This window comes from Actinomyces sp. oral taxon 170 str. F0386 (genome assembly GCF_000195595.1).
Lineage (GTDB): Bacteria > Actinomycetota > Actinomycetes > Actinomycetales > Actinomycetaceae > Actinomyces.
Genome location: NZ_GL882573.1, coordinates 57,672 through 114,902, shown reverse-complemented (window position 1 = coordinate 114,902; position 57,231 = coordinate 57,672). Strand labels below are relative to the sequence as shown.

Here is a 57,231-nt window from a genome sequence, read left to right as displayed (position 1 = left end):
GACTTCTTCTCCGGCGGGGTGGAGGCGTTGAAGGGGGAGCCACCCACGAGGATGCCGGACCAGTCGTCCAGGTCGATCTGCGGCAGGGACTGGGACTCCAGGCGCAGTCGGACAAGCGTGGACTCGTCCAGGCCGGTGCGCTTGAGGAAGGCCTCGTACTCGGCGTCAGCGGGCTCGTCGTCGCTGCGGGTGGCCAGGAAGAGGAAGGGTTTCACGGGATGACCTTAGCGGGGGCCGACAGGCGGGGCAGCATTGTTTCTCACGCCGTTCTCAGAATCACGTTCAGGCGCCGGCTTGCAGGCTTCTGAGGACCTCCTCGACCGCGGCCAGGGCGACGCCGGACGCCTGGCGCAAGGCGAGCTGTGCCTGACCGAGGTTGCCGCCGGCCGCCGGAGCGTCCAGGTAGGTCAGGGCGGAGACGGTTACCCCCCTCGAGGCCAGCGCCATGGCCTCGGCGACGGAGTCGGTGACGGCGGCATCGGCCCCCAGGGAGACCAGAACGCGCGCCTCCGCGGGGCTCGGGCGCAACGGTCCGGGAACGAGGGCGACGACGGCGCTGCCGCTGACCCCCCGCAGGCGCCCCAGGCGCTCGGTGAGGTTCGCGTCCCAGCCGGCCGAGACCATGCCGGTGGCCGGGAAGAGGGGGCCTCCGGAGAGGTTGAGGTGGTCGGCGACGACACGCACCTGGCCGGGCGCCGCATCGCCGGACCGGCCGCCGGCCTCGTCACCGGAGCCGCGCAGCGGGGTGGCGCGCGTGACGAGCAGAGCCGCGCGCAGCCGGGTGCCGCTGGCGATCCGGGCCAGCGCCGTCGTGCTGCGGGCGGACTCTCCCTCGTACAGGCTGGTGCGGCCGCGAGCGACGAGGACACCGAGACCGCCTCGCTCGTAGGACAGCAGGGCGTCCTCCTGACCGGGAGCGCCCGGAGCCTGGACGCCGGGCAGGAGCGACAGGCGCACGCGGGCGGCAGGCCGCCCCCAGGCCTGGTCGAGGTCGCGCAGGAAGGCCGGTTCGGCGATGACGAGGAGGTCGTGGCGGGCGCGACCCGTGGCCAGGAGAATGGAGGCGCCGTCGGGGTCCTCATCCCAGGTTCCTGGTGAGGCGGGCTGCTGAGCCATGGGTTCTCCTCGGGTGTGCCCGGGGCGGGCGTAGGGCGGGGACGATGACCGGAGCGGGGCTCCGGTCAGGGTGGAGCGAAGTCTACGGGACGACGCTGGGACGCGCGGCCGGTCGGAGCCCCTTCGCCGCTCACCGACATCTTCTTCATTGATGACGCGGCTCCGCGTCACTTATGAAGAAGATGTCGGTGCGGATTGCCGCCCTTGAGCAGTCGCAGCCACGGCAGACAGGTGCGACTGCACCTCCGCGACCTACATCGTGCGGTTGAAGTAGATGTTGCCTCCGATGAGGCTGATCAGCTGAAGCCACAGGATGATGGCAATGGCCGGCGTCGTCGGTCCCCCGAAGGCGCCCACGGCGCCAACGACAACATTGCCGAAGAACCCGACGACGCCAGCGAGGGCCCAGGCCCGCTGCAAGGCGGCCCTGTCCCGCTCGTCCTCCCGCTTCTCGAGCTCACGAACGACGAAGGTGTCGTATCCGCGTCTCTTCGCGATGAACAAGGCGACGTACACGAGCATCATGGCTGACGCCCCACTGGCACCACCATAGAGAAAGCCGTTGGGCATCGGAATCGTCAACGCCGCCACCCACAGAAGGATCACGACGAGGACGACGTACGCCATGCGCCCGACGGGTGGCCGCGGTTTGATGGTCTTCAGGCTCTTCGGAGCACTTGGCGTCGAACTGGAGGAGGACGAGCCTGCGGCTGGAGCGGAGGAAGGGGCGGGCGTGGGATCTGACTCAGACATGAAAGATCTCCTCAACGGCGGTCTCGAAGTAGCGGGCGATAGCGATGGCCAGGGGAAGGGAGGGGTCGTACTTGCCCTTCTCGATGGAGTTGATGCTCTGCCTGGAGACGCCCAGGGCGGCTCCGAGCTGGGCCTGGGTGAGACCGCGGGCCTCGCGCAGGCTGCGCACGTCGTTATCCATAGCCCTCACCGCCCGGGGCGCGGCGTGACAACCGGCTCATGCCGCAGCCGAGTTCCGGGCGGCACGCAGTCGCGGGGACAGCCACGCGACACCGACGACGGAGACGCCGATCATGGCGGTGCCCATGAGGTGCACGACCAGCAGAAGTGGTCCGGCGGAGAGCATGGCGATCATCCCTTGAATACCCACTCACCCCAAGAGTGGGTGTCATGTTTGCTTGACATGTCTAGTGTGCTTGACAGAACTCATCGTGTCAAGCGTGCTTCACTCGAAACATCCAGGCCGTTGATGCCCGCCCCACACTCACCGGCATTTTCCTCACAGATGACGCGGCTCCGCGCAACCTATGAAGAGAATGTCGGTATGGCTCGACCGACCGTCCCCATCAGGGCCCTGCTCACCTCTCCCCCGGACCTACCGGTGGTCGAGGTGCTGCCCGAGCTGCGCGAGCGCCTTTCCCCTGCCCCATCCGGTTCCGACGACGCCGGCCCCTGCCTGGTCCTCACCGCCCCGCCCGGCACCGGTAAGACGACGCTCGTCCCACCACTCCTGGCCGACGTCCTGGCCGGCGCCCCGGAGCGCGGACCAGGCCGCGTCGTCGTCACCCAGCCGCGGCGCATCGCCGCCCGCGCGGCCGCCCACCGCCTAGCCGACCTCCTGGGAGAGGAGGTCGGCGGCACCGTCGGATACGCGGTGCGCGGGGAGCGGCGCGCCGGCCCGGACACGCGGATCGAGGTCGTCACCGCCGGGCTCCTCCTGCGCCGCCTCCAGCGGGACCCGGAGCTGAGCGGCGTCGACGCCGTCATCCTCGACGAGGTCCACGAGCGCTCCTTGGAGAGCGACCTGCTCCTGACCCTCCTGGCGGACGCGCGCGCCGCTCTGCGCGAGGACCTCACCCTCGTGGCCATGTCCGCCACGCTCGACGCCGACCGCCTGCGCCGCATCCTGGGCGGCTCGTCGGGCGGCGCCGCCCCGCTGGTGGAGGTACCCGGCCGACTTCACCCCCTGGAAGAGGTGTGGGCACCGCCGGGGCGCACCGGTCGCCTGGGGCCGCGCGGGGTGCTGCGGGAGTTCCTCGCTCACGTCGCCGCCACCGTGGAGCGGGCCCTGGCCGAGCACTCCGGAGACGTCCTGGTCTTCCTGCCCGGGGCCCGCGAGGTCGACGACGTCGTCTCCCGCCTGCGCGCCAGCGCGCCCGGGAACGTGGACATCCTTCCGCTGCACGGCCGTCTGCCCGCGAACGCCCAGGACGAGGCCCTGTCCCCGAGCCCGGCGGGGCGGCGGCGCGTCGTGGTGGCCACGAACGTGGCCGAGTCCTCGTTGACGGTCCCCGGGGTACGGGTGGTGGTGGACTCCACGCTGGCGCGCGAGCCGCGCCTGGACGTGGCCCGCTCCATGAGTGGCCTGGTGACGGTGGGGGTCTCGCGGGCGGCCGGGGTGCAGCGGGCCGGGCGTGCGGGGCGCGAGGGTCCCGGCGTCGTCTATCGCTGCTGCTCGCCGACGGACTGGGCACGCTCACCGCTGGCTCCGACCCCGGAGATCCTCTCGGCCGACCTCACCGGTGCGGCCCTGGAATTGGCCGTGTGGGGTGTGCCCGACGGCGCGGGGCTGGCCTGGGTGGATGAGCCGCCGGCAGCGGCGATGGCGGCCGCTCGGGAGACGCTGGAGCGCCTGGGGCTGGCCGGAAGCAATGGCGTGACGCCTCTGGGCCGGGCGGTGGCCGGGCTGCCGGCGGGCGTGCGCGAGGCCCGGGCTCTGGTGGTGACAGCACCGGTCCTGGGGGCGCGACGGGCGGCCAGAGCGACGGCGCTGCTGACCGCCGACCTGCGAGCACCCGGCGGGGACCTGACGGCCCTGGCCCGACAGGTCCGGGGCGGCGGGGCCGGGTCGGGGGCGTGGAAGGCGGAGGCGCGCCGGCTGGAGCAGGCCTGCCGGCGCGCCGTCTCCGAGCAGTCGGAGCACCCCGAGGATCCGGCCTCCATGAACGCCGGCCCTCAGGTGCCGGGTGCGATGGGGGTGTCAGGGTTGCCGGCAACGGGCCGGCCCGACGGTGTCAGCGGAGGGTCTCCCAGGTCCGGGGTCAGTGACGCTGCCCAGTCGGGCGACCTGGAGTCGGCGGTCGCGTTGGTGGCCGGAACGGCGCAGCCGCAGTGGATCGCGCGACGTCGGGGACCGGCTCCCCAGGCGGGCAAGGAGGCGCACTACGCGAGCGTCGCCGGGACCGGGCTGCGCCTGTCGGCGGGCTCGGCGCTGGCGGAGTCCGAGTGGCTGGCGGTGGCCGGTGTGGACCTGACCAGCGGGCGCGGGGACGCGCTCGTCCGGGCCGCGGCGCCCCTCGATGAGCAGATGGCCCTGGAGCTGGCCGGGGCCTGGCTGGCCGAGGAGGAGCGCACCGTCTGGGAGGGTGGGCGGCTGCGCACTGAGCGCCGGCGCCGTTTGGGGGCCATCACGCTCACCACCTCCCCGGGACCGCCGCCGGGTCCGACGGAGGTGGCGGGCGCCGTCGTCGCACGGGTGCGCGCTGAGGGTGCCGATGCCGGCCTGGCGGTGCTGCCGTGGGATGGGGAGGCGCTCGGCCTGCGCGCCCGCCTGGCCCTACTGCATGAGCACCTGGGCGAGCCCTGGCCGGATATGAGCGATGCGGCCCTGGCAGAGCGGGCCGAGGAGTGGCTGGCACCGGCGGTGACGAGTCTGGCCGGGCAGTCCGGCGGCCCAGGTGGGTCAGGTGGGTCGGCGTCGTCGGGCTCGGGGAGCCGGCGTTTCAGCCTGGAGCGGCTGGACGTGGCCCAGGCGCTGCGGGCGCTGCTGCCGTGGCCGCAAGCGGCGCGCCTGGACGAGCTGGTGCCCGAGCGCCTTGAGGTTCCCTCCGGCTCACAGGTGCCGGTGGACTACACCGCGATGGTCGGCGGCACGGCCGGGGCTCCGGGCTCAGCGGTCTCGGCCGACGCCGGGCGGGCGGGTCGGCCGGTGCTGGCGGTGCGGGTCCAGGAGTGCTTCGGGTGGGCGGCCACGCCACGAATTGTTGAGGGCCGGGTGGCGGTGCTGCTGCATCTGCTCTCACCGGCGCGCCGGCCGGTGGCGGTCACGGACGACCTGGCCTCCTTCTGGGAGCAGGGCTACCCGCAGGTGCGTGCCGAGATGCGGGGCCGCTACCCCAAGCACGCCTGGCCGGAGGATCCGTGGAACGCGCCCGCCACGAGGGGGACCGGGCGCCGTCGGTAGGCCAGAGAGCGAAGCTCACCCGGGCGCCGTCCGGGGACGGTGGGCGGCAAGCGCCGCAGCGGGCCGGTACTGCCAAGAGGCCCGAGGAGGCCCCCGGGGCTCCGGCTGAGCCCGGCCGGCTCAGACGTTCTCAGGACAACCGGCTCAGCGACGACTCACCACGTGGAGGCGTCCAGGCGGCTGAAGCGGAAGCCGGTGGTGTTGTGCTCGGTGTCGGGGTCGGCGTCGGGCACGACGTATCCGACGAGCTGGAGGTTCCAGGTGCCGCGCCCGCCCCACAGGGTGGCCGTGGTGCGGGTGCGTCCGCGCACCACCGGGAAGCCGGCGATCGTGTCCGCCTGGACGGAGACCACCTCGTGGGCGTGGTAGCACATGGCGCCGGTGGCGATGTCCCCGAGCCACTCGATCTTGGGCTGGGGGTAGCCGGTCATGTGGGTCAGGACGCAGTCGTCGGTGAGCAGGGCGTCGATCGCCTTCGTGTCACCGGCGACCATGGCGTCGCACAGGAGCGAGTAGAGGTCGGTGGCCGCATGGGGAGCGGTCTCGGAGGCATGAGGATGGGGACGGGCCTGAGTACGGGTGCGGGAGAGGGTTCGGGATTCGTGGGGACGGTGGGGACGGCGGCTCATGAGTCAAGGGTAGAGCCCGACGTCGGACAAATGGGGGACCAAGTGCTTTCAGCGCGGTTGACGGACATGCAGGTCCCGGCACATCCGGGCTTGCAGGAGGTTTGCACAGCGCTGCCCGGAGTGGCGCGGCCGGAGCGCCGCAGGATCAGCCTCATCCGGCAGGCGAGGCTGGGACGGCGAGGGCCCGCCGCGCAGCTCGCGGCTGCTTCGGCGGGCCCTCCCGTTGTGGCGGTAGCGCTGGGATTCGAACCCAGGGTGGCTATGAACCACACAGACTTTCGAGATCTGCACCTTCGGCCGCTCGGACACGCTACCTCGCCCACGAGGTTACACGGACGGCGCCCCACCCCCCAACGCGGTGTCCTGCGGTATCAGTCACGGCCGACGTCGGGACTCAGCGACGGCCGGAGAAGAAGGCGGTCAGAAGGTCCTGGGACTCCCGGGCGCGCAGGCCGGCGCGCACCTCGACCTGGTGGTTGGCGCGGGCGTCGCGCACGACGTCGCGCACCGAGCCGCAGGCGCCGGTCCTCGGCTCCCACGCCCCCAGCACCAACCGGGCCACGCGGGCCAGGACGATGGCGCCGGCGCACATGGTGCACGGCTCGAGGGTGACCACGAGGGTGCAGCCGTCCAGGTGGGAATCGCCCAGGGCGGCACCGGCGGCGCGCAGGGCGCGGATCTCGGCGTGCGCCGTCGGGTCGTGCTGGGCCTCGCGGGCGTTGGCGGCCTCGGCCAGGACGGTTCCCTCCGGCGAGAGGACGACGGCGCCCACCGGGACCTCCCCCGACTCGCCCGCCGCACGGGCCAGCTCCAGGGCGCGAGCCATAGCGGCATCGATGGTCGGATGAGCGGAAGGCGGAGACGTCACAGCTCCAAGGATGTCAGACCGGAAGGGCGGCCCGACGGCGCCGCCACCGCTCCTCCACGCCGCCCCGACATCGGAGGAAAGACATAACGGGCGCCTCGTCTCCGTTATAGGCTCCACACGAAGCCCGGGCCCGGACCGGTACCCTGACCCCGCCGGTACCCCGATATCTTGTTCCCGGCATCCTGGCGGTTGTCCCACATGTCCCCAGCCCCCAGCACTCCAAAGCACAGCACTCCATGAGTCCCCATGAAGAACGGAGCAGGTCGGTGAGCCGGTCACCCGAAACGAGCGAGCAGAGCGAGTCCACAGCAGACGGGCCCTCGGAGCGAGTTCCCGAGCCCCCCGACCACACCTCGCCGCCCGGGACACCGGGCGAGCCCCAGTCCGAGGCCCCGCTCGGCAAGCCGGCCGACACGCAGTCCTTCAACCCGGTGGTCTTCTTCGTGTCGGCCACCATCATCACCGTCGTCGCCCTGGCCGCGATCGTTGCCCCGAACATCGTCAAAAGCACCTTCGAGGCGGCCGTGACCTGGACGAGCCGGTGGTTCGGCTCCTTCTACATCCTCCTCATCACCACCGCGCTCATCTTCATCCTGGCGCTGGCCTTCTCCCGGTTCGGACGGATCCGTCTGGGCCCGGACAACTCGACGCCGGACTTCTCGACCTTCGCCTGGACGGCCATGCTCTTCGCCGCCGGCATCGGCACCGAGATCCTGTTCTTCGCCGTCGCCGAGCCGGTCGACCAGTACATGCACCCGCCCACCGGTGAGGGCCAGACCATCCAGGCCGCCCGCGACGCAATCGTCCTGTCTCTGTTCCACTACGGCATCTCCGGCTGGGGGCTGTACGCGCTGGTGGGTCTGTCCATGGCCTACTTCGCCTACCGACGCCGTGACACGCTCACCCTGCGTTCCACCCTGCGCCCGCTGCTGGGTCGGCACACCGAGGGCGTCATCGGCGACATCGTCGACGCCGCTGCCCTGGTCGGTGGGGTCTTCGGCATCGCGGCCTCACTGGGCGTCGGCGTCGTTCAGCTGAACGTGGCCCTCAATATCCTGTTCGGGCTGCCGCAGGGCTTCCCCACCCAGATCGGCCTGACCGCCCTGGCCGTCATCATGGCGACCGTCTCGGCCGTCTCCGGGGTCGACCGCGGCGTGCGCGTCCTGTCCACCATCAACGTGCTGCTGGCCATCGGCCTGGCCCTGTGGGTGCTCATCACCGGTGACGCCGCCTTCCTCATCGACGCGCTCGTGGGCTCCATCGGCGACTTCTTCACCCGCTTCCCGCTGCTGACGCTGGAGACCTACGCCTACAACCGGCCCGATGAGTGGCTCAACGCCTGGACCCTGTTCTTCTGGGCCTGGTGGATCGCCTGGGCGGCCTTCGTGGGTATGTTCCTGGCCCGCATCTCGCGCGGGCGCACCATCCGTCAGTTCGTGCTCGGCAGCCTCCTGCTGCCCTTCTGCTACATCCTCATGTGGGTGGCGATCTTCGGCAACCACGCCCTCGATCTGGTCATCCGCGGCAACGGCGAGTTCCGCGACCTCACCCTGAACCAGCCCGAGCAGGGCCTGTACTGGATGCTCGAGCACCTGCCGGGTCAGAAGCTCCTCATCGCCCTGGCCCTGTTCATCGGCATCCTCTTCTACGTCACCAGTGCCGACTCCGGGGCCCTGGTCATGGCCAACCTCTCCAGCCGCATCCGCTCGGCGCGCCAGGACGCCGCCCCCTGGCTGCGGATCTTCTGGGCCGCCCTGACCGGGGTCCTCACCATCGCGATGCTCGTGGCCGGCGGCATCCCGATCCTCCAGCAGGCCACGATCGTCATGGCACTGCCCTTCTCCGGGGTGCTCATCCTCATCATGTACACGCTGTGGCGTTCCCTGAGCACCGAGGACACCTACAACCAGGCCCTGTCCCTGGCCAACCGCAACCGCGCCCTCGGTTTCAACGGGTCGGCCGCGGGCCTGGAGCAGACGCCGTGGCGCGAGCGCCTGACGCACACCCTCAACTCCGTGTCACCCGACGAGGCCGGCCACGCCATGGAGCGGCGCATCGTGCCGGCCCTGGAGGCGGTGGCCACCGAGCTGCGCAAGGAGAACGTCTCCGCCGAGGTCTTCGTCGAGGGGCCCGAGGCGCAGGACCCCGACGACGAGCGCACCTTCCTGGGGCGGGCCAGCCTGGTCGTCTCCTCCGAGCCGGCCAGCGAGGTCGGGGAGGAGCAGTCCAGCTCCATCGACTCCTTCCGCTATGTGGTGCGCATGGTGGTCACGCCCGTGCCCGCCTACGGGTTCGCCGTCCACGAGGCCGACGACCTCACGGTGCGCCTCGAGGTGCGCCCCCACAGCGGCGGCCAGGGCTACGACGTCGTCGACTGGAACTCCGACCAGGTGGCCCACGACGTACTCGACCACTACGAGCGCTGGCTGGAGTACGTGCGCACCTCCGAAAAGACCGAGTCCCGGTTCTCCCGGCGGCTCTGACTCGTGCTCCTCCCCCGGCGGGGACGTCCGGCGCGTACTGGTACAGGGTCTTGTCCCCGACGACGTCGAACGTCCCCGGCCGGCTCAAGCTGCACCCGGCCGCGTCGAATGTCTCCCGCCGGTAACCGGAGGCAGTCGCAGAAGGCCGAAAGGCTCAGTCCTCCTCGACCGTGAAGGAGGCGAGGCGCTCCTGGAAGGCGGGGTCGTAGTGGTTGACGACGCCCTGTCCCTCATCGAGGGCGGCGATGGTCCGCATGTCGGCGTCGTCGAGCTGGAAGTCGGTGACGTCGAGGTTGGAGACCATGCGCTCACGGTGGACCGTCTTGGGAATGACGATGATGCCCAGCTGGATGAGGTAGCGCAGCGCCACCTGGGCGGCGGACTTGCCGTACTTCTCGCCGACTCCGGTGAGCACCGGATGGGTGAAGATGTTGTTGCGGCCCTGGGCCAGCGGGCCCCAGGACTCCAGGGCGGTGCCGTACTTGGTGTACCAGGCGCGGTTGTCGGCCTGCTGGTTGAAGACGTGGGTCTCCATCTGGTTGACGGCCGGAGGCACCTCGACGTGCTGCGCCAGGTCCACGAACCGGTCGGGGAAGAAGTTGGAGACGCCGATGGCGCGGACCTTGCCGGCGGCCAGGGCCTTCTCCATGGCGCGGTAGGTGCCGTAGTAGTCGCCGAAGGGCTGGTGGACCAGCAACAGGTCGATGTAGTCGATGCCCAGGCGGCGCAGGGAGCCGTCGATGGAGCGAGCGGCGCGCTCGTCCCCGGCGTTGGAGAACCACACCTTGGTGGTCACGAAGACGTCCTCGCGGGGCAGCCCGCAGGCGGCGACGGCGGCTCCCACGCCCTCCTCGTTACGGTAGGCCTGGGCGGTGTCGACGTGGCGGTAGCCGACCTCGAAGGCCTCGAGCACGACCCGCTCGGTCTCCTCCGGCGGCGTCAGGAAGACGCCGAAACCGATCTGGGGGATATCGACGCCGTTGTTGAGAGTGATGGTGGGGGCGGAGGCGTTGGCCATGAGTTCTCCTTCGATGCAGTCGTGATGGCACCGTAGCTCCGCGGGACGGCCCGACGTCAGGCCCTTTCGCGCCCGGCCCAACCGGCGCGTCGGCGAGGACATTCCGCGCGCCCGGGGGCATCTCAGGCGTACGGGCGCAGGAAGGCGTCGAATGCCCCCGGCCAGCCTCGATGGCACCCGACCACGGCGAGGCGTCCCCGGCGGCGCATCACGACTGCCCCCAGAGTCCTGCGACCACCGCAACGATGAGCCAGCCGATGACGGACACCACCCGGCTTCCCGCCAGGACGCCCAGGCCCCACCGGACGGTCGACCTCCTCAACCAGGGCCCCGTGACCGTCAGTAACGCGGCCAGGGCTGACGGCAGCCAGGGCCGTAGCTCAGCATCACCCACCCTGGCGAGCAGCCGCTGCGACTCCGCCAGGAGGTCGTGCGCCCAGGCCACCGTTCCCCCGCCCGGCGCCGCGGCCCGCAGGACCGGCGCCAGCTGCTGTCCGACGACGACGATCAGCAGCGCCAGCGCCACGGCCTCGGCGCCCACTGCCACGTACCAGTGCACGTAGTCCCGACGTCGTTCGTGGATGCTCACCTCGTCGGAGTGCGCTGGGCGTACCGGCTCGTCGGCTCCCGGCCCGAGCATCTCGGTACCGGCGAAGGCTTGGAAGCGGGTGGGCGTGCGGACCGGTCCCGAGGCGGGGCCGAAGGCGTCGGTGGCAACGGCTGCATGGCATGGAAGGAACGGGTCAAGGCTCATGTCCACCAGTTCACTCTTCGCGGGCCTCCATGACACTGGTGCTCACCCCCGTCTTCATATCCGGTTAACCCCACCTCGCCACTGGTCGCGTGCGCACCACCGTGAGGGTGCCAGCACCACCTCGGGGCACGCATGCAGTGCGCACTGGGGAGCCAGCACGAGTGCGCCCCGGGGCCGGCCCCGTTAACGTCGTCGGCATGACCCCGACGCCACCACTCGGCTCCCCTTCCGACCTGCCTGCGACTGCTCCCATGGAGGCCCCGCTGGACAGGACCGCACCCATGCCATCAGCTGCCGACCCTTCCCCGGCCGTCCCGTTCGCGGCAGGCCCGGAGGCCGCCCCTCCCTCGACCGGGCGCCGCCCGAGGCGGAGCCTCTGGTGGATCAGCGTCATCGGGTGGGAGCTCCTGCACGCCGCGCTGTGGATACCGCAGGTCATCCTCCTCATCCCCTCCATCCTGCTGTTCCACCTGACGGTCCCTCTGTGGGCGTCGCTGGAGCGCATCGCTGCACGCGGGCTGGGAACCGACGCCCCGTCCGGCCGCAAGGAGGGCGAGCGCAAGAGCCCGTGGCTGCTGGCGCGCGTCGCCCACGTGGAGTTCTGGCGGCAGGACCTGCCCCTGTGCCTGGGGGGCATGACGCTGAGCACGGCGTCGTTCTTCCTCACCGCGTTCCTCGGAGCCCTGACCGTCACCAGCATCCTGGCGCCCTTCATGACCTCCCCCGAGAACCCCGTCAGGTTCTACCTGGGCGGTCGCGAGATGGTGCTGACCGGGCTGCAGGCCGCCCTGCTGCTGATACCGGTCGGGCTGATCGCCCTCAGCCTCCTCCTCGGAGTGCTCTGGGGACTCGGAAGGCTGCGGCTGCTGCTGGTGAAGGTGCTCTCGGGTGAGCGCAAGAGGCAGCGCCTCGAGCAGCTGACCGCCGAGGTCGGCCACCTCACGGCCAGCCGCGCCACACTCATGGACGCCTTCGAGGCCGAACGCACCCGCATCGAGCGGGACCTGCACGACGGCACCCAGCAGGAGCTCGTCGCCCTCGCCATGAACCTGGGCGGGCTGCGCCTGGCCGCCGAGTCCCTGCCCGAGGACGACACCGCCTCCACGTCCCGGACCGCGCTGCTGGAGGGGATCGACACCGCGCAGGACCGCGCGGAGTCCGCCCTCAAGGACCTGCGCGAGACGGTGCGCGGCATCCGCCCGGCGGTCCTGTCCGAGCGCGGGCTGGCGCCGGCCCTGAAGGATCTGGCGGGACGGGCACCACTGCCGACCAGCGTCGTCGTCGAGGCCGAGAAGGCCGACCTGGCCCAGATCTCGCAGCCGGTGGCGACGGTCATCTACTTCGCTGCTACCGAGGCGCTGACGAACGCCGCCAAGCACGCCCGGGCCGGGCGCGCCACGATCACGCTGCGCTGCACGAGTACCGGGCTGAGCGCCGTCATCACCGATGACGGGCGCGGCGGAGCCGACCCGGAGCAGGAGAACGCCACCGGCCTGCGCGGCATGGCGCAGCGGGTGGAGTCCATCGGCGGGCGGTTGGAGGTCAGCTCCCCGAGCGGCGGCGGGACCCGGCTGACGATCACGGCACCGCTGACGCCGCCGTGGGGCACGGAGGGCCGGGAGGAGGAGCAGACGGGTGAGCCGGGGAGCGACCACCCGGCCGGCTGAGGCAGGATGTGCCCATGAGGATCCTGCTCGCCGACGACGCCGCCCTCCTGCGCGAGGGGCTGGCCGGACTACTGACCACCGCGGGGCACGAGGTCGTGGCACAGGTGGCCGATGCCGACGCCCTGCGCACCGAGGTCGGGCGTCTGGCCGCTGCCGGGGAGCTGCCCGACGTCGTCGTCACCGATGTGCGGATGCCGCCGACCGGCACGGATGACGGGCTGCGCGCGGCGATCGACCTGCGCCGCGCCCATCCGGGGCTGCCGGTGGTGGTGCTGAGCGCCTACGTGGCCGGGCCCTACGTGCAGGACCTGCTTGAGGAGACCGAGTCGCCGACGTCCCCAGCCGGGCCAGGGGGTCCCAGCGCCAGCAGTGGGGGCGCCGTGGGCTACCTGCTCAAGGAGCGCGTGGGGCGGGTGGCGGACTTCCTGCACTCGCTCGACATCGTCGTGGGCGGCGGGGTGGTCATCGACCCGGAGGTGGTCTCCCACCTCATGAAGGCGGCCCGGGCCGCCGGTTCCGCGCAGGACATCACCGGTTCCGGGGCCGGTGAGGGAGCGGTGACAATGACGGGCTCGGTACCCGGCACGGCACCCGCACCGTCCGAACCCCAGGGACCGGTGATGGCCGGAGCAGCCTCGCCGTCGACGCCGTCGGACGGGATCGCGACTGCGGCGCCGGGCGGAGCGGGCCTGGACCGGCTGACGCGGCGCGAGCAGGAGGTGCTCGAGCTCATGGCCCAGGGGCTGTCGAACGCGCAGATCGCCGAGCGTCTGGTGGTCTCCGACGGCGCGGTGGCCAAGCATGTGGCGAACATCTTCCGGGGGCTGGACCTGCAGCCGGGCGAGGAGAACAGGCGCGTGCGAGCCGTCCTGGCATGGCTGCACACCCGCGCCTGAGCGAGATCGCCCCGCCTGACGGCTCGGCGCTGGGGCGGTGCGGGACCGGTTGCTGGATTATAGGCTGTCCCCATGCGCCTCCACGTTGCCGACCACCCCCTCATCGACCACAAGCTCTCCGTCCTGCGGGACGAGAGGACGTCGTCGGCGGTCTTCCGCCAGCTGGTGGACGAGCTCGTCACCCTCCTCGCCTACGAGGCCACCCGCGAGGTGCGCACCGAGGAGGTGGAGATCCGCACGCCCGTGGCGCTGGCGCAGTGCCGCCGTCTGGCCGCCCCGCGGCCGATCGTCGTACCGATCCTGCGTGCGGGCCTGGGGATGCTGGAGGGCATGACCCGCCTGCTGCCCACGGCGGAGGTCGGATTCCTGGGGATGAAGCGCGATGAGGACACCCTGGAGGTGGAGACCTACGCCAACCGTCTGCCCGACGACCTCTCGGGCCGCCAGTGCTTCGTCATCGACCCCATGCTCGCCACCGGCCACACCCTCGTGGCCGCCATCGACTACCTGCTTGAGCGCGGGGCGCGCGACGTCACCGCACTGTGCCTCATCGCCGCCCCCGAGGGCGTCAAGACGCTGGAGGAGGCCGTCGGCGGGCGCGCGAACGTCACGGTGGTGACCGCCGGAGTGGACGAGCGGCTCAACGAGTACGCCTACATCGTGCCCGGTCTCGGCGACGCCGGGGACCGCCTCTACGGCATCGTCGACTGAGCCGTCATCGGCTCGTCCCGACGGCGAAGCCGGGCGCTACGGCCTGATTCCGCGACCTGCTCCCGTAGATTTCGTTAGGCTCGGGAGACATGACGACGGGGCACTCACCATCTTCCGGGGACTACGACGCGACCACGGCGGTCAGTAGGTTCGCCTCGCCCCACGATCTTGAGCGGATCGCCGCCACCCGCCCCGACCTGCACGCGATCCTGGCGGCCAACCCGTCGATTCCGCCCCAGGTCCGAGCGCTCCTGGAGCAGTCCGACGACGCCGTCGTGCAGGAGGTACTGGCACGCCAGGCCGGGCGGGGCGCAGGCCACCTCTCCGAGGCGATGCCACCGATGCAGGCAGCGCAGTCGGTGCAGTCGGCGCAGCCGCAGGTCCCCGGCCAGATCGACCCGATGGCGCCGACGATGGCGGTGGGAGCAGGTGGCGTTCAGCCCCAGCAGGCTCCCGACGGACCGGGCTACGGGCAGGTGCCTCAGGGCTATAGCGGCACCCAACCGGCGGCGCCCGGTGCGGCGCCGCCGGGAACCTCGGGCCACGGAGCCGCTCCTCAGGGGTACGGCATGGCGACCCCTGCCCAGCAGAGCCCGCTCCCGCAGGAGCCCGCTCCGGTGGCGCAGCCCGTTGCACTGCCGCCGTCGGTTCAGCCGTATTCGGCGCCCTCGATGCAGTCGGCGGCGCAGGCCATGGACCAGCAGCCCGCGATGCCGCCCGGGGTGCCGAGCGGAATGCAGCCGGGGTACGTGCAGGGACAGGGGCAGGCGTACGACCCGAGCCAGGCCGCGGCGCCGACATACGGCGCAGCGACGTACGGTGACCCGATGTACGCCCCGCCGGTACAGCCCAGGAAAAGGCGGGGCCTCAGAGCGCTCGCGATTGTTCTGCCGATCGCCCTGCTCCTGACAGGAGGTGGCGTGGCCGCCTGGTACTTCCTGGCGAGGAGCAGTGTCTACTCCACGTCCCGGGACGTCTCCTTGTCCGACTCCTGGAGCAAAGGCGCCAGCAAGACATGGAGCGCCGACGTTGAGGCCAATGCTGAACCATATGTTGCAGGCAGCTACTTCCTCACGTTCGACAAGACAACGTCCACTCTGAAGGGCTATACACCACTGGGCGAGAATATGAAGGAGGCGTGGCAGGTTGACATCGACGACGAGGACCTGACCTCCTCCTACTCCACACCACCAATTTTTCAGTTATGGGGCAAGAGTACCCTCGTCCACAAATCCACCCTCATCGACTTGAAGTCCGGCGACACCTCGTCGGCACCCTGGAGTGACGATAAGTACGCCCTCGTCGCCGACGACATCGCCATCGGCTGCAAAAGCAGTGGAAAGTGCACGGCATGGGATTCCCAGAAGAAGCAGAAATGGTCCCGCGAGATCCCGGGGATGGAAGACATCCCATCCTCGCCCTACCTCGACAACGGCGCTCTCACCATCAAGGACAGCCACCGTTACGTCGGACTCTTCAATGCCGTCATTGACATCGACACCGGGGACACGACCATCTTGGGAGGAAAGCGGGTCAACAACGACACCTCAATCACATTCCTCAGCGATGGATGGGTAGTCAACCAGAGGGAGAAGGACGGCTCCACGGGCGACTCAGACTCGTCCGACTCCAAGAAATGGAGAGAAACCATCTACGACTTCGAAGGCACGAAGAAGACGAGCTACGTCATCGACACCGAGAAGAAGAAGTTGCCGGGAACGGTGGACAACGCCCTCATCACCTCAGAGGAGTATCTCGCCTACTTCAAGGACGAGGATTATGATAAGGCCCCCTTCTCATCTTCCTCCGAAGGAGGTGGCTGCGTATCCAAGATCATTCCCAAGGACGGTAGTGCCACCTCCATCCCCAACCCTGGAGACAGCCCCGACCGCAACTCAGACGACAATCCCTGCCCCTCCAACGCCGCCGCGTCACAGAAAGGCCGCATTGCCGAGCTGGCCACATGGAAGCACGGCGATCCCAGCTCGGTGCTTCTCTTGATGGAAGTCAAGACCGGCAGGAACATTGAATTCACCGGGATCGACTGGCAGAACGGCGATTCTCTCATCGGCGTGAAACCAGATTTCATCGTCGGCTACAACAAGGAAGACGGAAAGGTCATCGGCTTCAAGCCCGCGTCGTGAGTCGGGGCCGCCGGGTGCGTACCACTTCAGCCGGGGACACGCACCCCGACGGCGTCGAATGCCCCAGCGGCGGCACCTTCCAGGGCCAATGCGTCAGCCCTTCCCCACCCCACCCGCGTCAGGCCGGACGCCAACACGAACAAGCGGTCCCGCACCTCAGGTGCGGGACCGCCGGAGTAGGCGCACCGGTCCAAGCCCGATGCTCGCTGTCTGCCTGCGAGCGTAGCCGTCGCCCATCCAGTACCCCAAACCCAGCACGTGGTCATCGGACGTCCTCAGTTGGTGGGATACTTCTGCCCGATCCCCCATCCTGACGACGAAGAGGCCGACTGTTGAGCAAAGAGACTGAGCGCGATGCGCTTCACCGTGCGATCTGGCGAGTTGCCAACGACCTGCGCGGGAGCGTGGACGGTTGGGACTTCAAGGCCTACGTTCTGGGCTTTCTTTTCTACCGGTTCATCTCCGAGAACCTCACCGAGTACATCAACGCCGGCGAGCGCGAGGCCGGGGACCCGGACTTCGACTACCGCTTCCTGTCGCACGCCGATGCCGAGGGCGCCCGCGACGGCATCATTGAGGAGAAGGGCTTCTTCATCGCCCCAGGGGACCTGTTCGACAACGTGCGCGAGCGGGCACCGCGCGATGAGAACCTCAACGAGACCCTCTCGCGCATCTTCAAGAGCATCGAGGCCTCCGCGACCGGCACGGGCTCGGAGTCGGACCTGCGGGGCCTGTTCGACGACGTGGACGTCAACTCCACGAAGCTGGGCCGCACGGTGGCCCAGCGCAATGACAAACTCACGCGGCTCATGCAGGCGATCGGGGACCTGGACCTGTCCTACGGGGAGTCCTCGATCGACACCTTCGGCGATGCCTACGAGTTCCTCATGACAATGTACGCCTCGAACGCGGGCAAGTCGGGCGGCGAATTCTTCACCCCGCAAGAGATCAGCGAGGTGCTGGCCCGCATCACGGTCATGGGCAAGAAGAGTGTCAACCGCGTCTACGACCCGGCCTGTGGTTCGGGCTCACTGCTGCTGAAGTTCGCGAAGGTGCTCGGTAAGGAGAACGTGCGAGGCGGGTTCTTCGGCCAGGAGATCAACCTGACCACCTACAACCTGTGCCGGATCAACATGTTCCTGCACGACATCAACTTCGCCGACTTCAGCATCGTCCATGGGGACACGCTCACAGACCCGGCGCACTGGGATGATGAGCCCTTCGAGGCGATCGTCTCCAACCCGCCGTACTCGACGAAGTGGATCGGCAAGGACGATCCGGCTCTCGTCAACGACCCACGCTTCTCCCCGGCGGGCGTGCTGGCCCCGAAGTCGAGAGCAGACCTGGCCTTCACCATGCACATGCTGTCCTGGCTGGCGGTGGATGGGACAGCGGCAATCGTCGAGTTCCCTGGCGTACTCTTCCGCGGTGCCGCTGAAGCCAAAATCCGCCAGTACCTGGTGGAGAACAACTATGTCGACGCCGTCATCCAGCTTCCGCCGGATCTGTTCTTCGGGACACAAATCGCCACGTGCATCATCGTGCTTAAGAAGTCGAAGCAGGACAACAGTGTCCTGTTCGTGGACGCCTCGAAGCAGTTCGTACGGGAGGGCAACAAGAACAAGCTCTCGGCGGAGAACCAGGAGATGATCCTGAAGACGCTCGCCAAGCGTGCCGACGTCGATCACGTGGCCGCACTGGTGAGCGCGGAGGCGATCAGGGACAACGGTTTCAACCTGTCGGTGTCCTCCTACGTGGAGGCGGAGGACACTCGCGAGGAGGTCGACATCGTGGAGCTCAACGCCCGGATCAAGGAGATCGTGGAGCGGCAGGCAGTGCTGCGAGCCAGCATTGATGAGATCGTGGCCGACCTCGAAGGCGGTGCCCGGTGAGCCGCATCGATGACCTCATCCGCGACCTCTGCCCTGACGGCGTTGAGCACAAATTACTCAAAGATCTTGTTCGCATCAAGAACGGACGAGATTTCAAACACCTGAAGCAGGGAGACATTCCTGTATATGGATCAGGCGGGGTCATATCTTATGTAAATGAAAGCGCGTCGGAGGGCCCATCAGTCCTTATTCCACGAAAGGGCTCCCTAAATAAGCTTTATTTTGTCGAAGGACCCTTCTGGACTGTAGACACAATTTTCTATACAGAAATTAGCAGCCAGTTGGAGCCAAAGTACTTCTATTACTACCTCCAGACTCTGCATCTGGAAAAAATGAACCAAGCAGGGGGAGTACCCAGCCTCACCCAACGCGCCCTAAATGAATTACATATCCCCACTCCCCCTATTCTAATCCAACGGGAGATCGCTAGGGCGCTAGACCAGTTCTCCCAACTGAAGGCAGAACTAGAGACGGAGCTGGAGGCCCGCCAACAACAGTATGCACACTATCGCAACATCCTTGTGGCACCTCGATCTCCAAAAGAATCCGTCAAGTTGGGGGAAGTTTCCTATATCGCACGAGGAGCCTCTCCGCGACCAATCCGCAAGTTCATCACGAATGAAGAAGGAATGCCGTGGATCAAAATCGGAGACGTTCCGCCACAGGGAAAGTACGTCACCACCACCGCACAGCACATCAGCACCGATGGCGTCGACAAGTCGCGACAAATCAAACCGGGAGACTTCATCCTATCAAACTCCATGAGCTTCGGTAGGCCATACATCTCAAAGATCAACGGATGCATTCATGACGGCTGGCTAGTCATAGCCAATTACGAGAAGACCTTCGACCCAGACTTCCTCTATCATGTCTTACGATCATCCCCAATTCAAAACGGATTCGCGCAACGCGCAGGCTCGGGAACGGTAAAAAACCTCAATTCTAAAATCGTGAGCGACACCCTCGTCCCAGCTCCACCTATCGATCAACAACGCGAAATTGTTCACCTTCTGGACAAGTTCGATCTTCTCGTCAACGATCTGACCTCCGGCCTCCCCGCCGAGATCGAGGCTCGTCGCAAGCAGTACGAGTACTACCGCGACCGTCTCCTCACCTTCCCGGAGAAGAAGTAGCGCTCACGCGCAGTCCTCCACCTGCGCTACCCCACCTCATTCCCTCCATCCTCATCCGTCTCTACCCACATTTTCCGCCCTGACGAAAGTGTCCTCCCATGACCATTCGTGAAGCCTCGGCCATCGGCGTCGAACCGGTTGTTCTGACCAGTGAGAGCACCGTCGTCGGACTCTATGAGCCCGAGGAGACCGACCGTACCGGATACCAGTCGGAAGCCGAGCTGGAAGCGGCCTTCATCCGCCAGTTGCAGGCCCAGGCCTACGAGTATGTCTCCTTCACCAGTGAGGACGAGCTCGTCGCCAACCTGCGCACCCAGCTCGAATCCCTCAACGGCTACACCTTTACCGATGAGGAGTGGGAGCGCTTCTTCGCCCAGTCGATCCGCACCCGCTCAGGCGGCGGGGACGAGATCGCGGAGAAGACCCGTCGTATCCAGGAGGACCATGTCCAGGTCCTCATCCGGGACAACGGCGAGTCCAAGAACATCCGGCTCATCGACAAGCAGCACATCCACAACAACCGTTTGCAGGTCACCAACCAGTACGTCGTCGAGGCCGGCGCCCACCACACCCGCTACGACGTCACCGTCCTCGTCAACGGCCTGCCGCTGGTGCACATCGAGCTCAAGTGCCGCGGCGTGCCCATCCGTGAGGCCTTCAACCAGATCAACCGCTACCAGCGCGACTCCTTCTGGGCGGGTGCCGGCCTGTTCGGCTACGTCCAGATCTTCGTCATCTCCAACGGCACCCACACCAAGTACTACTCGAACACCACCCGCTTCGACCACGTCACCGAGTCCACGCGCGGCAAGCGCGAGTCCAAGGCCGCCAACTCGGACTCCTTCGAGTTCACCTCCTGGTGGTCCGACGCCGCGAACAAGCCGATCACGGACCTGGTCGACTTCACCCGGACCTTCTTCGCCAAGCACACGCTGCTGGCCCTGCTGACCCGCTACTGCGTCTTCACCACCGCGCAGAAGCTGCTGGTCATGCGGCCCTACCAGATCGCCGCGACTGAGGCGATCCTCCAGCGGATCCTCACAGCATCGGCCAACAAGCAGACCGGAACCGTGGCCGGCGGCGGCTACATCTGGCACACCACCGGTTCGGGCAAGACCCTCACCTCTTTCAAGACCGCGAAGCTGGCCGCCGGGATGGAGGGGATCGACAAGGTCATCTTCGTCGTCGACCGCAAGGACCTGGACCACCAGACCATCAAGGAGTACAACCGCTTCGCCGAGGGGACGGTCTCCGCCAACCAGTCCACCAACCAGCTGAGCCGGCAGATCAACGACCCGGATACGTGCATCATCGTCACCACGATCCAGAAGCTCTCCAACTTCGTGGGCCGCAACCGCAAGCACGCCATCTATACCGGGCATGTCGTCCTCGTCTTCGACGAGTGCCACCGCAGCCAGTTCGGAGACATGCACACGGCCATCACCAAGGCCTTCCGCAACTACCACCTCTTCGGGTTCACGGGCACGCCGATCTTCGCGGCCAACTCCGGCTCCAGCGGGAATGTCCAGCTTCGCACCACCGCGCAGGCCTTCGGCGACCAGCTGCACACGTACACGATCGTGGATGCGATCCGGGACAAGAACGTACTGCCGTTCCGCATCGACTACATCGACACGATCAAGATGCCCGACGCCGTGCGCGACGCAGAGATCAGCGCCATCGACACCGAGCGGGCGCTACTGGCACCCGAGCGGCTGACCCAGGTAGTGGGCTATATCCGCGAGCACTTCGACCAGAAGACGCGGCGCAACTCCTCCTACACGCTGGGGCAGAAGCGGCTGCTGGGCTTCAACTCCCTGTTCGCGACGGCGTCGATCCGGGCGGCGCGCGCCTACTACATGGAGTTCAAGCGGCAGCAGGAGGGGCTGGCCCCGGACCGGCGCCTGAGCGTCGGCATCGTCTACTCCTACGCGCCCAACGCCGACGCCCCCGGTGAGACGCTGGCCGATGAGGCCGTGGACCCCTCGCAGCTGACCGCCGACGACCGTGCCTTCCTCGATGGGGCGATCCGCGACTACAACGCGCAGTTCGGCACCGCCTACGACACGAGCGCACAGGGCTTCGAGGGCTACTACGAGGACATCTCCCGGCGGCTGGCGGAGCGGACGATCGACCTGGTCATCGTGGTCAACATGTTCCTCACCGGGTTCGACTCCAAGACGCTCAACACCCTGTGGGTGGACAAGTCGCTACGCACACACGGGCTCATCCAGGCGTTCTCGCGCACGAACCGGATCCTGAACTCGGTCAAGACCTACGGCAACGTAGTTTGCTTTCGGGACCTGCAGGAAGAGACCGACGAGGCCATCGCCCTGTTCGGCAACGAGGCCGCCGGCGGGCTGGTGCTCCTCAAGCCGTACAAGGAGTACCTGGATGAGTATCTTAAGAGGCTCAGCGAGCTGCGGGCGAGGTTCGAGCCGGGACAGTTGATCGCCTCGGAGACCGAGCAGAAGGAGTTCATCCGCCAGTTCGGGAAGATCCTGCGGCTACGCAACATCCTGGCGAGCTTTGACGACTTCGGAGACGACGACGTCATCGGCGAGGCCGAGTTCCAGGACTACCGCAGCGTGTACGTGGACTTGTATACCGAGATGCGGCGAGCCGCCGATGTGGAAAAGGAGGTCGTCAACGACGATCTCGTCTTCGAGATCGAGCTGGTCAAGCAGGTGGAGGTGGGCGTCGCCTACATCCTCATGCTGGTGGAAAAGCACCGCGAGAAGGCGGGCGACGGCGAGGACAAGGAGATCCCGGTGGAGATCCGCCGGGCTGTGATGTCCAGTCCCAGCCTGCACAACAAGCGCGATCTCATTGAGGACTTCGTGCACACGGTATCCGCATTCGGGGACGTGGATGAGCAGTGGCGGGCGTTCATTGAGCAGCGGCGCCGCGAGGAGCTGGCGGCGATTATCCGCGATGAGCGGCTGCGCGAGGGGCCGGCGAAGGCGCTGGTGGAGGCAGCCTTGCGGGACGGGTACGTGCCCACCGAGGGAACCACGATCACGAGGATTCTGCCGCCCACCTCAAGGTTCCGCCGCTCGGTCGGCGATGACGGCCACGACGAGAAGAAGCGCCGCGTCCAAGCCGCCCTGGCCGCCTACGTGGAGAGGTTCCGGGGTTTGGTTCCACATCCGCTACAAACTAGCCGCCAGGAAGACCAATGACTTTTCCAGAATCTGGAGCGTATTTAGCTCACACACAGTCCCTTAACCCCGAAAACAATGAGACTGTTTTAATAGAGTTTGACAACGAAGGAGTATTGGTAAGTTGGCTTAGAAGTAACTCTGTCACAGATATATTCAGCTCGCTTACACCAGTCACCGCCCCAGAACCACTTATCGCGATGACATCTAAAGGATGGATAACTCTTAACGACGGAATACTTCAGAGATCGTCGCTTTCAACACTGGGATACAGTGAGTTTAAATTCCGATACCGTCGCGCTGTTCAGGCAGGTCGCCACGGAAAAGACTACTCCAGGATTAATGGGCTGGCATCGAAAATAGACGGCCTCGCGGAGCGGGCGGAAATGTGGCCAACTGAGACGAATATCGAGTATGACCGCGATCAAAATCGACTTAACGCAATATCAATAAGGTCCGAGAATTTACCCACAAAACACCTCCTGGGAGAGTTCAGCCCCCATCTCGAAACGTACTTCATACATAAACCTACAGGATACGACGAAGTATCGTCGATATCTGGGGCATTGGTATATAAAACACACTCTGAGTCTCAAACGAGTTGGGAAAATCACGAAGGCTCGCATCAAATGATGGCCGATCTTATGACGCTCGCTTATGGTAGAGCCTGCAGATTTACCATCACATCGGCATGGAGAAAAGATGATGAAGTGCTTCGCAATGGTGAAACTGTTAAGCGATGGAAGGATGTCTTCGCTCCCTCGGAGCGCAGGGAAGAAGCGCCGGTCAAAATAACACCTTCAACCACCTCACCTTTATTTCATCTGGAGGAATTAAACTCAGATAAATTAGGGGAATGGCTCTCTTCGAAATCTCCATGGCGCAGAGCTTTAAATATCGCAGTTTCCACATACTTCAGCAAGAATCTCAGTTCAGAAATGAAGTATATCAACGTTGCGATCGCCTTAGAGGCATTAGGCTTCTCGATCGGAAAAGAATGCGGAACTTCTAACAAACAACTCCGAACATTTAACGACCAAGTGGCTCAAATTGTCAAATTGGTAGGAGAGCCGACAGTGTCTCTCATCACGAAATCATCGACTCCAGAGCGGTGGACTACCGAAGCAGGAAATGCTTACAACGGATTGAAGCATGCGAACAGGAAGGCAACAGATTGGCGGGTTGCAGAGGAAAAAGCGGAAGAAGGGCTCACCTTAATTCGCGCTTGGGCTGCTATTGAACTCGGAGTGGATGCCGAATTAGTAAACGAGCGACTAAAGTCCCACTGATCACCCAAGCAGTATCGTCACCTACGACACTTGACTGCGGCGCAATATTTCTTCGAGATCAACATATACTGAGCGCTGTTTAATGGAATCTAGGTTCTTTCTTGTTTCGTAAAATTTTTCTGCGCCAGAGCATATGTTCTCACAGAGTCGGACGATGTTTATCGTCACATTATAAATTTCATTGAGTTTCACTTCACCACACCGGTGCTCGTTGTGCCCATATCCATCAGAACCTCCCAATACTAGTCGAAGTTGGTAATCGGCAACTTCGGGACCACCCTTATCTGCCCCCTTTCTTTTGACGTCACTGCTCCCTTCATGAAGAAAGGAGCACCTTAACGCATAGCATGCGTCACCGGTGAAGAAATACGGTGATTTCTTCTCGAAACATATTTCATCCTTTTCGCTCGCTTCAATGAATTTCATATACTCTGGCGCCACCCATTTTTCAAACCACGTAACATATCGATCGTAAGACTTCACCTGTTTGTCCGAGTTTTCCGTGGCACCACACATGTCGGGAATCATCAAGGCTAGAGCGAGTGCAGCGCGATATAGTTTATATTCCAAACAACAGCGCACTTCTGAAATAACAGTATCCACAACAATTCTCCTATCTTCAATATAGTATTGAAAATTACTTAGAATGAGCGATAAATATCGCCCTACAGACCCATTCGCCTAGATCTTTACTCAAGGTTAGCACCGCAGTCCCAGGAAGCTCAACACCCAAATTGGACCACCAAGAGTCACCAAGTCTTTTTGATGACTTTTACAACTCGACACGCAACATTTCTATACGAACTTGCCCATTATGTGCTTCAGCTAATTTGATTCAAATTGAGCTTCGCATCGAATCATTATTATGAAGGTTATTCGGGGGTTGGTGTAGGCGTAGAGGGCTAGGGTGGCTGTGATAGTTTCTTTGAAGGTGTGCAGGGGGCGCCTGTAGTCGTGGGCCAGGATCTTCCAGGATTTGATGTGCGCGATGGTTCTCTCCACGACATACCGGATTTCATTTAGAGATTTGTTGGCCTGCTTCTGGGCCTTGGTGAGCTCACTGTTGGGAGGTTTCTTGTAGGGGGTGAGAACCCCGGTTCCGATGTAGCCTTTATCGGCGATGCAGCAGGAGGGGTCGATCTCTTCCAAGAGACCGGAGGTGGTGATGGCCTTGGTGTCGTGGGTGGCCCCCGGTAGCGGGTCTGAGGCCCACCGCAGGCGCCCGGCGGGGCTGACCAGCACTTGCAGGCTCAGGCCGGTGCGCTTGTGCTTGCCCGACCACAGGTCCGTCCGATCCTTCCAGCTCCAGCACGGCAGGAGCGTACCGTCGATGATGTGCACGCCCCCATGGGGGACCTCCTCGACGGTCGCCAGCACAGGCCCCAAGACCCTGGCGATGATCCGGGTGACCACCGAGATCGCCCGCGAGATCGTCGGCTGTGACACCCCCATGATCTCGGCGATCGCCTCCTGGGAGGTGTTGGTGCGCAAATACATCAACGTCGACCGCACCGCGGCCAGTGGGCCAAGAATTCTTGGCGCCAAGGAGATCTCAGTATCACCCAGCACCATTTCCACCAGGCAGCTCAACTGCGTTCTGTCCAGGCCTGTGATACCCTTACCCATGACGGCTCGTTCCTGAGAGGTTTCATGTAGCAATCTGATTCTCTCAGACCAACGAGCCGTCACCCATTCAACACACCGAACCCCTAAACCCCCATACACGCCCCTGAATAACCTTCTATCAATTAATTGCTCTTGTACCAGGCGACGGCGATCTGGACGCGGTCGCGCAGGTGGAGCTTGGCCAGGATGCGACTGACGTTGCGGCGCACGGAGGCGGGCTGCAGTACGAGCCGCTCAGCGATCTCCTCGTTCGACATCCCCTCCGCAATGAGCCGGGCCACGTCGAGCTCCCTGGGCGTGAGCGCCCCGAACCTCTCCCGCAGCCCTTCGCGCTGCGCACCGGGCAGCGCCCGCGGAACCCCTCGCGCGATGAGCTCCTTGGTGACGCGCGGCGTGAGCACGGCATCGCCCTGCGCCACCGCCCGCACCGCCTGAGCTAGCTGCGCCGCGCGCGCGTCCTTGAGCAGGAATCCCGAGGCCCCCACCTCCAGCGCCCCGAAGGCGTAGTCGTCCTCGTCGTAGGTGGTCAGCACCAGCACCTTCACCGTCGGGAACCGCCGCGCCATCGCCCGGGTCGCGCTGATCCCGTCCATGCCCGGCATGCGCACATCCATGAGCACGACGTCGGGCAGCCCCGACGACCGGTTCAGCTGCTCCAGGACCTCCAGCGCCTCATGCCCGTCACCGGCCTCCGCCACCACGCGCAGGTCCGGAGCCTTGCGGATCATGAGCGCCAGCCCCAGGCACGCGTAGCGCTGGTCGTCCACGATCATGACCGACGTTGGCCTCAACCCCTCCGATTCCACGCCCACGCCTCAACCCTCACCGCGAGTTCTCGGCACCGTCGCCGTCACCAGCCAGACGCCGTCGGACACGGGCCCCCAGTCCAGCGAGCCTCCCGCCGCCTCAACCCGGTCCCGCAGCCGCGGCAGACCGGTCCCTTCCGCAGACCCACCACGGCCACCACGGCAGCCGTCGTCTTCCCCGTCACTGTCACCCGAGGCGCCGTCGTTGCGAACCATCACCGTCACCGCCGACTCGCCGTGGTCCCAGGACACCTGCACCTGCGACAGCACCGGGGCGTGCCGCACCGCGTTGGTGAGCGCCTCCCGGGTGAGCGCGAAGCACAGGTCGGCCTGCCCGGCGTCGTCGGACCGCTGCCCGGTCTCGGTGAAGATGACCGTGACACCCAGCGACCGGACCCTGCCGACGACGCTCCTGATCTCGTCCCAGGACCGGTGCCCGGCGCCGTACCGGTCCGGTGACTCCGCCGACTCACCCTTGCCGTCGGCCAAGGCCCTGACCGCCCGGCGCGTCTGCTCCAGGCACTCCCGGGCCACCTCGTTGATGCCGCCGAGCGCCTCGTCGACCTCCGGGTCGGCGCTGCCGGCCAGCCCCTCGGACAGGGCGATGATCGTGGTCAGGCCGTGACCTACGGAGTCGTGCAGCTCGGCGGCGATACCGGCTCGGCTCACCGCGCGGTCGCGTTCGGCCCGAAGCGTCCGGAAACGCTCCCGCTCGGCTTGCGCCGCCCGCCAGTTCGCGACGCTGCGCGCAAGCATCGCCGCGATGGCCGTCAGCAGGACAGCGACCACCTGGCTGAGCCACTCCTCCATCAGGATCCCGGGCGGGGCCACCAGGACCGCACTGGCCGTCGCCATGAGGCAGGCCTCGCCGATCACCACGAGGTGCTGCCACAGCGGGAGCCGGCTCACCGCGCTCCCCAGCGCCACCAGCACCGGGACGAGGAAGAAGTTGTTGAGCCCCAGTGCCGAGGCCGCCACGTACACGGCGCACTCGGTCAGGAAGACCGCCAGCGGGTGCCTGCGCCGCGCAGTGAGGAGCGCCGTCGACCCAATGGCCGCCAGGATGAGAACCGTGAATCCGATTCTGGTCGGGGCGACCCTCGCAACCAGGCCGCCGTCGCCGACGCGGCCGGTCAGCACCGCGCTGCCGATCATGCCGCCCTGGTAGGTGGCGCACAGGATGAGGAGCAGCGTGAACAGGATGCCGGGGCCGGCCTGCGCGGGCGCCGGCTGGCGCACCCACTCCCCCAGCGTCCGCCAGGTGCTCCGCAGCCTCATCGCCGACGACGAGCCGCGCTCTGCACTGGACACCAGCGTCCCTCCTCTCCGTCGCGTCCGTACCCTACGCCCCCGAGATCTGAGCCCCGGTCGCAGTCCGCGGACCGTCAGGCACAGTCGCGGCAAGCTCAGAACGCCATCGGTCAGTCCTGGGAGCGGAGATCCTTGAGGACCTGGTGTGCCTCGGTGGGGTCCTCATCGTAGTCACCTATCGCCTGAGCGTCGGCCACCATGTCCGACAGGGCCTCATTCGCCGCTCGACGCTGACGCTCACGGAACTCCAGCACGTCTGTGAGGAACAAGCGACGATGCCGTCTGACCTTCTCAAACGGGATCTCGCCGGCCTCCAACATCCTGACCAGCGTCGGCCGCGAGATGCCCAGCATGTCAGCCGCCTCCTGGGTCGTCAGACGCTGATCCTGCGGCGCCACCGTCACGGCCAATCCTCGACGCATCGCATCCACGACCTGAAGAAGGGCCTCAGCCACCGCGGGAGGGAGGTCAATCGTCTCACCATTGACGGTCAGCCGGGGCGTCGCACCGGAGGATGCCTCCAGTTCCGTCACTATCTCGGCAAGATGCCCGGCGACATCCTCCTCAGGAAGGTAGGTCTTGCTCTCAATCGTCAAGGTCATGGCACACTCCAACACTGCTGTTCGTTCACTGTTTTCGAGTTGATCGTTTTGAACGAATTGAGTGTAAGCCTCAGCAGGCGTCGACACAAGGCGAGGGCTGTCGCTTCTGCCATCCTCCTCGAACCCCAGACAGCCTGCGGCACGTCTCGATCACATCCTCACTCGGCCGCCAGGACGGTACCGATCGGGGTCCGGGTAGCACCCCGGATCGGAGCGAGCAGCACCGCGACCAGGGCCAGGAAGGACAGGAGGGCCACCAGCAGTACCGGCCCGACGCCGGGGCGCACCACCAGCGGCAGCCCCGCCCTGGCGTAGAAAAGGGACTCCCCGGTCGTCGTCACCGCCAGCGGCACGAACGAGATCAGCAACGCCGTCCCCATGTACAGGCCCGCCTCGATGACCACCTGCCGGCACACGCCGCGCACCGTGCTCCCGGCGCAGCGCAGCACCGCGAGCTCGCGCTGCCGGGACCGGGAGGACATGCCGACGACGGCCACGGCCCCCAGCAGCGCCATCGCCCCGAGGATCGCCGCCAGCACCAGCGAGTCCACCTGGTTGATCGCCACGCTCAGGTGCGCCGCCTCCACCACCGCCCGCCCCGTGGCGAGACTGGTCGTGAGCGCCGCAGTGAAGGAGATCGCCAGGGCCAGCAGGCCGATGGCATTCGCCGCCGACGCGCTGCGCCACAGCGCCGAACGGCGCGCGATGAGCCACAGTCCACCCAGCCGCGCCAGCGGCGCCGACCACAGCCTCAGCAGCCCCGGGATGAGCGCGGGTGCGAGCAGCACCACGAGGACCGCGAGCAGGAGGGAGGCCAGGGTCGCCTGGCCCCCGCCGGTCGGCCATCCATCGACCTTCCTTCCGGGTGGGGCCAGAAAGGCGACGAGCAGCTGCCCCGTGCACACGAGCGCCCACAGTCCGGCCATGATCCGTCGCCCCACGCCCATGCGGCGCCGCCCACCCGAGGCCCCGTCACGAACCGCCTCCACAGCAGGCGTCCTCACCGCGGCGCGCGCCGGGCCCACGGCCCCCAGGACCGCGACGGCAACCACGACCACCACGGTGAGCAGCAGTGTCGTCGGCGTCTGGGCGACCTCGATCCGCCCCATACGCACGGCCGCCAGACGGGTGAGCACCGAGGCGAAGGGCTGGGCCGCCACCATCCCCAGCAGGATCCCGGGCACACAGGCCACCAGTCCCAGCACCGCCACGGTGGCGAGGACGGCGGCGACCACCTGCCGGGGCAGGGCGCCGGCGAGCCGCCACAGGGCCCAGCTCGTGCGCAGTGCCTGCACGCAGGACTGCCCGACGACGGCCACCACCGGAACCGTCACCATCGCCGTGTAGAAGGCGACCGAGACCCCCGGAACCGTGAGCTCGGCCGGGTCCACGTCCGCCGCCCGCGCCGCGGCGACGACGTCGGGCCGGGTGACGGTCATGCGGTGCACCAGGCAGACGTTGACGAGTCCCGCGGCGAGGGCCAGCACCGCCACCGTCCCCGACCAGGCCCGCCACTGGGCGGCCAGGGCGCGCAGCGTGTAGCGGGTCATGCCGCAGCTCCCGTCTGGTTGACGGCGGCCAGCAGCTCGTCGGGGGTGGCACCGCGGCGGCGGTCGACGATGAGGCCATCGCGCATGATGAGCACGGTCTCCGCCAGGGCCGCGGCCCCCAGGTCGTGCGTCACGAGGATGACGGCGGCCCCGTCGTCGGCCAGGCGCCGCAGCTCGGCCAGGACGAAGGCGGCCGAGCAGGTGTCCAGGGCCCCGGTGGGCTCGTCGGCGAAGACGACCGGTGGGCGACGGTAGAGGACCCGGCCCAGGGCGACACGCTGCTGCTCGCCGCCCGAGAGCGTGGTCGCGACCGCGTCGGCTCGCGACTCCAGTCCCAGCCCGGCCAGGACTTCCCGCACCCTCGCCGAATCGGGGCGCCGTCCGGCCAGGGTGTCGGAGATCGTGATGTTCTCCCGCACCGTCAGATAGGGCACAAGGTTGTAGGCCTGGAAGACGAAGCCCACCCGATCGCGGTAGAGCTCGGCCACCCGCGCTGCCGGGAGCCCGCCGAGGTCGCGTCCCATGAGCGAGACGCGGCCCGACGTCGCCGGCTCCAGTCCGGCCAGGCACAGCAGCGCCGTCGACTTGCCCGAGCCGCTGGGTCCGACCAGCGCCGTCATCCGCCCCGGCATCATCGCGCAGGAGATGCCGTGCAGGATCTCGATCGGCTCCCCGCCGGGGGTCGGGAAGGACTTGCGCAGATCTCGCGCCTCGACAGCCGGCCCAACAGCGCCCACGCCGGCAGTAACACCCGTCCTGTCGACACCGTCCCTACCCCGAACCACCATGGATCTGCGCCGTCCTCTCGCCCGTGAATCCGTTGGCACCACTGGACGCCACCGGGGCGCCTGAGGTTCAACCTAGGCGGTCGCCTCGCTCCCAGCGCCCGCAGACCGCGAACTGTCCACAGATGATGACAGCACCAGGCCCATGACAACGCGGCGGGGCATTATGCGCGGTCGGCCGCATACATCGAGGACGTACCTTTCCCGCACACGACGACAGTCAGACCCCAGTGATCTGCGGGAAGACGCAGTCCTCGCGGGACAAGTACGTCCCCGACCAGGAACAGCACCCTCAAACATTATCAAAGACCTACAAATATTGCTGTTTCATTAGTCTATTCAACATAAGAGAACTCTCATGCTCACTTATGGTCTCTCTAGGACTGCCTCGTGACAGTGGACGACATGAACACCTCACGTCGCATCCTCGCCCTGGCTCTGCTCATGCTCGTCCCGGTGGCGCTGGCGCTGGCCGCCGAGTTCATGGCCGTCGTCCCCGGCCCGCCCGCGCAGCCCAGCCCGGTCTACCTGACCTCCGCCGGCCAAGGGAGCTGATACCGATGACCTCCATCCCCTCTTCCCCTCCCCCACTGGCCGCCGACCCAGCCTCCGGCCCCTCGGTGCCCGCCCGGCTGCGCATCGTCGCCTGGATGCTGTTCGTCGTCGCCCTGGGGCTGACCAGCATGATCGTCTCCGTGCGCTCCACCCTCATGGCAGACATCTCGCGCTCCGCCAACGCCGATGTCGCCCACGAGGTCAAGGAGCTGCAGAACTTCGCCTCCACCGGCATCGACCCGCGGACCTCCCAGCCCTTCACCTCCACCACCCGTCTCATGGAGGTCTACCGGGACGGCCAGCAGCTCACCGACCGGGAGGCCGTCATCGTCTACAACCACGCCACCGGCCAGGCCACCCAGGCCTCTGGCGCCTCCGCCCCAGCCCTGAACCCGACCAGCACGGACCCCCTGTTCGTAAAGATGCTGCAGTCGCCTTCGGGCGCCACCGGCTACGGCAGCGGAGAGGTTCGCTGGGCCAAGGTCGAGCTCGAGCCCGACGACCCCTCCCAGCACCTGTCCGTCATCACCATGAGCTTCACCGCCTCGCGAGTGGACCAGCTCAACGCCACGATCTGGCACATGGTCGGCATCAGCGCGGCAGTCCTGGTCCTCACCGGTGTCGTCGGGCTGCTCGTGGCCCGCCAGATCCTGCGGCCCCTGCGCGACCTGCGCACCGCGGCCGCCTCCGTCTCCACCCAGGACCTCAACCGCCGCCTGCCCGTCAAGGGTCGCGACGACATCGCCGGCCTGACCGAGGAGTTCAACGGCATGCTGGACCGCCTCCAGGAGGCCTTCGACGGCCAGACCCAGTTCGTCCTGCGCGCCCACCAGGAGATCTCCGAACCCCTGACCCGCATGGACGAGCACCTGGTGGGGCAGCCGGAGACCCGTAGTATCCTCCAGCAGCGCACCCAGATCTCCGAGCTGCAGCGGGTTCTCGACGACCTCCAGTCCCTCGCCCAGGCCGAGCGGCGCGACTTCGCCCATCCCGCCCCCGACGTCGAGGTCACCGAGCTGGCCCGCACCCTGCTCGACGACGTCGAGGCCGCGGCCCCGGGCCGCTGGAGGTTCGACCTCAGGGCCCGCGGCACGGCCACACTCGACGTCGAGCGCGTGCGTCAGGCCACCGCCCATCTCGCCCGCAACGGGTTGCAGCATGGCGACGGCCCCCTCACTCTCACCATCGCCCCCGGCACCGACGGCTACGGTCGCAGCGGGCTGGAGATCTCCGTGACCGACGAGGGCCCCGGACTGGCCGACGACGACGTCGATTGGCTCTTCGAGCGCTTCACGCACGGCGAGGCCGACGGCAAGCCGCGCGGGAGCGGGCTGGGCCTGGCCATCGTGCGGGCCATCGCCGATGCCCACGACGGCACTGTCTTCGCCGTCTCCGCCTCAGGCCAGGGCGCCACCGTCGGCCTGCGCATCCCGGCCGACAGCTCCTGGAACCTCTCCTCGGACCCCGATCCCGCCGTCGTCACCTCCCCGGCCACCGCCAGCTCCTCACGCACCTCGGCGGACACGGCGCCTCAGGTGGCCGACGGTGAGCCGGCGGTTGCCCACGACGACCGCGTACATTCGGGAGAGGAGGCCGGCTCATGACCACCACGACTGGCTACGTCGCCTCCTTCGAGACCGACACACCCACCGTGCGCGAGACCCTGCCGCTCTCCCTGGCGAGGCGTGGCGAGCCCGCACCGGCCCGGCGTCTGCCGTGGCGGCGCATCGTCTCCGCCGCTCTCGCCGCATGCCTGTGCGCGGCCGTGGGCGTGGCCGCCTGGCGCGCGGGCGGCACCGAGGGGAGCCTGTCGGTCACCGGCGCGCTCACCCTGATCATCTTCATCGTCTCGGTATGGGCCTGGGCCTTCACCGACGTCGACGACACCTACATCTCCCTGGGCGCCGCCACCGCCCTGGTCCTCACCGGCGCCCTGAGCCCGGACGAGATGTTCGCCAGCCTCGGGGACGATACGATCTGGCTGCTGGTGGCGGCCTTCGTCATCGCTGTCGGGGTGAGCGCCTCGGGCCTGACCGGCCGCCTGGCCGCCTGGTTGGTGACCGGCACGGACCACCCGCGCGTCCTGCTCCACCTGGTGACGGCCGCGATCGTCGCCACGGTCTTCGCAGCTCCCTCCACCTCGGGCCGCGCCGCCCTGCTGCTGCCGGTCTACACGGCCCTGGCCGGCGCACTGCGCACCGGGTCGGGCGACGACGACGCCCTGGCAGCCTCCCGCAAGCGGCTCATCCACGCCCTGTCGATCGTCTTCCCCACTGTCATCCTGCTGTCGGCGATCGGCTCCTTCCTGGGGGCGGGCGCCCACCTGGTGACCTCCCACATCGTGGCCTCGGCCGGTGGGAAGGAGTTCTCCTTCGCCGGCTGGCTGCTGCTGGGCCTGCCCCTGGCAGCCCTGTCCAGCCACGTGTCCACCGAGCTCATCGTGTGGCTGTTCACCCGTAAGGAGGACATGCGCCGTCGCGTGCGCGTCGACATCGCCGACCTCGCGGCGGCCTCCCCGACCCCGGTCACCGGTCCCCTGACCCAGGCCGAGAACCGGGCCGCCCTGCTCATCGGTACGGTGGTGGTGCTGTGGTGCACCGAGGCCCTGCACGGGATCGACCCGGCCATCGTGGCCCTCCTGGGGGTCCTGGTGACCTCGCTGCCGGGCTACGGCTCGGTAGCTCTGCGCAAGGCGCTGGCCAAGGCGCCATGGTCACTGCTGGTCTTCATGGCGGCCACTCTCGCCATGGGGGACGCGCTGGTGTCCACCGGCGCCGCGAAGTGGGTGGCGACCTCTGCCTTCAACGCCGTGAGGATCGACTCGCCCTGGCCCTTCATGCTGGTCGTCGTGGTGCTCTCGACGGCGTCGCACCTGGTCATCCAGTCGCGCTCGGCCCGCTCGGCCGTCCTCATCCCGATCGTCGTGGCCCTGGCCCCGGCAGTGGGCGTCAGCCCGGCCGCCGCAGCCTTCGCCTCGACCGCCGCCGCCGGCTTCTGCCACACACTGCCGTCCTCGGCCAAGCCCGTGGCCATGTTCTCCGACATCGACGGCATGGAGACCTTCTCCCCCGACGACCTGCGCCGCCTGTCTCTGCTCCTTGGCCCCCTCATGGTGGTCCTGGTCATGGCCTGCAGCGCCTGGCTGTGGCCACTGCTGGGCCTGAACTGGTGAGGTCTGGCCCAAGCCGGGCCCGCACTCCGCTGCGCCTCGACGTCCGGCCCACTCCCTGAGAACCCCTTGAACACTGCAATTTTGGAGGAAAACCATGCCCACATCCGTTCCCACCCGAATTCTCGTCGCCCCCTCCGGCTTCAAGGAGAGCCTGTCCCCGGAAGAGGTGTGTCAGGCCGTGGCCGCCGGAGTACGCCGCCTTCTGCCCGGCGCCGTCGTCGTCGAACTGCCCCTGGTCGACGGAGGTGAGGGCTCGGCGGCCACGATGGCCCGGGCCACCGGCGGCGACCTCGTCACCACCCGCGTCACCGGTCCCGTCGGCGATCCGGTCGACTCCTACTTGGCCCGGCTGGGCGGCCCGGCCCAGGGGACCTGGCTGGTGGAGATGGCCGCGGCCGCCGGTCTGCGCCTGGTGCCCGCCGGCATGCGCGACCCCGGCGCCACGACGACGACCGGCGTCGGCGAGCTCATCTCCGTGGCGCTCGACGGCGGGGCCCGACGCGTCATCATCGGCTGCGGCGACTCGGGGACCTGCGACGGCGGGGCCGGCGCGCTCGTCGCCCTGGGCGCCCGGCTCCTGGACGCCGACGGCCACGAGGTCGACCCGATCGGCTCGAACCTGGCCCGGGTCCAGCGGATCGAGACCTCCGGCATGGATCACCGGCTGCGCGGCGTCGAGGTCCTCGTGGCCGGCAACTTGCACAACCTCCTCACCGGTGAGCGCGGTGTGGCCCGTGTGTTCGGGCCGCAGAAGGGGGCGAGTCCGGAGCAGGTGGAGGCGCTCGAGGCAGGCCTGGTCCACTGGGCCGGGCTCCTCACCGAGGCCTTCCCCACCCAGGTGGCCCACCGCGACCTGCTCACCGGCCCGGGAACCGGCGCCTCGGGCGGCTTGGGGGCCGGACTCGCCGCGGGGTTGGGGGCCAGGCTGTGCTCGCGCTTCGACGTCCTCATGGACGCCGACCTGTGCGGCGTGGACCTCGACGCCCAGATCGCCCGAGCCGACCTGGTCATCACTGCTGAGGGCGCCGTCGACTTCCAGACGCCGCGCGGCAAGATCCCCGCCGAGGTGGGACGCAGGGCCAAGCTGGCAGGCAAACCGGTCATCGCGCTGGCCGGCTCGATCGGCCAAGGGTCTCAGGCCGTCCACGCCGCCGGGATCGACGCCATCATGGGCATCATCCCGGTCCCCATGGACCTGCCCGAGGCCGTCTCCCAGGCCGACGAGCTCGTCACCGACGCCGCCGAGCGGGCGCTGCGCCTCATCCTCCTGGGCGCCGCCATCGCCGCGTGAACCGATGCGCCGGGTGCGATCCGCTCCAGCCGGGGGCATTCCATGCGTACGGGGACGGGATTTCTGTCCCGTACGCGTGAGATGTCCCCGGCCACGAGGAGAGAAGGGCCGGTCGCGGCCGGCCCTTCGACCAACCGCAACCGGCCCCGACTGGGTCCGTCTCAGAACGCCGGGACGACGGCCCCGTCGGGCCAGGTCGTCGTGATGTACTCACGCAGCTTCTCGTCGTTGAGGAGCTTGGCGAGCTTCTTGAGGTGCTCGTTGTCCTTGTCGTCCTTGCGCACGACGAGCTGGTTGGGGTACTCGGAGCCCTTGCCACCCTTCTCCAGGACGAGGGAGTCGTTCTTGGGGTTGAGCCCGGCGTCGATGGCGTAGTTGCCGTTGATGACCGCGGCCTCGGCGTCCGGCATCGACTTGTAGACCTGGGCGCCGTCGACCGTGGTGAACTTGAGGTTCTTGGGGTTGGAGGTCACGTCGGTGTCGCTGGGCAGCTCGGCGGACTTGTCCAGCTCGATGAGCCCGGCCTCGGCCAGGAGCTTGAGGCCGCGGGCCGTGTTGGCCGGGTCGTTGTTGAGGACGATCGTGCCGCCGTCCTGGATCTCCTTGACGTCCTTGTAACCCTTGGAGGTGTAGATGCCCATGGGCTCGATGTGGACGTCGGCGATGGAGACGAAGTCGTAGCCCTTCTCCTTGTTCTGCTGGGCCAGGAAGTTGGGGGTCTGGTAGAAGTTGGCGGCCAGCGAGCCATCCTCAAGCGAGGAGTTGGGGGTCTGGTAGTCGTTGATCTCCTTGATGTCCAGCTTGATGCCGGAGCCCTTGGTGAGGTTGTCCTGAACCCACTGGAGGATCTCGACGTGCGGCTTGGGGGTGGCGCCGATGGTGATCGTGGCGGTGCTGCCGTCGACCTTGATGCCCTGGACGTCACCGCCCTTGCCGGACTTGGAGCCGCAGGCGGCCAGGGTGAGGGCTGCGGCAGTGGCCAGGCCACCGGCGATGACGGTGCGCCGGGAGATGGAGGAGGACATGGTGGTTCCTTTCGCGGGGCCGGGCGGCCCCAGTGTCGGGGAGAGGAAGGTCTTGACGGTGCTGGGGCCGACGACGCAGCCGACCGGCTCTGGACGGCTCAGCGCGCTCACCCGGCTGGCGATCGCCTCAGCGGTGGTTCACCAGCCGGCTGAGCATGTCGCCGATGAGCTGGATGATGCCGACGATGATGACGATGACCACCACGGTGATGACCATGACGTCCACCTGGTTGCGCTGGTACCCGTACTGGATGGCGAGGTCGCCCACGCCGCCACCGCCGACCGCGCCGGCCATGGCGGAGTAGCCCAGAAGGGTGATGATGGTGACGGTGGCCGACTGGATGAGGATCGGCAGGGCCTCGCGCACGAGAACGCCCCAGGTGATCTGCCGACCAGAGGCCCCCATCATGAGGGCGGCCTCGACCTTGCCGTGGTCGACGTCGTTGATGGCCGTCTCCACGAGGCGCGCGTAGAAGGGGATCGCACCGATCGTCAGCGGCACACAGGCAGCCTGCCACCCCAGGGAGGTGCCCACGAGCATCCGCGTGATCGGGATGAGGGCAACCATGAGGATGATGAAGGGCATGGAGCGCCCGATGTTGACGATCTGGGAGAGCACCCAGTACAGGGCGGGGTTGCGGAACTGTCCGCGCTTGCCCGTGGAGACCAGGGCGAGCCCCAGCAGAAGCCCGAGGATGACTGTGATGGCCCCGGAGACGAAGGTCATCGCCAGGGTCTCAACGAGGGCGTAACCGAGCTTGTTCTGGATGGCCGGGTTGTCGAACCAGGTACGGCTGCTCGACAGGGCGGCGGCGTGGGTCAGCGGAAGGAGAATCGGGTTCATGAGCGGACCTCCGCAGCAATACCGGCCTGGCGCAGGGTGCTCACGGCCTGTTCGGTGTCGGGCCCGGGGACGGTGACGGCCAGGCGCCCGATCTGAGCCTCCCCGATCGTCTCGAAGACGCCGGAGGCGATGTCTCCACCGAGCTCGGCCACCATGGACATGAGGGCGACGGCGGCCGGCTGGCCCGGGTGGGCGGTGATGGAGACGTCGATGACGCTCTCCCCGTGAGCGACGGCGGCTTCGGGCACCTTCGGGAAGGGCACGATCTCGCGCGAGAGGCGGGAGTCGACGTCGAGCACGATGTCCTCCAGGCGGCCGCTCTCGACGATCCTGCCGGCCTCGAGCAGGCTGACGGAGTCGCAGACCTGGCGCACCACGCTCATCTCGTGGGTGATGATGATGACGGTCAGCCCCAGGGTGTCGCGGACGCTCTTAATGAGGTCGAGGATGGAGCGGGTCGTCTCCGGGTCCAGGGCGGAGGTGGGCTCGTCGCACAGGAGGACGGCCGGATCGTCAGCGAGCGCGCGAGCGATGCCGACGCGCTGCTTCTGACCGCCGGAGAGCTGGGAGGGGTAGGAGGCGCCGCGGTCGGCCAGGCCGACGAGGTCAAGCATGCGCTGCACGATCGGGAAGCGCTTCTCGCGCGGCACGCCCGCGAGCGCCAGCGGGTAGGCGACATTCTGCGCTGTGGTGCGCTGGTCGAGGAGATTGGCGTGCTGGAAGACCATGCCGATGCGGCGCCGGGCCTCGCGCAGCTGCCCGGCGGACAGGGCCGTCATGTCCTGGCCGTCGACGCTCACGTGACCGCCGGTGGGGCGCTCCAGGGAGGTCAGGCAACGCACGAGCGTGGACTTACCGGCCCCGGAGGTGCCAACGATGCCGTGGATGGAGCCGGGGGCGACGTCGAGGCTGAGGCCGTCCAGCGCCCGCACCTCCTTGCCACTGCGCAGGCGGTAGACCTTGTGGACGTCGCGCAGGGAGATCATGGGTTCGACGGCGGAGTCCGCCTTGGAGCCCCGCGAATCGGTGCCCCGAGGGGCGGCGCTCACGCCCTCCTGGTAGTCGACGCTCTGCGGGCCGGACGGGTTATCCCCCTCGCGCCGGTCAGAACCGGCGGCCGACTGATCTGATGTCGTCACGTACTCCTCCATCGTTCCTGGCGGAAGCACCCGCACCATGAAGGGGGTTGCTGCAATGTCGTCGAGCCAGGTCTCTCGGTTGCTCTGGATGGCCATGAATAACTTACGCAGCGTCTCCTCGGCGATGCAAGCGAGGCGGACCCCAAGGGACCTAGGTCACGCCTGCGCCCACCGGCGACGGCCTGCGCAGTCCGGACATCGCCTCCGGCGCTCCTCTCCCCAGCGGTTCCTGGACCATTCCCGTACCCCCTCCCTGCTCTCGGCACGCCAGAGCGGGGTGGAGCCGCACCCCGGACCGGCCGCCACCGACGTTTCGGCGACACTCGGGGTATTCCCAGGTGCCATATCGGCGACGTTGCTCGCACCACTCAGTGCGTCGTGCTTGGATCTGCCCATGAGCGCGACCGCAGAGCCGACCGCCCCCAAGCCGAAGCCGACCACCGAGCCGCCCCCGGCCGGGCCCACCGCGGAAGGCGCTGCGGCAGTGCCGTCCGGACCGGTGCCGCCTCCGCCGGCGCCTGCCGGACTCGGACCCGTGCCCCCTCCCCCGACTCCGGCCGTCGTCGACTCGGACGACGCAACTGGGCCGGATGCTCCTGCCGTCCCGAGGCCGACTCCCAGCACGGCCGGCGACTCTCGCAGTGCGATCACCCCCGACATCCTCGGCGAGCCGTGGATGGCCCGCCGCATCCCGGTGACCGAGTCGCCCACGAAGGCGCCCGGCGCCGACCACGCCGTGCTCGTCTTCCAGCGCGAGGCTGCCGGTCGTGCCAGTCGGCCGCGTCACTCACGCGCGGTCCTCTACCTTCACGGCCGCAGCGACTACTTCTTCCAGACCCACCTGGCGCAGGCCTACCTCGACGCCGGCTTCGAGTTCTACGCACTGGACCTGCGGGCCTGCGGGCGCGCCGGCATCGGGCACGCCTCCCCGCACGACGTGCGCGACCTGCGTGTCCACGACGAGGAGATCTCCGAGGCGCTGCGCCTCATCCGCTCCGAGCACGGGCACGACGTCGTCGTCCTCAACGGGCACTCGACCGGCGGGCTGCAGGCGGTCATCTGGGCGGCCGACCATCCCGGGACCGTGGACGCGGTCGTGCTCAACTCCCCGTGGCTGGACCTGCGCGGCTCGACACTGGTGCGCTCCTACGGGTCGGCCTTCGTGGACCTCCTCTCGCGGCGGGACCCCGAGCGAGTCATCGGCGAGCCCGGCAGCGGCAAGGAGGACAACTACGTGGCGGCCCTGCACCGGCGCTGGCGTGGGGAGTGGGACTGGGACCTGGCACTCAAGCCGGCACCGTCCTTCCCGGTGCGGGCCGGGTTCCTGGCGGGGATCCGGCGTCTGCAGCGAGAGGTCCACCACGGGCTGGGCATCCGGGTGCCGATCCTCGTGTGCTGCTCGACGGTCAACGGCGGCGTGAGGGCGAGCCTGGAGGAGGCCCAGCGCTCCGACGTGGTTCTCGACGTGGAACAGATCATCGACCGCTCGCAGTACCTGGGCGATGACGTCACCGTCCGCCAGATCCCCGACGGCGTCCACGACCTGGCCCTGTCCGGGCCGCTGGCGCGCGCCGAGTACCTCCAGGCCGTCATGCGCTGGCTGGACAACCGCCTGCACTGAGCTCAGCCGAGGAGCGCGGCGAGCTCGTCAGCGAGCTCATCACTAACGCGCTCGACGACCTCGAGGGTGTCGACGAAGTCGGCCATGGTGCCGTACCAGGGGTCGGGGACGTTGAGGACGCCGCGGAAGGCCTGGCCGGTGGTGACGGCCTCGACCTGCTGGGAGGCGGCGGGGTCGAGCTCACGGTACATGCGGATGCGGGAGGGCTCGACCTCCAGGGTGGTGGCGCGGTGCTGGAGGACGTTCCAGTGGGAGTCGGTCATGGCCAGGAGGAGGTCGGCCTCGGCAATCTCGGCGTCGGTGATGCGGTGGGCGGTGTGGGAGGTGATGGCGATGCCTGTGGCGCGTGAGACGTCGTCGGCGCCGGTGCCGTAGCCGGCCTCGGCCAGGACGCGGCGGGCCCGGGAGTCGATGGGGTTGCCGCGCTCCTCATCGGAGACGCCGGCGGAGGTGACGACCACACCGCCCGGTCCGGAGCCAGGGATACCGGCGGCGGCGAGGCGGTCGCCCAAGACGATCTCGGCCATGGCGGAGCGGCAGATGTTGCCGGTGCACACCATGATCACGCGGTAGGGGCCGGAGCCGCGGGATCGGGGGAGCGAGGCCGGTGCAGGGGGTACGGCGGTTGTCTCAGGACTGGTATCAGCGGTGGTCACGGACCCGAGCCTTGCGCACGCCCCGGGCGCCTGTCCACCGGCGAACCCTGCGGCCGGGGACATCTCGCACGTACGGGGACGAAGCTCCTGTCCCTGCCGGCGATGCGAGCACGGCTACAGCGCGCGGCCGTCGAGGACGTCCGCGACCCAGGAGCGGGCCACGACGAAGTCCTTGTCGCTGGTGCCGGCCAGCACCGCCGTCGGGCGTGCGTCCAGCCGCGGGTAGGAGCCCAGGAACCGCACCACCGGGCAGGTGCGGTGCAGCCCGATGAGGGCCGCCTGAACCCGTTCCTCACGCACATGCCCCTCGACGTCGATGGAGAAGCGGTAGCGCCCCAGGGAGTCGCCCACCGGCCGGGACTCGATGCGCGAGAGGTTGACGCCGCGGGCGCTGAACTGCTCGAGCATGTCCAGCAGCGCACCGGAGCGGTCGTGCGGGAGCTGGACGAGCAGGGTGGTCTTGTCGGCGCCGGTGGGCTCACCCACGTGGCCGGGCCGGGTCACCTTGACGAAGCGGGTGACGGCGTCGGGGTTGTCCGCCACGCCCCCGGCGATGACCTCCAGCCCGTACTCCTGGGCGGCCAGCGGGTTGCACAGGACGGCCTGGAACCCGGTGTCCCCGTCGGCGGTGGCCAGCGCGCGGGCGGGCGCCGAGGTGGAGGTTCCGGCCACGTACACGGCCTCGGGGAGGTTCTGGTGGACCCAGCCGCGGCACTGGGCCCAGGCGTGCGGGTGGGTGGAGATGGCGTGCACGTCCTCCAGGCGGGTGCCGGGGCGGCCGGCCAGGACGAAGGCGATCGGCACGGCCACCTCGGCGGCGATGACCAGGGGCGTGGAGGCCACGAGGTTGTCCAGCGTGGCGTTGACCCCGCCCTCGACGGAGTTCTCGATGGGCACGACCGCCGCCTCCACCGCGCGCTCGCGCAGGCGGTCCAGGGCCGTGGGAACGTCCGGGCAGGGGTCGAGCTCGACGTTGACGGGAGCGACCTGGCGCAGCGCCATCTCGGTGAAGGTGCCGGCCGGCCCGAGGAAGGACCAGAGCGGGGCGGGAGCAGTCATGGGCACAGGGTAGCCAGGTCCAGGCCGGTCGGCCGGAGGTGGACTGCTCCGCGGGACGACGTGGGACGCGACGGCGGCCTCGGCCCGGCACAGAGCCTCCGCAGCCCTCCCGCCGCGGCGGCGGGCCTGGCAGGCTGGGGCCATGAGCGTTTTCCGCAAGCACGACGACGGCCCGGTCTCCACCGCCCTGGAGGCCCAGGGCCTGACCTGGCTCGCCGAGGCGATGGCCGACGGCGGGGCGCACGTGGTGCCGGTGACCAGCGGCCCGGGCTGGCTGGAGGAGCCGCGACTGACGGCGACCAACGTGACGCCGGCCGGGGCGGAGGCCTTCGGCCGAGCCCTGGCCGTCACCCACGCGGCGGGTGCCCCGGCCTTCGGGGCCGCGCCTCCCGGATGGGACGGCCGGGCGCAGATGGGCCGCTCGGATATCCGGCTGCGACCGCACGCGGCCGAGGAGGGCGAGCCGCGCCGCTGGGGCGAGTTCTACGCCGAGGACCGGATCCTGCCCTATCTGCCGCCCAGTCGGGACAACGGCTCGATCAGTGCTGGTGGGGCTCACGTCATCGAGCGACTGTGCGAGCGTCTGCGCGACGGCGACTTCGACACCGACCAGCCTGCCCTGGTGCGCGCCGGCGCCCGCGAGCGCGGTGAGCGGCTCGCGGTGGCCCGCACGCACGGGGACCTGTGGTGCGGCAACGTCCTGTGGACCCCGGCCGACGAGGCCGCCCAGTGGGCGCCGCCGCGGGCCGGACTCGGGCCGCAGACGTCATCCTCCGTGGAGGCTCTCACGGGTGACTCGGCAGGCAGACCCACGGTGGTCGGCGTGCTCATTGACCCCATGGCGCAGGGTGCGCACGCCGAGACCGACCTGGCGGCCCTGGGCGTGTTCGGGCAGCGCTACCTGGACCGCATCTACGCGGCCTATGACGAGGTCTCGCCGCTGGCGGCGGGATGGCGCGAGCGAGTGGGCCTCCACTCATGGCACATCATCATGATTCACGCCTTCCTCTTCGGTGGGGGTTATGGCGGCGAGGCGATCGCCGTGGCCCGCCCGTACCTGTGAGCCGATGCCGGCCGGGACATCGCGCCCATTTTGTCCGCCTGGGACGACTTTGAAACCGGCTACGGGAAGAGCCGTCCGCGTTTGTGCTGGTCAGGGCAATTTGCCTGCGCGTCGACCACCGGAGACGACGTCAAAGTCGTCCCCTGTGGACACTTTTCGGGCTACGAGGCCCCGTAGGCTGGTCGGATGAGACCTCGACGACGCCAACAACGCCTGGTGCGCGCGGTCGTGTACGTCCTCGTGCTGCTCGTCGTCATCGGCATGATCCTGGCAATGGTGGGTTCGACGCTCGCCGCCGCGGCTCCGACGGGGCCGGCACCTGAAGCCGCCTCGTCCTCGCGGCCGGCGCCGGTCGTCGTCCTGGGGACGAGCAATCTCACCTGGGCGGACCTGCAGAAAGCCTCCCACACGACCGCCGGCGAGGACCTCGGTTCCCGCGACGTCGGCTCGGCCGCCACCCACCTACTGTCCTTCACCTCGGGGGGCGAGCCAATGAGCCTTTCCGTGCGCACCCCGGCGGACCGCACCTGCCCGGCCGACGGCTGGCTCACCCTGGGCCGGGGCGCCCGCGCGAGCGCCGTCGAACCGACCGATTCCTGCACCGGCACCACCGCCGCCATCCCCGGCGACACTCCCCTGATACGGGCGCTCGGGGGTGACATCTCAGTCCAGGCCGTCGGCCCCAGGGCACAGCTCGCAACCGGAGCACCTGGGAGCTCGCCCAGCACGTCCGTCTCCTTGGCGCCCTCTCTGCCCGAGGCCCTGGCCGACGGTGCCGACCTCACCGTCGTCGATACCGCTCGGGACGTCTCCACCGACGCCGAGCGGATCAACGCCCTCGACGACGCCTTGCGCACGGCCCAGGAACAGGCGCCCCCCGGCACCCGCATCATCGTCGCCTCCCTGGCCGACGACGAGGACCCCGGCCCTCAGATGGCGGTCCTCCCGGCAGGTACGACGAGCACCCGTGGCACCTCCGACGGGCTCGTCATCGGAACCTCGACGCACCGCCCCGGTCTGGCCCAGCTGACCGACCTCACCCCGACCCTCACCACCGCCCTGACCGGCCGCAGCGACCCGGCCTTCGACGGCCAGTCCCTGGGCCTGCCCACCGGCGGCGGCACAAGCGTCCCGCCCAACACCGCCGCACCTGACGACTCCCGCATCGCCCGGCTCGCCGACGACGCCCTGCACGCCCGCGCCTCACAGCGCACCGTCATCCCGGCCGGCGCCCTGCTCATGGGGTCGGCCGTGGCGCTCCTGGTCTGGGCGGCCGTTGCCCTGCGCGACCCGAGAGCGGATCGGCGTCCGGCACGTCGCCGTCGGGCTGCCGGGGCAGCCACCTTCCTGAGCGCGCTGCCGACGGCACTGCTGCTGGTCAACGCCGTCCCGTGGTGGCGCGCGGGAGCCCGGGAGGGCGCTCCCTCGGCATGGTCGCAGGCCGCCGCCCTCACCGGGGCCACGGTCATCGCGGCCTGTGTCACGGGCCTGGCCGCCGGCACCACGACGCTGGTACGCCGACGCCGCCACCTCCGCCCCGTCATCTCATCCTCAGCCTCTGAGGCCAGCGCGCCACCCCTCCCCCTGCGCCCATCACCCAGCCCCGTCGGACTCACGTCACTGCTGGTGACGGCGACGATCCCCCTGGCCTGGCTGGTGGACGCCGCCACCGGCGCACACCTGGCCTTCAACAACCCCCTGGGCATGAACGCGGTGGTGGCGGGTCGCTTCTACGGGGTCTCCAACACGGCCTTCGCGCTGGTGGCCGGCGCGCTCGTTGTCGTCATCGCCGGGACCTGGGAGCACCTGGGCCGTGGCCGCCGAACCGCACTGGTCGCCACCTGCCTGCTGGGCGGCGCGGCGCTGGTCGTCGACGGCGCCCCCCAGCTGGGCGCGGACGTGGGTGGCGCCCTGACCCTGGTGCCGACGCTGGCCTTCCTCGGTGCGGGCCTGGCGGGCATGCGCCTGAGCTGGCGGCGATGGCTGGCCATCGGGGGGGCCACGCTCCTGGTCGTCGGCGGGTTCGCCGTCGTCGACCTGCTGCGGCCGGGCGGCCCCACGCACCTGGGTCGCTTCGCCCGTCAGGTGGCGGACGGTTCAGCCCTCGGTGTGCTGGGGCGCAAGGCGTATGCGCTGGTCGGCCCCTTCATCGCCAAGCCGATGGCCACGGCCGGTCTGGCCTGCGCCCTGGCGCTCCTCGCCGCAGCCCTGTGGTGGCTGCGCCGCCAGGTGCGGGACTGGCACGCCGGCACCAGCCCGTACGCCTGGGTCGCCCCCTCCGTGCGATGGGTGACGGTGGCGTTGCGGTCGCTGGGGGTACTGACGCTCATGTCGGTCCTGGTCAACGACTCCGGCGTCACAATGGCGGGTTTCATCCTGGCGGCGGCCGCCCCCGCCCTTATGGCACTCCTCCTGGCACCGGCACAGATCGAGACCGACACGGCCCTGAGACCCACTGACGCCTCACACGACGCCGGCGTGTAGCACCGAGCCGAGGGCGACGACGCCTCGACCAGGCCTCACGCCTACATCCCACCCGAGAGACGGGCCCGGTGCGTCAGTCGTCGGCCGTCTCCGACGACACCGCAGCCTCCGGGGCATCGGCATCATCGCGCGGCTTCTCGTCGGACTCGACATCGTCGTCGGCCTTGGGCGGCAACGGCACGGCGCGGTAGGCGAAGAAGTGGTCCTGCTCAGCGGCCGCCTTCTCGAAGACTCCCCGCCGCACCCGGTGACGGCGCAGCTTGCGCCGGGTGACGGCCCGTAGGACGTCCTTGTACTGGGACGCTCGGTGCATCGTGCCGACCCGGTCGTTGCCGGTGACACGGTGGGTGATGTCGCAGGGAACCTCGATGACGGCGAGCCCGGCCACGAGGACGTCGATCGTCAGGCCCACCTCGACTCCCCAGCCGTCGGCCAGGGGCACGGCCTTCTCATAGGCCTCACGGCTCAGACATCGCTGGCCGGACAGCGGCGCCACCGGCAACCACCCGGTGGCCAGCGAGATCGCCCTCCTGCCGGCGCGCACCACCCGGCCGCGTCCACCGGCCCCGGCCTGCTTGGGCGGGACCGCGATGGACATGTCGGCGACGCCGTCGACGACCGGGGGCACCAGCTCGGCGCAGGAGGCGGCCGAGTCCCCCAGGTCTGCATCGATGAACATCAGGAGCCGGGCGGGCCCGTCGGAGTAGTCACGCATCGCGACGACGGAGGCCCCGGTCTCCATGGCGGAGGCCTTCCCACGTGAGACGGAGTGGCGCACCGTGACGGCGCCCGCGGCGCGGGCGTGGTCCTGGGTCCCGTCGGTCGAGCCGTCGTCGACGACGATGACGAGATCCACCCGCGGGATGGAGCGGCAGGCCCGAACAGTGGTGGCGATGCGCTCGGCCTCGTCCTTGGCGGGGATGACCACGGCAACGCGCTGGTCGGGGCGCTTGGTGGGACTCACGCCACCAGGGTATCCAGACTCTCACCCTCCGGCCGAGCCCCGAGCGCACCGTTGTCGCACACCTTTTTTGTGATGCCCGTCAAGTTCACCAATTTTGCACGGTTTAGTGCGGAATCCTGGGGGTCACATCGAAGCGGCTTCTCACTGACGGCGCTCCGGAGGTACTCTCGTCCACCGCTGCGACACGCCGAGGAGTGGTCGACGGCGGTCGGAGCGCAGCCCTCCCACTCAGACCTTCCTCAGTGATTCTGTGTCAAACCTCCACCATGGGACATCGGTCCCCGGAGAAACCGACAATTCTTGCTGCAAAGCATCACATTTCCTCAACGAAGCGCTAAAGTTTCCCGTTTCGGCATGTCACACCACTCTTCATGGCACAGTGGAGCGCATGGAGCCCGTCAACGGCGCCGGGTTCCGCCGACGCATCACGCGTCCTTCCGTGTGCCGGGGCGACACCCCTGCCGCCCCGGCACGCTCTGACCCCGCCACGGGCCAACTGCCTCACATCGCATCTCAACCGGCAGCGTTTGCGCAGGCGGCGAGCCCTCTCACATCAGGGAGACCTACCTCCGGGAGCCTCGAGCGGACACCTTCCAGCAGGCCGCTGCTCCCTGAGGAAGCCCAGGGTCCGGCCGATGAACGGCCAGACCCCACCGCGCCGCCCCTGAACGCTCCGTACAGGTCAATGTAAGGCGTTTGCGAGCAGATCGAGCCCCACGCTGCCCAGGTCGATGCCCCAGTTGTGGAAGGCCCGCAGGTCCAGCTCACCGCCCTCGACGCGAGCCCGCTCCTGGGCGCTGTGCCGACCGGCCTGCCAGACCCGCTCGCCGACCGCATAGGCCAGCGGCTGGGCCGGCCACCCCAGGTGCCGGGAGACCTCGAAGCGCAGGCGCCCCTCAGAGATCACGGTGTGATGGCGCAGCACGGCGGTCACGGTGGCCCGGTTCCACTCGCGGCCGGCTCCCGGGAGGGCCGCGACGTCGTCGGGCACGGGCAGGCGGGAGTGGACACCCAGGTCCACAAGCACCCGGGCAAGGCGCCAGCGGCGTGCCGCCAGACGGCCGAAGCGGTCCTCTGGCGTGGGCATGAGCCCGAGCTCGTCGGCAAGGGACTCGGCGTACAGGCCCCAGCCCTCGTCGCAGCCGGGCACAGAGCCCAGGTAGCGCTGCCAGGCGGTCAGCCGGGTGCTGGTGGCGTGGGCACCCGCATGGACGTGGTGCCCAGGGACCGACTCGTGCAGGACCGCGGTCCGCTCCATCCACGGCCACACGAGCTGCTCGCCATCGGCCAAGGACCGCAGGACCATGCCGGGACGGCGCTCCCCGCCGGTTCCGCGCGGCTCCTCGTAGTGGACGGCTCCTGCGCCGGGCTCGCCCAGGCTCACCCGGGGGCGCCCCAGACCGTCAGGCGGATCGAGGACACGGCCGACGACGGCGTCCCAGGCCTCGTCAGCGACCTCCTGAGCCCAGGTCGTGTAGTCCCGTGGAAGCAGGGCGTGGGTCGGGTCGGCGCGCAGGTGCCGGTTGAGGCGGTAGGCGTCGGCGCCGGAGCCGAGGATGTCGACGGCAATGGCGTCCTGCTCGGCGATGACCCGGATCAGCTCCTCGGAGGCCCAGGCGTAGGTCTCCTCGGGATCCACGCGGGTGCCGAGGATGCGGCGCATCCACAGGGCGTGGCGCCGGGGGCCGACCCCCTCGGCCTGCGGCGCACGTGGTGAGAAGGTGGTGCGCAGGTGCGAGGCGAAGTCCAGAGCGGCTCGGCGGGCCGCGATGTCGGCCTCCTGCAGCTGGACGTGCAGGGTGGCCGGCAGGTCCTCGGGCAGGGGCCGGGTGCGGCAGCGGGCGAGATCGCGCGCCTGCCCGGCGACGACGTCGACTTGGCTGAGCGGCGCGATGGCGCCGGCCTCGGCGGAGGCGGCCAGGGAGGCGGCCAGCCCCTCCAGGGCAGTGGGCAGAGCCTCCAGGCGGGTGCGATGCAGATTCCAGGCGTCCTCCCACTTGGCCTCGGCCTCGGCGAGATCGGCCTCATCAGAACCGGCGCGGTCGGGGGCCTCAGGGGGCCGGCGCAGCTGGCGGGCGATCCGCTGGAAGGGAGAGGAGAGGAAACCGAGGTTCCCGCCCTCCTCCCCGGCGGAAATGAACTGGATGGAGGTCTCCAGGCGCTCCAGGAGGTGGCGGCGCAGGAGCTCATCGGAGCCGGTGGAGCGGTCGACAGCGGCCACGCGGTGACGCAGGGAGCGCTCGGCGCTGAGACGCTCGGCCAGGCCCGCGGGCGAGTAGTCGGGCAGGATGGCCCTGCCGGGAAGGCCGGCGCGAGCGGCCGCCTCAGGGTCGTGGGCGCACAGGAGCAGGGCGTACTCGTCGGCGAGATCCCGCAGAACGACGCCGGCTGCGGCGGTCTCCGAGGGGGAACGGACAGAGGAGCGGGCGCTGGCCTGGGCGGAGGTGTGGGCGGCGGGGGCGGTGGAGGCGGCAACATCCACCTCGCGCACGCTCAAGGGCGCACCTGCCGTGCTCACGGGGTGCCAGGTTCCCGAGCTCGGGTGCTGCGGGTGGACCGGCGGACGCTCGGGCGGCCCAGTGCTGACCGGGCTGGCGACGGGCGCGGGGGTAACGTCCGCACCACGGGTCCGAGAGTCCTGCTTGTGGGAAACGGTCGAGGGTGCGGCGGTGTCAGTGTGAGGTCGGTTCGTGGGGTCAGAGGTCATGACAACAGGCCTTTCGCTTCACTCACCGCATGGCGGGCGGGCCCGGCGGCGACGCTGCCGTCCCACCAGAGTGCCAGGAACCGGGTTCGAGGTCCATAGGCATCATGGATCTGACAGCAACAAAGATCGGATGAGTTGAGTTGCAGCCTCACATTGCCAGGAGGCAACGGGCATCACTGGGAACTACATTGAGCAGGAACCCGGCTGACGAGGCTCGACGACGAGCCGGAGCGGGCCCCTCGGGGACGGGTTCGGAGACCTGATGCTCCCCAAGCCCCTCCGACCAGCTGGCGGTTCGAGACGTCAGCGAATGGTCATCGGGTAGCAGTCGACTGGCATCGATGGCGCCGGTTGGACGACCGGACGGAGCACGGCAGCGTGACGCGCATCGGTGTCGACCGCAATGCGGAGCCGCAGGGGGTACGCGTCATCAGTGCTCCTTTCATGCCGGACGGGCCGGGGGCGTCCCGGCCCGGCGCTGCTGAGGCGTTCGTCGTGCTGTGATGGACTTGAGATGATTCAAGGCCTCTGCGGCGGAGGTGTCAAGGTCCTGGCCCCCGAGGTTCACCCGTACCGATATTCGCGCTGGTCAGCGCCATTCTTGCCGGCCGTCCGACGTCGTTGCACTGCCGCCTTTGGCAACGTTAACAACGGCAGCATCCACACCTTTCGCGGGCGGAGTCGCAGACCTCGGTTCGACCACATAGTGGTCCCTCACGGTTGACAGTGACGACCATGGGGCGCGAGACCCCGGCACCCCGCCCCACCCTTGACAGATAGGTGAACTGTGTTAACCTACCTAGTGTGAAGATCGACCGGCGCAGCACGGACACCCGTCAGCGGCTCATCGACACCACCCTGGACCTCATTGACTCCGACGGTTGGCACGCGGTGACGCTGGGCGGTGTGGCCCACGCCTGCGGGGTGACCACACCCGCCTGCTACAAGCACTTCCCGTCCAAGACCAGCCTCTTCGAGGCCGCGGCGCACCAGCTGTCCGCCTCGCTGGGCCAGCGCGCGGACGCCCTCATCCAGGACGATCCGATCGAGTCGCTCGTCGGTATCGGGACCCTCCTGGTGGACCTGGCCGCCGAGCACCCCAGGCTCTTCGAGTTCAACCAGGTCAGCCCCGCCGCCGTCGCGGCCTTCGACCGCCTCGACGAGCACCCGCTGCTGGCGCTGACCTACGGTGAGGTGGAGCGCCTGGCCACGCAGCGGGGAACCGACCCGGAACCGCTTCACCTCCTGGTGTGGTCCTGCCTGCAGGGCTACACCCAGCTCATCGCCGTCGGCGCCACTGACGCCGACGCCACCTTCATCCGCGCAGCCCTGCGCGCCATCGTCACGATTGGAGACAGCTGATGACCGCCAAGAACCCCCTCAAGAAGACGGGCGACCGCACCCTCATCATCTACGCCCACCCCTACGACGGATCCTTCAACCACGCCGTGCTGGAGGCCGCCACCTCCGCACTGGACAAGGCGGGCAGGCCCTACGACGTCGTCGATCTCTACGCCGACGGTTTCGACCCGCGCATGCCCGCCGAGGAACTGGCCCTGTACACGGAGGGCGGCACACTGGACCCGCTGGTGAGCCACTACCAGAAGCTCATCGAGGGGGCCTCGCGCATCATTGTCATCGCCCCGATCTGGTGGAGCGAGCTGCCCGCCATCGTCAAGGGCTTCGTGGACAAGGTCATGAAGCAGAACTGGGCCTACCACCCCACGGCCTCCGGGGTGAAGGGGCACCTCGGCCACATCAAGCGGGTCCTGGTGCTCACCACCTCGACCTCTCCGACCTGGTTCCTGCGCCGGTTCTCCGGCAACTACGTGAGCTCGGTGTTCCTGGGCGCCGCCCTCAAGCAGGTGGGCATGAGTGGGCGGACCTGGGTCAACTTCGGCAAGGTGGGCAAGGCCAGTAGAGGCCAGCACAAGAAGCACCTCAAGCGCGTGGCCCGGCTCGTGGTGAAGTGACGCATGAGCCCCACCGCAGATATCGCCGCAGAACGTCAAGTCGGCCTGAACTCGGGACGGGACGAGTCCCGAACACTGGCAGAGATCCTGGCCATCACCCATTCCACACTTCTGACGCAGGTAGTGCCGGACGCACCAGAGGATCTGCTTGAAGCGGCCAAGCACGCCGACTCGCTCGGCATCCTGGCCCGTATGCAGACCATGGGCGAAGCGCTGTATACACACCTTGGGCACTCCGCCTGCCTGGATCTTGCCGACCACCCGGCCGACACCGTTCGGGGCTGGGCGGTCTTCGCCCTGGTCTCCCAGGAGAAGGACGCCGACGTCGACACGCTGTTGACCCTGGTGCGACCAGCCGCGGATGACCCGCACTTCGGAGTGCGCGAGTGGTCATGGATGGCAGTGCGTCCGCACTTGGTGCCCCAGCTCGACGAGGCGATCCGTGCGCTGCGACAATGGACCTCGGAACCCTCGGAGCGCATTCGGCGCTTCGCCAGCGAGGCGCTACGTCCACGCGGCGTGTGGGCACGGCACATCCCCGCGCTCAAGAAGGAGCCCGAGCGGGGGCTTCCACTACTCGAGCCACTGCGCGCCGACTCCTCCCGCTATGTGCAGGACTCAGTGGCGAACTGGATTCACGACGCCTCCAAGACACAGCCCGCCTGGGCCATTGAGCTCTGCGAGCGCTGGCAGGAGGAGTCACCCAGCCCAGCTACCGAACGGATCATCAAGCGAGCACTGCGCTCGATCCGGCGGTGATGGGGACTGGTCAGAGGTTGACCTGACGGGAGATGATGCCGGCCCTGGCGCGGCGGACCTCGGGGCCACAGGGCTCTCGTCCGCCAGGGCGACGTCACGGTACGGCATACTTCGGCCGTGCCTGAAACCGCGCGCCTTCCGCGGAGTCGGTGGCGACTACTCCCCCGCCGCCTGGTCCAGTTCGCCCTCCTGGAACTGGCCTGCTGCGCCTTCGCCATCGCCATCTTCGCCGGGCTCGCGGTCAGCGCCCTGATCTGGAACCATGCGGATCCTCCGATCGCCCGCTACGACGCCCTCCTGATCTACGTCGTCGTTGTTCAGATCGCCTTCGTCGCCCTGAAGCAGGAGACCTGGCGCGAGCTCGGCGTCATCTGCGCCTTCCACCTCATCGGGCTGGCGCTGGAGGTATTCAAGGTCCACACCGGCTCCTGGGCCTATCCGGACGCCGGGGTGGTGCGCATCGGCGGGGTGCCGGTCTTCTCCGGGTTCATGTACGCCTCCGTCGGCTCCTACATCTGCCAGGCCTTCCGACGCCTCGACCTGCACGTGGGCGGCTTTCGGTGGTGGCCGGTGAGCCTGTTGGCCGTGGCCGCCTACCTCAACTTCTTCACCCACCACGTCATCATCGACCTGCGCTGGGGCATCACCGCCGGTTTCCTCATCGCCCTGTGGGGAAGCGCCGTCCACTTCACTGTCGGCGGGGACCGCTACTGGATGCCGACGACGGTGGCCTTCATCCTCATCGGGGGATTCCTCTGGCTGGCGGAGAACCTGGCCACGGCGCTGAGTGCCTGGCGCTACCCCGACCAGGCCGACGGCTGGCACCTGGTGCATGCCGGCAAGTTCGGCAGCTGGGCGCTGCTCATCTCGCTCAGCTTTGTGCTCGTCGCCGCCGTCAAGGCGAAGGAGGGCACCCTCTACGGACGCGGTCTGCCGCGCGTGATGCGCCGGAGCCTGCGCATCACCGAGACCTGAACCAACGTCGAGCCGGGCATTCTTCGCGGTGCCCAACAGAAATTCCGTAGGGCTACGCGAAGAATGCCCGGTTCGACGAAAGAGAGGCGAGGGAGGGCTCAGAGGTTGACCTGGCGGGAGATGATGCCGGCCCTGGCGCGGCGGACCTCGGGGCTCAGGGGGCTCTCATCCGCCAGCGCGGCGTCCAGGCGCTTGCCCATGGCCTGCAGCGGCTCGGTGAGCTCCTCGGCCTCCGTACCCGGCACGAGCTCCCACACGGGGATGGCCACACCGTTGGCCCGGAAGGCACCGACAAAGCGCGCCCCCTCCTCCAGGTCGGACTCGCGCGCGGCGTAGATGCGGGCGAAGGCGTTGAAGAACTCGTCCTCGTCCTCCCCACGCACCCAGCGCACAAACTCCTTGGCGCCCAGTCGGCACCAGTAGGCGTGCTCGACGCCGGGCACCGGCCGAGTCGGGGCGATCTCGTCCTTGGCCTTGGCGATGGCGTCCTCAATGATCTGGCGGGCCTGCTCATTGTCGCCGGCGGCCTCGGGGTCGACCCAGAAGTCGAAGGTCTCGCGCACGGAGACGGCCGGCGGCTCGCTGGTGTCGAGGATGTCCTGAAGGCGCGGGCCGGGCTCGGGCAAGCCGTCGGCACGCAGCGCCTGTCCCTCGGGCAGCTCGAGGGTGGCCAGGAGCGCGGCGGCGACGTCGCGGGAGGCGTCCCCGGAGTGCATGGAGGTCTGCATGGCCACGAGGACCTCGCCGTCGGAGCGCTTGAGCCCCTGGACGAACTCGGGCAGGAGCGTGACGAGCTGGATCTGCCCGCCGCCGTACTCCTCGGTCAGGCGCACCGTGGCCGTGGCGGCCGGGATGATCTGGGCCATCGCCACGAGGTCCTCCTCCCCCGGGAGGGCGGCGAAAGGGCGGGCGACGAATTCAATGCTCTGCTTGCGGGGCTTGGCCGACTTGGCGGCCGGACGGCGCCCGTGGCGCTTCTTCTTCGACATGTCCGCCAGCCTACCGGCCGGCCCGCGCCGCTCCCAGGCCGACGACGGCCCGTCGGCGCCCCATGACGCGCCTCACGACCGCCGGTGGCTGCTCATCCCCGTCGAGGGCCGACGACGGCCATCAGACAACTGAGGCACTCCCCCGGCTCAGAAGCTCGAGGAGGAGCCCGCCCCGGAGAAGCCGCCGCCGCTGTAGCCGCCGGAGAAGCCGCCTCCTCCCGAGAATCCGCCACTCGGGGTGAAGGTTGACGCCGAGCTGTAGCCCGTCACCAGGGACGAGACCGGGGCGAAGGAACGGAAAGCCACATTGCCGAAGCCACTGAGGCCGGCGATCGCCGGCGACGCCGAGTTGACGCGGATCGTGGCATGGGGGTCGTACTTGCCGTAGCTACCGCCCAGGGACCAGGAGCCGCTGTAGGCCGCGTACTGACCGGAGCTGCGGTAGCTGTCGAAACGGCGACGACGCTCATCGGCGTACCGCGAGGTATCGACGTCGATGGCATAGCGAGCCAGGCCATCGGCCTCCCCATGGGTGGCGTCGGCGATCCGGTCGAGCTCGTCGAGAGCCTGAGACGGCTGGAGCCTGCCCGCCGAGAGGTCCATGGTCATGTGGTAGAGGCGCTCATGAAACCAGCGAACCTTCTCCCGCGTGCCCATCGTGTTGACCGGCAGCCTCCCGGAGGAGTCGATCTGCTGGCACAGGGTGGTGAGCGCCTGGAGATCCTCCAGGACCGGGCCCTGCTCGTTGTACCAGGCCTGCTCCCAGCCGCGGTCCTGATTGAGGAAGGTCGCGGTGTTGGCGACGACGTCGTCGAGCGTGTCCAGCGCGGCCGAACGTCTTCGCAGGTCGGTCGCTCTCTGGAGCATGGAGAGACCGAACCACTGGGTGCCCCGGGGGCGGCCGAAGTCCTGCCAGGACCGGGCCAGGCTCTCGTACTCGCCGCGGAACCAGCGGTAGCGGGCCATGACCTGCGCCCCGTGGGACTCCTCGGCAGGGATCCGCTGGGCGTGCTGTTCAGTGGCCCTGTAGTCATGGGCGACCTGCGAGTAGTGGCGCTGCGCCTCGCCGGCCCGACGGCGGGCCGTGAGCCCTCGCCACAGGTAGACACCGACACCGGCGGCACCGATCCCGGCGACCGGGAAGGACAGCTGCAGGAAGAAGGCTCTCAAGTCGCTGCGAGGCCTACCGACGTACTCCGTGGACTTACTCCCCATGGAGAACAGGCCCCCGGCCCAGTCCTCCTGCTGGAACTGGGACTTGGCGGCGTCCTGGATGCCGGTCTCCTGGCTGCTCATCACCTTGACGTCCTCACCGAAGTAGCAGCCCACCTTGCGCGAGTCGGGGGCGACCGCCAGGATCACCAGGCCGTCACTCCAGTACTTGGGGTTCGACGCCGAGATCCACGGGACGTCAGTGTCACCCTCATGCGAACGGGCGTACTCCAGCACCGAGTCATTGAGGTTGGAGACGTCCTCACCCGGCACCGTCAGGACGGCCACGTGGACCTGCTTGCGGAACTCCAGGTTCTTGAGCCTGTCGCTCAGCGCTGTGCTGTCAAGCACCCCCGCCTCGTCCTGGACCTCGACCGTGGGCCGGTAGGTGGCCACCGCCTCCTTCTTCGACGGCCAGAGCAACACGATCAGCGGTGAGAGGACCAGTGTCAGGCCCAGAACCATGACGGCGGTGAAGGCCACCACCGAACGGGTTCCGCCCGAGCCTGTGGCGGGGTTCTGCTCCAGCTGCTCCATCCGAGCCTCACCTCCCTACTGACTGGCAGTTTTCAGTACCGATAGTAGCGAGGTCCCGGCGACCCCGGAGCCGGGCAGAGACAGCGCAGACAGGAGCCCGGCCGCCCCGGCTCAGAAGCTCGAGGAGGAACCGGACCCGGAGAAGCCGCCGCCGCTGTAGCCGCCGGAGAAGCTGCTTCCCGAGGAGCCGGAGCTGCTCGACGGCGTGTAGGAGGAGGCCGAGCTGTAGCCCACCACCAGGTCGGAGACCGGGGTGAAGGAGCTGAAGGACCCACCGGCCCCGGAGCCCGAGCCGGACGAGTCGATGGCGGAGATCGCCGGGGAGGAGGGGTTGAGGCGAATCGTCGAGTGCGGGTTATAGCTGCCGTGTCCCCCGCCCAGGTACCAGTAGCCGGCGTAAGCGGCTTCCTTGGTCGAGTCCGAGTCGTCGTAACGCCGACGGCGCTCGGTGGCGTACCTGGAGGTGTCCGCGTCAATGGCCTCACGCGCGAGTCGGTTGGCCTTCGTCCTCGTCTGACTGGCGAGCTCATCGAGCTCATCGAGCGCGGCCGAGGGCCGGAGCGATCCGTCCTCCAGCTCGGAGGTCATGTCGTCCAGGCGCTGCTTGCGGGAGCGGACCCACTCCCGCTCCTCCTTGGTGCGTTCGGCGATCGAACCGTTCTCGGCGACGTCGGAGCTGTCGATCTCGTGGCACAGCCGCCGCAGCGACTGCAGGTCCTCCAGGACCGGCCCCCGCTCGTTGCTCCAGACGCGGTCCCAGCCGCGCGACAGGCTCAGGAAGGTCGCGGTGTTGGCGATGACGTCGTCGAGGGAGTCCAGACCCTCGGAGCGCTTCTCCAGCTCGGTGGCCCGTTTGAACGACGACGTGCCGAACCACTGGGTGCCATGGGGGTTGCCGAACTCCGCCCAGGAGCGGGTGACCTCCTCATACTCATCGAGGAACCACCGGTATCGGGCCATGACCTGGGCGCCGTGCGGCTCATCCTCAGGGATCGTGCCGGCCATGAGCTCGGTGGTCTCGTAGTCGTGGGTGACCTGCAAGTAGTGGCGCAGCGCCTCACGCGCCCGACGTCGCGCCGTGACGCCACGCCACAGGTAGTACACGAGCCAGGTGACGCCTGCAAGCGCTGAGATTCCGGGCAGGATGTAGGTCATGACGATGCCACCGCCACCGACCCGGCCGACGACGTCCGCGGTCTTGGCCGCCATGGAGACGGTGCCCCCGTACCAGTCGGCCCGGCGGTACTGGTCCTTGGCGGCGTCCTGGATGGCTGCCTGCTGATCCAGGGTGACCGCGACATCCTCACCGAAGTAGCAGCCCACCTTGCGTGAGTCGGGGGCGACCGCCAGGATCACCAGGCCGTCGCTCCAGTAGTTGGGGTTCGACGTCGAGATCCACGGTACGTCAGTGTCGCTCGCGTGCGAACGGGCGTACTCCAGCACCGAGTCATTGAGGTTGGTAACGTCCCAGCCCGGAACCGTGAGCACGGCGACGTGGAGGTCCTGACGGAATCGCATCTCCTGGATCTTCTTGGCCAGCGGCTCGGTCCGGAGTATTCCGGCCTCGTCGTGGACCTCCACGGCGGGGCGATGGCTCCCGCCGAAGGGC

49 protein-coding genes and 1 tRNA gene (2 of these 50 running past the window's edge) are annotated in these 57,231 nt (G+C 68.3%); 22 read left to right on the top strand and 28 right to left on the bottom strand.

All coding sequences use genetic code 11. The annotated features are described in order from the left end of the window. The 5 genes from HMPREF9056_RS12025 to HMPREF9056_RS14930 form a co-directional block, all read right to left on the bottom strand. On the bottom strand, positions 1–215 hold the 5' end (the start) of the coding sequence (locus HMPREF9056_RS12025) for a glutamine amidotransferase (protein WP_009747004.1). 520 nt of this gene lie to the left of the window's left edge; the window shows 215 of its 735 coding nt (coding positions 1–215); it begins with the start codon at positions 213–215; its stop codon lies beyond the left edge, outside the window. 67 nt (positions 216–282) lie between these two features. Beyond that, positions 283–1,116: a hypothetical protein gene (locus tag HMPREF9056_RS12020; RefSeq protein ID WP_009747003.1), complete on the bottom strand. Its 834-nt coding sequence runs from the start codon at positions 1,114–1,116 to the stop codon at positions 283–285. A 252-nt stretch (positions 1,117–1,368) separates the two neighbouring features. Then, complete coding sequence (locus HMPREF9056_RS12015) at positions 1,369–1,869, bottom strand: hypothetical protein (protein WP_253270036.1); 501 nt, start codon at positions 1,867–1,869, stop codon at positions 1,369–1,371. After that, positions 1,862–2,050, bottom strand: coding sequence for a helix-turn-helix transcriptional regulator (locus HMPREF9056_RS12010; protein ID WP_009747001.1), 189 nt, complete (start codon positions 2,048–2,050; stop codon positions 1,862–1,864). The genes HMPREF9056_RS12015 and HMPREF9056_RS12010 overlap by 8 nt, the downstream gene beginning before the upstream one ends. 36 nt (positions 2,051–2,086) lie before the next feature. Further along, entirely contained in the window at positions 2,087–2,215 is a 129-nt protein-coding gene (locus HMPREF9056_RS14930) for a hypothetical protein (protein WP_296500405.1), read from the bottom strand. Positions 2,216–2,413: 198 nt separating this feature from the next. Here HMPREF9056_RS14930 and HMPREF9056_RS12005 point away from each other — a divergent pair, with 198 nt between their 5' ends. After that, entirely contained in the window at positions 2,414–5,272 is a 2,859-nt protein-coding gene (locus tag HMPREF9056_RS12005; RefSeq protein WP_157185084.1) for an ATP-dependent RNA helicase, read from the top strand. A gap of 155 nt (positions 5,273–5,427) precedes the next feature. Here HMPREF9056_RS12005 and HMPREF9056_RS12000 read toward each other — a convergent pair whose 3' ends face one another. The 3 genes from HMPREF9056_RS12000 to HMPREF9056_RS11995 form a co-directional block, all read right to left on the bottom strand. After that, entirely contained in the window at positions 5,428–5,901 is a 474-nt protein-coding gene (locus HMPREF9056_RS12000) for a nuclear transport factor 2 family protein (RefSeq protein ID WP_034514533.1), read from the bottom strand. Between the two features lie 226 nt (positions 5,902–6,127). Then, positions 6,128–6,216 (bottom strand) — tRNA-Ser (locus HMPREF9056_RS14235). Positions 6,217–6,295: 79 nt separating this feature from the next. Next, the gene (locus HMPREF9056_RS11995; protein WP_009746997.1) at positions 6,296–6,727 is read right to left on the bottom strand and encodes a nucleoside deaminase; all 432 of its coding nucleotides are present in this window, start codon (positions 6,725–6,727) and stop codon (positions 6,296–6,298) included. A 308-nt stretch (positions 6,728–7,035) separates the two neighbouring features. On the opposite strand from HMPREF9056_RS11995, the gene betT reads away from it, so the two are divergent. Then, entirely contained in the window at positions 7,036–9,252 is a 2,217-nt protein-coding gene (betT, locus tag HMPREF9056_RS11990) for a choline BCCT transporter BetT (RefSeq protein ID WP_034514532.1), read from the top strand. Between the two features lie 154 nt (positions 9,253–9,406). Here betT and HMPREF9056_RS11985 read toward each other — a convergent pair whose 3' ends face one another. Then, the gene (locus HMPREF9056_RS11985) at positions 9,407–10,270 is read right to left on the bottom strand and encodes an aldo/keto reductase (protein ID WP_009746995.1); all 864 of its coding nucleotides are present in this window, start codon (positions 10,268–10,270) and stop codon (positions 9,407–9,409) included. Positions 10,271–10,478: 208 nt separating this feature from the next. Further along, positions 10,479–11,024 (bottom strand): hypothetical protein, encoded by a 546-nt coding sequence (locus tag HMPREF9056_RS11980; protein WP_009746994.1) that lies wholly within the window; start codon positions 11,022–11,024, stop codon positions 10,479–10,481. Positions 11,025–11,221: 197 nt separating this feature from the next. Here HMPREF9056_RS11980 and HMPREF9056_RS11975 point away from each other — a divergent pair, with 197 nt between their 5' ends. From HMPREF9056_RS11975 to upp, 3 genes are all read left to right on the top strand, one after another. Then, positions 11,222–12,691, top strand: coding sequence for a sensor histidine kinase (locus tag HMPREF9056_RS11975; RefSeq protein WP_034514576.1), 1,470 nt, complete (start codon positions 11,222–11,224; stop codon positions 12,689–12,691). A 14-nt stretch (positions 12,692–12,705) separates the two neighbouring features. Then, complete coding sequence (locus tag HMPREF9056_RS11970; RefSeq protein ID WP_009746992.1) at positions 12,706–13,587, top strand: response regulator transcription factor; 882 nt, start codon at positions 12,706–12,708, stop codon at positions 13,585–13,587. Positions 13,588–13,659: 72 nt separating this feature from the next. Next, positions 13,660–14,298: a uracil phosphoribosyltransferase gene (gene upp, locus HMPREF9056_RS11965; RefSeq protein WP_009746991.1), complete on the top strand. Its 639-nt coding sequence runs from the start codon at positions 13,660–13,662 to the stop codon at positions 14,296–14,298. A 104-nt stretch (positions 14,299–14,402) separates the two neighbouring features. Here the strand turns inward: upp and HMPREF9056_RS14790 are convergent, their stop codons facing one another. Then, complete coding sequence (locus HMPREF9056_RS14790) at positions 14,403–14,843, bottom strand: hypothetical protein (protein WP_253270035.1); 441 nt, start codon at positions 14,841–14,843, stop codon at positions 14,403–14,405. A gap of 147 nt (positions 14,844–14,990) precedes the next feature. Here HMPREF9056_RS14790 and HMPREF9056_RS11960 point away from each other — a divergent pair, with 147 nt between their 5' ends. The 5 genes from HMPREF9056_RS11960 to HMPREF9056_RS14230 all read left to right on the top strand — a co-directional run bounded on the left by HMPREF9056_RS11960 (position 14,991) and on the right by HMPREF9056_RS14230 (position 23,917). Then, positions 14,991–16,442, top strand: coding sequence for a hypothetical protein (locus tag HMPREF9056_RS11960; protein WP_253270034.1), 1,452 nt, complete (start codon positions 14,991–14,993; stop codon positions 16,440–16,442). Between the two features lie 332 nt (positions 16,443–16,774). Continuing rightward, complete coding sequence (locus tag HMPREF9056_RS11955) at positions 16,775–18,334, top strand: type I restriction-modification system subunit M (RefSeq protein ID WP_009746989.1); 1,560 nt, start codon at positions 16,775–16,777, stop codon at positions 18,332–18,334. Continuing rightward, entirely contained in the window at positions 18,331–19,467 is a 1,137-nt protein-coding gene (locus HMPREF9056_RS13860; protein WP_087942277.1) for a restriction endonuclease subunit S, read from the top strand. The genes HMPREF9056_RS11955 and HMPREF9056_RS13860 overlap by 4 nt, the downstream gene beginning before the upstream one ends. A gap of 98 nt (positions 19,468–19,565) precedes the next feature. Continuing rightward, the gene (locus HMPREF9056_RS11940; protein WP_009746987.1) at positions 19,566–22,649 is read left to right on the top strand and encodes a type I restriction endonuclease subunit R; all 3,084 of its coding nucleotides are present in this window, start codon (positions 19,566–19,568) and stop codon (positions 22,647–22,649) included. Beyond that, on the top strand, positions 22,646–23,917 hold the full coding sequence (locus HMPREF9056_RS14230) for a hypothetical protein (RefSeq protein ID WP_009746986.1): 1,272 nt from the start codon (positions 22,646–22,648) through the stop codon (positions 23,915–23,917). The genes HMPREF9056_RS11940 and HMPREF9056_RS14230 overlap by 4 nt, the downstream gene beginning before the upstream one ends. A gap of 21 nt (positions 23,918–23,938) precedes the next feature. Here the strand turns inward: HMPREF9056_RS14230 and HMPREF9056_RS14225 are convergent, their stop codons facing one another. The 7 genes from HMPREF9056_RS14225 to HMPREF9056_RS11910 all read right to left on the bottom strand — a co-directional run bounded on the left by HMPREF9056_RS14225 (position 23,939) and on the right by HMPREF9056_RS11910 (position 30,600). Continuing rightward, complete coding sequence (locus HMPREF9056_RS14225) at positions 23,939–24,520, bottom strand: hypothetical protein (RefSeq protein ID WP_157185082.1); 582 nt, start codon at positions 24,518–24,520, stop codon at positions 23,939–23,941. 222 nt (positions 24,521–24,742) lie between these two features. Further along, complete coding sequence (locus HMPREF9056_RS11935) at positions 24,743–25,543, bottom strand: transposase family protein (protein WP_009746984.1); 801 nt, start codon at positions 25,541–25,543, stop codon at positions 24,743–24,745. Positions 25,544–25,665: 122 nt separating this feature from the next. Further along, positions 25,666–26,355, bottom strand: coding sequence for a response regulator transcription factor (locus HMPREF9056_RS11930; RefSeq protein WP_087942276.1), 690 nt, complete (start codon positions 26,353–26,355; stop codon positions 25,666–25,668). Between the two features lie 3 nt (positions 26,356–26,358). After that, complete coding sequence (locus HMPREF9056_RS11925; protein WP_253270033.1) at positions 26,359–27,660, bottom strand: sensor histidine kinase; 1,302 nt, start codon at positions 27,658–27,660, stop codon at positions 26,359–26,361. A gap of 110 nt (positions 27,661–27,770) precedes the next feature. After that, positions 27,771–28,262 (bottom strand): helix-turn-helix domain-containing protein, encoded by a 492-nt coding sequence (locus tag HMPREF9056_RS11920; protein WP_009746981.1) that lies wholly within the window; start codon positions 28,260–28,262, stop codon positions 27,771–27,773. Positions 28,263–28,420: 158 nt separating this feature from the next. Continuing rightward, positions 28,421–29,812, bottom strand: a complete 1,392-nt coding sequence (locus HMPREF9056_RS11915; RefSeq protein ID WP_009746980.1) for an FtsX-like permease family protein — start codon at positions 29,810–29,812, stop codon at positions 28,421–28,423. Continuing rightward, positions 29,809–30,600, bottom strand: a complete 792-nt coding sequence (locus HMPREF9056_RS11910) for an ABC transporter ATP-binding protein (protein WP_009746979.1) — start codon at positions 30,598–30,600, stop codon at positions 29,809–29,811. The genes HMPREF9056_RS11915 and HMPREF9056_RS11910 overlap by 4 nt, the downstream gene beginning before the upstream one ends. 402 nt (positions 30,601–31,002) lie before the next feature. Between HMPREF9056_RS11910 and HMPREF9056_RS14365 the strand changes: the two genes are divergently transcribed. The 4 genes from HMPREF9056_RS14365 (at position 31,003) to HMPREF9056_RS11895 (ending at position 35,615) form a co-directional block, all read left to right on the top strand. Further along, positions 31,003–31,152, top strand: a complete 150-nt coding sequence (locus tag HMPREF9056_RS14365; RefSeq protein WP_172635270.1) for a hypothetical protein — start codon at positions 31,003–31,005, stop codon at positions 31,150–31,152. Between the two features lie 5 nt (positions 31,153–31,157). Next, positions 31,158–32,756 carry a HAMP domain-containing sensor histidine kinase gene (locus tag HMPREF9056_RS11905; RefSeq protein WP_009746976.1) on the top strand — a complete coding sequence of 533 codons (1,599 nt, stop codon included), beginning with the start codon at positions 31,158–31,160 and terminating at the stop codon, positions 32,754–32,756. Next, positions 32,753–34,324 carry an SLC13 family permease gene (locus HMPREF9056_RS11900; protein WP_009746975.1) on the top strand — a complete coding sequence of 524 codons (1,572 nt, stop codon included), beginning with the start codon at positions 32,753–32,755 and terminating at the stop codon, positions 34,322–34,324. Before HMPREF9056_RS11905 ends, HMPREF9056_RS11900 begins: the two co-directional genes overlap by 4 nt. A 94-nt stretch (positions 34,325–34,418) precedes the next feature. Next, entirely contained in the window at positions 34,419–35,615 is a 1,197-nt protein-coding gene (locus HMPREF9056_RS11895) for a glycerate kinase (protein WP_009746974.1), read from the top strand. Positions 35,616–35,776: 161 nt separating this feature from the next. Here HMPREF9056_RS11895 and HMPREF9056_RS11890 read toward each other — a convergent pair whose 3' ends face one another. The 3 genes from HMPREF9056_RS11890 to HMPREF9056_RS11880 all read right to left on the bottom strand — a co-directional run bounded on the left by HMPREF9056_RS11890 (position 35,777) and on the right by HMPREF9056_RS11880 (position 38,719). Then, entirely contained in the window at positions 35,777–36,640 is an 864-nt protein-coding gene (locus HMPREF9056_RS11890) for a MetQ/NlpA family ABC transporter substrate-binding protein (RefSeq protein ID WP_009746973.1), read from the bottom strand. 127 nt (positions 36,641–36,767) lie between these two features. Then, complete coding sequence (locus HMPREF9056_RS11885; RefSeq protein ID WP_009746972.1) at positions 36,768–37,484, bottom strand: methionine ABC transporter permease; 717 nt, start codon at positions 37,482–37,484, stop codon at positions 36,768–36,770. Further along, entirely contained in the window at positions 37,481–38,719 is a 1,239-nt protein-coding gene (locus HMPREF9056_RS11880) for a methionine ABC transporter ATP-binding protein (RefSeq protein WP_009746971.1), read from the bottom strand. The genes HMPREF9056_RS11885 and HMPREF9056_RS11880 overlap by 4 nt, the downstream gene beginning before the upstream one ends. A gap of 580 nt (positions 38,720–39,299) precedes the next feature. On the opposite strand from HMPREF9056_RS11880, the gene HMPREF9056_RS11875 reads away from it, so the two are divergent. Continuing rightward, positions 39,300–40,244, top strand: a complete 945-nt coding sequence (locus HMPREF9056_RS11875) for an alpha/beta hydrolase (RefSeq protein WP_009746970.1) — start codon at positions 39,300–39,302, stop codon at positions 40,242–40,244. A 2-nt stretch (positions 40,245–40,246) separates the two neighbouring features. On the opposite strand, the gene HMPREF9056_RS11870 is transcribed toward HMPREF9056_RS11875, so the two are convergent. Together HMPREF9056_RS11870 and pheA are read right to left on the bottom strand one after the other, a co-directional pair. Then, positions 40,247–40,804 (bottom strand): low molecular weight protein-tyrosine-phosphatase, encoded by a 558-nt coding sequence (locus HMPREF9056_RS11870; protein ID WP_034514571.1) that lies wholly within the window; start codon positions 40,802–40,804, stop codon positions 40,247–40,249. Positions 40,805–41,014: 210 nt separating this feature from the next. Next, complete coding sequence (gene pheA, locus HMPREF9056_RS11865; RefSeq protein WP_009746968.1) at positions 41,015–41,959, bottom strand: prephenate dehydratase; 945 nt, start codon at positions 41,957–41,959, stop codon at positions 41,015–41,017. Between the two features lie 142 nt (positions 41,960–42,101). Here pheA and HMPREF9056_RS11860 point away from each other — a divergent pair, with 142 nt between their 5' ends. Next, complete coding sequence (locus HMPREF9056_RS11860) at positions 42,102–43,022, top strand: fructosamine kinase family protein (protein WP_009746967.1); 921 nt, start codon at positions 42,102–42,104, stop codon at positions 43,020–43,022. A 186-nt stretch (positions 43,023–43,208) separates the two neighbouring features. Then, complete coding sequence (locus tag HMPREF9056_RS11855) at positions 43,209–45,506, top strand: hypothetical protein (protein WP_253270032.1); 2,298 nt, start codon at positions 43,209–43,211, stop codon at positions 45,504–45,506. 73 nt (positions 45,507–45,579) lie between these two features. Here HMPREF9056_RS11855 and HMPREF9056_RS11850 read toward each other — a convergent pair whose 3' ends face one another. Then, positions 45,580–46,470 (bottom strand): glycosyltransferase, encoded by an 891-nt coding sequence (locus HMPREF9056_RS11850; RefSeq protein WP_009746965.1) that lies wholly within the window; start codon positions 46,468–46,470, stop codon positions 45,580–45,582. Positions 46,471–47,152: 682 nt separating this feature from the next. Continuing rightward, positions 47,153–48,988 (bottom strand): DUF885 domain-containing protein, encoded by a 1,836-nt coding sequence (locus tag HMPREF9056_RS11845; protein WP_253270031.1) that lies wholly within the window; start codon positions 48,986–48,988, stop codon positions 47,153–47,155. Positions 48,989–49,981: 993 nt separating this feature from the next. On the opposite strand from HMPREF9056_RS11845, the gene HMPREF9056_RS11840 reads away from it, so the two are divergent. From HMPREF9056_RS11840 to HMPREF9056_RS11825, 4 genes are all read left to right on the top strand, one after another. Further along, entirely contained in the window at positions 49,982–50,539 is a 558-nt protein-coding gene (locus HMPREF9056_RS11840; protein WP_009746959.1) for a TetR/AcrR family transcriptional regulator, read from the top strand. After that, positions 50,539–51,150 (top strand): NAD(P)H-dependent oxidoreductase, encoded by a 612-nt coding sequence (locus HMPREF9056_RS11835; RefSeq protein WP_009746958.1) that lies wholly within the window; start codon positions 50,539–50,541, stop codon positions 51,148–51,150. Before HMPREF9056_RS11840 ends, HMPREF9056_RS11835 begins: the two co-directional genes overlap by 1 nt. A 3-nt stretch (positions 51,151–51,153) precedes the next feature. Beyond that, positions 51,154–51,909 (top strand): DNA alkylation repair protein, encoded by a 756-nt coding sequence (locus HMPREF9056_RS11830; protein ID WP_009746957.1) that lies wholly within the window; start codon positions 51,154–51,156, stop codon positions 51,907–51,909. Between the two features lie 117 nt (positions 51,910–52,026). After that, positions 52,027–52,884: a DUF817 domain-containing protein gene (locus HMPREF9056_RS11825; protein WP_009746956.1), complete on the top strand. Its 858-nt coding sequence runs from the start codon at positions 52,027–52,029 to the stop codon at positions 52,882–52,884. 98 nt (positions 52,885–52,982) lie between these two features. On the opposite strand, the gene HMPREF9056_RS11820 is transcribed toward HMPREF9056_RS11825, so the two are convergent. Continuing rightward, positions 52,983–53,873 carry a DUF5926 family protein gene (locus tag HMPREF9056_RS11820; RefSeq protein WP_009746955.1) on the bottom strand — a complete coding sequence of 297 codons (891 nt, stop codon included), beginning with the start codon at positions 53,871–53,873 and terminating at the stop codon, positions 52,983–52,985. Between HMPREF9056_RS11820 and HMPREF9056_RS14925 the strand changes: the two genes are divergently transcribed. After that, entirely contained in the window at positions 53,872–54,006 is a 135-nt protein-coding gene (locus tag HMPREF9056_RS14925; RefSeq protein WP_296496669.1) for a hypothetical protein, read from the top strand. The genes HMPREF9056_RS11820 and HMPREF9056_RS14925 overlap by 2 nt on opposite strands. Positions 54,007–54,020: 14 nt before the next feature. Here HMPREF9056_RS14925 and HMPREF9056_RS11815 read toward each other — a convergent pair whose 3' ends face one another. After that, positions 54,021–55,622 carry a DUF5129 domain-containing protein gene (locus HMPREF9056_RS11815; RefSeq protein ID WP_009746954.1) on the bottom strand — a complete coding sequence of 534 codons (1,602 nt, stop codon included), beginning with the start codon at positions 55,620–55,622 and terminating at the stop codon, positions 54,021–54,023. 111 nt (positions 55,623–55,733) lie between these two features. Beyond that, positions 55,734–57,231, bottom strand: partial view of a DUF5129 domain-containing protein gene (locus HMPREF9056_RS11810; RefSeq protein WP_034514529.1) — the 3' portion only. Its footprint extends 122 nt past the window's final position; only the last 1,498 of its 1,620 coding nucleotides appear in the window; the start codon falls outside the window, past its right edge — the gene reads right to left on this strand; its stop codon occupies positions 55,734–55,736.

Excerpts from the sequence above, each read along its gene's own strand:
- HMPREF9056_RS11975 (WP_034514576.1), top strand. The coding sequence starts at position 11,222 with ATGACCCCGACGCCACCACTCGGCTCCCCTTCCGACCTGCCTGCGACT.
- HMPREF9056_RS11960 (WP_253270034.1), top strand. The coding sequence starts at position 14,991 with ATGGACCAGCAGCCCGCGATGCCGCCCGGGGTGCCGAGCGGAATGCAG.
- HMPREF9056_RS11835 (WP_009746958.1), top strand. The coding sequence starts at position 50,539 with ATGACCGCCAAGAACCCCCTCAAGAAGACGGGCGACCGCACCCTCATC.
- HMPREF9056_RS11995 (WP_009746997.1), bottom strand. The coding sequence starts at position 6,727 with ATGGCTCGCGCCCTGGAGCTGGCCCGTGCGGCGGGCGAGTCGGGGGAG.
- HMPREF9056_RS11815 (WP_009746954.1), bottom strand. The coding sequence starts at position 55,622 with ATGGAGCAGCTGGAGCAGAACCCCGCCACAGGCTCGGGCGGAACCCGT.
- HMPREF9056_RS11910 (WP_009746979.1), bottom strand. The coding sequence starts at position 30,600 with ATGGTGGTTCGGGGTAGGGACGGTGTCGACAGGACGGGTGTTACTGCC.
- pheA (WP_009746968.1), bottom strand. The coding sequence starts at position 41,959 with ATGACTGCTCCCGCCCCGCTCTGGTCCTTCCTCGGGCCGGCCGGCACC.
- HMPREF9056_RS11980 (WP_009746994.1), bottom strand. The coding sequence starts at position 11,024 with ATGAGCCTTGACCCGTTCCTTCCATGCCATGCAGCCGTTGCCACCGAC.
- HMPREF9056_RS11985 (WP_009746995.1), bottom strand. The coding sequence starts at position 10,270 with ATGGCCAACGCCTCCGCCCCCACCATCACTCTCAACAACGGCGTCGAT.
- HMPREF9056_RS11890 (WP_009746973.1), bottom strand. The coding sequence starts at position 36,640 with ATGTCCTCCTCCATCTCCCGGCGCACCGTCATCGCCGGTGGCCTGGCC.
- HMPREF9056_RS14365 (WP_172635270.1), top strand. The coding sequence starts at position 31,003 with ATGAACACCTCACGTCGCATCCTCGCCCTGGCTCTGCTCATGCTCGTC.
- HMPREF9056_RS12010 (WP_009747001.1), bottom strand. The coding sequence starts at position 2,050 with ATGGATAACGACGTGCGCAGCCTGCGCGAGGCCCGCGGTCTCACCCAG.
- HMPREF9056_RS11915 (WP_009746980.1), bottom strand. The coding sequence starts at position 29,812 with ATGACCCGCTACACGCTGCGCGCCCTGGCCGCCCAGTGGCGGGCCTGG.
- HMPREF9056_RS11875 (WP_009746970.1), top strand. The coding sequence starts at position 39,300 with ATGGCCCGCCGCATCCCGGTGACCGAGTCGCCCACGAAGGCGCCCGGC.
- HMPREF9056_RS12000 (WP_034514533.1), bottom strand. The coding sequence starts at position 5,901 with ATGAGCCGCCGTCCCCACCGTCCCCACGAATCCCGAACCCTCTCCCGC.
- HMPREF9056_RS11895 (WP_009746974.1), top strand. The coding sequence starts at position 34,419 with ATGCCCACATCCGTTCCCACCCGAATTCTCGTCGCCCCCTCCGGCTTC.
- HMPREF9056_RS11880 (WP_009746971.1), bottom strand. The coding sequence starts at position 38,719 with ATGGCCATCCAGAGCAACCGAGAGACCTGGCTCGACGACATTGCAGCA.
- HMPREF9056_RS12015 (WP_253270036.1), bottom strand. The coding sequence starts at position 1,869 with ATGTCTGAGTCAGATCCCACGCCCGCCCCTTCCTCCGCTCCAGCCGCA.
- HMPREF9056_RS11935 (WP_009746984.1), bottom strand. The coding sequence starts at position 25,543 with ATGGGTAAGGGTATCACAGGCCTGGACAGAACGCAGTTGAGCTGCCTG.
- HMPREF9056_RS11970 (WP_009746992.1), top strand. The coding sequence starts at position 12,706 with ATGAGGATCCTGCTCGCCGACGACGCCGCCCTCCTGCGCGAGGGGCTG.
- upp (WP_009746991.1), top strand. The coding sequence starts at position 13,660 with ATGCGCCTCCACGTTGCCGACCACCCCCTCATCGACCACAAGCTCTCC.
- HMPREF9056_RS11885 (WP_009746972.1), bottom strand. The coding sequence starts at position 37,484 with ATGAACCCGATTCTCCTTCCGCTGACCCACGCCGCCGCCCTGTCGAGC.
- HMPREF9056_RS11905 (WP_009746976.1), top strand. The coding sequence starts at position 31,158 with ATGACCTCCATCCCCTCTTCCCCTCCCCCACTGGCCGCCGACCCAGCC.
- HMPREF9056_RS11870 (WP_034514571.1), bottom strand. The coding sequence starts at position 40,804 with ATGGTGTGCACCGGCAACATCTGCCGCTCCGCCATGGCCGAGATCGTC.
- HMPREF9056_RS11920 (WP_009746981.1), bottom strand. The coding sequence starts at position 28,262 with ATGACCTTGACGATTGAGAGCAAGACCTACCTTCCTGAGGAGGATGTC.
- HMPREF9056_RS11830 (WP_009746957.1), top strand. The coding sequence starts at position 51,154 with ATGAGCCCCACCGCAGATATCGCCGCAGAACGTCAAGTCGGCCTGAAC.
- HMPREF9056_RS14925 (WP_296496669.1), top strand. The coding sequence starts at position 53,872 with ATGTCCGCCAGCCTACCGGCCGGCCCGCGCCGCTCCCAGGCCGACGAC.
- HMPREF9056_RS11820 (WP_009746955.1), bottom strand. The coding sequence starts at position 53,873 with ATGTCGAAGAAGAAGCGCCACGGGCGCCGTCCGGCCGCCAAGTCGGCC.
- HMPREF9056_RS12020 (WP_009747003.1), bottom strand. The coding sequence starts at position 1,116 with ATGGCTCAGCAGCCCGCCTCACCAGGAACCTGGGATGAGGACCCCGAC.
- HMPREF9056_RS12005 (WP_157185084.1), top strand. The coding sequence starts at position 2,414 with ATGGCTCGACCGACCGTCCCCATCAGGGCCCTGCTCACCTCTCCCCCG.
- HMPREF9056_RS11855 (WP_253270032.1), top strand. The coding sequence starts at position 43,209 with ATGAGACCTCGACGACGCCAACAACGCCTGGTGCGCGCGGTCGTGTAC.
- HMPREF9056_RS11900 (WP_009746975.1), top strand. The coding sequence starts at position 32,753 with ATGACCACCACGACTGGCTACGTCGCCTCCTTCGAGACCGACACACCC.
- HMPREF9056_RS11940 (WP_009746987.1), top strand. The coding sequence starts at position 19,566 with ATGACCATTCGTGAAGCCTCGGCCATCGGCGTCGAACCGGTTGTTCTG.
- HMPREF9056_RS14930 (WP_296500405.1), bottom strand. The coding sequence starts at position 2,215 with ATGCTCTCCGCCGGACCACTTCTGCTGGTCGTGCACCTCATGGGCACC.
- HMPREF9056_RS11860 (WP_009746967.1), top strand. The coding sequence starts at position 42,102 with ATGAGCGTTTTCCGCAAGCACGACGACGGCCCGGTCTCCACCGCCCTG.
- HMPREF9056_RS14230 (WP_009746986.1), top strand. The coding sequence starts at position 22,646 with ATGACTTTTCCAGAATCTGGAGCGTATTTAGCTCACACACAGTCCCTT.